Source organism: Chryseobacterium sp. Marseille-Q3244 (assembly GCF_940807095.1).
In the GTDB taxonomy this organism is placed as follows: domain Bacteria; phylum Bacteroidota; class Bacteroidia; order Flavobacteriales; family Weeksellaceae; genus Chryseobacterium.
Map to the genome: position 1 here is coordinate 1 of NZ_CALNWX010000010.1, position 57,671 is coordinate 57,671.

At 34.7% G+C, this 57,671-nt stretch carries 52 protein-coding genes, 1 other RNA gene and 2 pseudogenes (1 of these 55 running past the window's edge); 21 read left to right on the forward strand and 34 right to left on the reverse strand.

Features of this window, described 5'->3' with window-relative positions:
- From NBX25_RS24920 to NBX25_RS16940, 17 genes and pseudogenes are all read right to left on the reverse strand, one after another.
- Positions 1-116 (reverse strand): annotated as a pseudogene (locus NBX25_RS24920) (RHS repeat-associated core domain-containing protein); the annotation flags it as partial.
- Between the two features lie 69 nt (positions 117-185).
- Positions 186-704: pseudogene (locus tag NBX25_RS16865) on the reverse strand (glycosyltransferase family 2 protein); the annotation flags it as partial.
- Complete coding sequence (locus NBX25_RS16870) at positions 682-1,638, reverse strand: glycosyltransferase family 4 protein (RefSeq protein WP_250254473.1); 957 nt, start codon at positions 1,636-1,638, stop codon at positions 682-684. The gene NBX25_RS16870 and the pseudogene NBX25_RS16865, both read right to left, overlap by 23 nt.
- Positions 1,639-1,887: 249 nt before the next feature.
- Positions 1,888-3,357 carry a lipid II flippase MurJ gene (locus tag NBX25_RS16875; protein ID WP_250254475.1) on the reverse strand — a complete coding sequence of 490 codons (1,470 nt, stop codon included), beginning with the start codon at positions 3,355-3,357 and terminating at the stop codon, positions 1,888-1,890.
- A 59-nt stretch (positions 3,358-3,416) separates the two neighbouring features.
- Entirely contained in the window at positions 3,417-4,406 is a 990-nt protein-coding gene (locus NBX25_RS16880) for a mannose-1-phosphate guanylyltransferase (protein WP_250254476.1), read from the reverse strand.
- Positions 4,406-6,766 (reverse strand): GumC family protein, encoded by a 2,361-nt coding sequence (locus NBX25_RS16885; protein ID WP_250254478.1) that lies wholly within the window; start codon positions 6,764-6,766, stop codon positions 4,406-4,408. The genes NBX25_RS16880 and NBX25_RS16885 overlap by 1 nt, the downstream gene beginning before the upstream one ends.
- A gap of 73 nt (positions 6,767-6,839) precedes the next feature.
- Positions 6,840-8,132, reverse strand: a complete 1,293-nt coding sequence (locus tag NBX25_RS16890; protein ID WP_250254480.1) for a nucleotide sugar dehydrogenase — start codon at positions 8,130-8,132, stop codon at positions 6,840-6,842.
- Positions 8,133-8,197: 65 nt separating this feature from the next.
- Positions 8,198-9,019: a polysaccharide biosynthesis/export family protein gene (locus NBX25_RS16895; protein WP_123910373.1), complete on the reverse strand. Its 822-nt coding sequence runs from the start codon at positions 9,017-9,019 to the stop codon at positions 8,198-8,200.
- 37 nt (positions 9,020-9,056) lie between these two features.
- The gene (locus NBX25_RS16900) at positions 9,057-10,985 is read right to left on the reverse strand and encodes a polysaccharide biosynthesis protein (RefSeq protein ID WP_123910371.1); all 1,929 of its coding nucleotides are present in this window, start codon (positions 10,983-10,985) and stop codon (positions 9,057-9,059) included.
- 286 nt (positions 10,986-11,271) lie between these two features.
- Positions 11,272-11,736 (reverse strand): regulatory protein RecX, encoded by a 465-nt coding sequence (locus tag NBX25_RS16905; protein WP_502799779.1) that lies wholly within the window; start codon positions 11,734-11,736, stop codon positions 11,272-11,274.
- 51 nt (positions 11,737-11,787) lie between these two features.
- A complete protein-coding gene (glyA, locus tag NBX25_RS16910) occupies positions 11,788-13,053 on the reverse strand; it encodes a serine hydroxymethyltransferase (protein WP_123910369.1) in 1,266 nt (421 codons plus the stop codon).
- A gap of 186 nt (positions 13,054-13,239) precedes the next feature.
- A complete protein-coding gene (locus NBX25_RS16915) occupies positions 13,240-14,154 on the reverse strand; it encodes an NAD(P)/FAD-dependent oxidoreductase (RefSeq protein ID WP_250254484.1) in 915 nt (304 codons plus the stop codon).
- A gap of 111 nt (positions 14,155-14,265) precedes the next feature.
- Positions 14,266-15,789 (reverse strand): glycosyltransferase family 39 protein, encoded by a 1,524-nt coding sequence (locus tag NBX25_RS16920; protein WP_250254485.1) that lies wholly within the window; start codon positions 15,787-15,789, stop codon positions 14,266-14,268.
- A 208-nt stretch (positions 15,790-15,997) separates the two neighbouring features.
- Positions 15,998-17,209, reverse strand: a complete 1,212-nt coding sequence (locus NBX25_RS16925) for an efflux RND transporter periplasmic adaptor subunit (RefSeq protein ID WP_185145565.1) — start codon at positions 17,207-17,209, stop codon at positions 15,998-16,000.
- A 110-nt stretch (positions 17,210-17,319) separates the two neighbouring features.
- Positions 17,320-18,591, reverse strand: a complete 1,272-nt coding sequence (locus NBX25_RS16930; protein ID WP_123910362.1) for an ABC transporter permease — start codon at positions 18,589-18,591, stop codon at positions 17,320-17,322.
- Positions 18,592-18,684: 93 nt separating this feature from the next.
- Positions 18,685-19,917, reverse strand: a complete 1,233-nt coding sequence (locus NBX25_RS16935) for an ABC transporter permease (protein ID WP_250254487.1) — start codon at positions 19,915-19,917, stop codon at positions 18,685-18,687.
- A gap of 85 nt (positions 19,918-20,002) precedes the next feature.
- Positions 20,003-20,692, reverse strand: coding sequence for an ABC transporter ATP-binding protein (locus NBX25_RS16940; protein WP_123857395.1), 690 nt, complete (start codon positions 20,690-20,692; stop codon positions 20,003-20,005).
- A gap of 423 nt (positions 20,693-21,115) precedes the next feature.
- Here NBX25_RS16940 and NBX25_RS16945 point away from each other — a divergent pair, with 423 nt between their 5' ends.
- The 5 genes from NBX25_RS16945 to NBX25_RS16965 all read left to right on the forward strand — a co-directional run bounded on the left by NBX25_RS16945 (position 21,116) and on the right by NBX25_RS16965 (position 26,896).
- A complete protein-coding gene (locus NBX25_RS16945; RefSeq protein WP_250254604.1) occupies positions 21,116-22,090 on the forward strand; it encodes a ribonucleotide-diphosphate reductase subunit beta in 975 nt (324 codons plus the stop codon).
- Positions 22,091-22,198: 108 nt separating this feature from the next.
- The gene (locus NBX25_RS16950) at positions 22,199-22,489 is read left to right on the forward strand and encodes a hypothetical protein (RefSeq protein ID WP_123910356.1); all 291 of its coding nucleotides are present in this window, start codon (positions 22,199-22,201) and stop codon (positions 22,487-22,489) included.
- A 56-nt stretch (positions 22,490-22,545) separates the two neighbouring features.
- On the forward strand, positions 22,546-24,204 hold the full coding sequence (locus tag NBX25_RS16955) for a ribonucleoside-diphosphate reductase subunit alpha (RefSeq protein WP_123857397.1): 1,659 nt from the start codon (positions 22,546-22,548) through the stop codon (positions 24,202-24,204).
- 544 nt (positions 24,205-24,748) lie between these two features.
- Positions 24,749-25,321 (forward strand): phage tail-like protein, encoded by a 573-nt coding sequence (locus NBX25_RS16960; protein ID WP_123910354.1) that lies wholly within the window; start codon positions 24,749-24,751, stop codon positions 25,319-25,321.
- A gap of 6 nt (positions 25,322-25,327) precedes the next feature.
- Entirely contained in the window at positions 25,328-26,896 is a 1,569-nt protein-coding gene (locus NBX25_RS16965) for a hypothetical protein (protein ID WP_250254489.1), read from the forward strand.
- A gap of 164 nt (positions 26,897-27,060) precedes the next feature.
- Here NBX25_RS16965 and NBX25_RS16970 read toward each other — a convergent pair whose 3' ends face one another.
- Complete coding sequence (locus NBX25_RS16970) at positions 27,061-30,246, reverse strand: TonB-dependent receptor (RefSeq protein ID WP_250254491.1); 3,186 nt, start codon at positions 30,244-30,246, stop codon at positions 27,061-27,063.
- Between the two features lie 203 nt (positions 30,247-30,449).
- On the opposite strand from NBX25_RS16970, the gene NBX25_RS16975 reads away from it, so the two are divergent.
- A complete protein-coding gene (locus NBX25_RS16975) occupies positions 30,450-31,340 on the forward strand; it encodes a DUF72 domain-containing protein (protein WP_123910348.1) in 891 nt (296 codons plus the stop codon).
- Positions 31,341-31,473: 133 nt separating this feature from the next.
- Positions 31,474-31,704, forward strand: coding sequence for a hypothetical protein (locus NBX25_RS16980; RefSeq protein WP_123857402.1), 231 nt, complete (start codon positions 31,474-31,476; stop codon positions 31,702-31,704).
- Positions 31,705-31,752: 48 nt separating this feature from the next.
- On the opposite strand, the gene NBX25_RS16985 is transcribed toward NBX25_RS16980, so the two are convergent.
- The 6 genes from NBX25_RS16985 to NBX25_RS17010 form a co-directional block, all read right to left on the reverse strand.
- Positions 31,753-32,271: a hypothetical protein gene (locus NBX25_RS16985; protein WP_164464450.1), complete on the reverse strand. Its 519-nt coding sequence runs from the start codon at positions 32,269-32,271 to the stop codon at positions 31,753-31,755.
- Positions 32,272-32,385: 114 nt separating this feature from the next.
- Positions 32,386-33,033, reverse strand: a complete 648-nt coding sequence (locus tag NBX25_RS16990; RefSeq protein ID WP_123910344.1) for an HD domain-containing protein — start codon at positions 33,031-33,033, stop codon at positions 32,386-32,388.
- On the reverse strand, positions 33,033-33,875 hold the full coding sequence (locus NBX25_RS16995; RefSeq protein WP_250254493.1) for an alpha/beta hydrolase family protein: 843 nt from the start codon (positions 33,873-33,875) through the stop codon (positions 33,033-33,035). The genes NBX25_RS16990 and NBX25_RS16995 overlap by 1 nt, the downstream gene beginning before the upstream one ends.
- Positions 33,876-33,965: 90 nt before the next feature.
- Positions 33,966-34,856: a ribokinase gene (locus NBX25_RS17000; protein WP_123910340.1), complete on the reverse strand. Its 891-nt coding sequence runs from the start codon at positions 34,854-34,856 to the stop codon at positions 33,966-33,968.
- Between the two features lie 66 nt (positions 34,857-34,922).
- Positions 34,923-35,558, reverse strand: a complete 636-nt coding sequence (locus NBX25_RS17005; RefSeq protein WP_250254495.1) for a DUF4241 domain-containing protein — start codon at positions 35,556-35,558, stop codon at positions 34,923-34,925.
- A gap of 90 nt (positions 35,559-35,648) precedes the next feature.
- The gene (locus NBX25_RS17010) at positions 35,649-38,264 is read right to left on the reverse strand and encodes a valine--tRNA ligase (RefSeq protein ID WP_123910336.1); all 2,616 of its coding nucleotides are present in this window, start codon (positions 38,262-38,264) and stop codon (positions 35,649-35,651) included.
- Positions 38,265-38,392: 128 nt separating this feature from the next.
- Between NBX25_RS17010 and NBX25_RS17015 the strand changes: the two genes are divergently transcribed.
- Together NBX25_RS17015 and NBX25_RS17020 are read left to right on the forward strand one after the other, a co-directional pair.
- Complete coding sequence (locus NBX25_RS17015; RefSeq protein WP_123910334.1) at positions 38,393-38,857, forward strand: DUF1573 domain-containing protein; 465 nt, start codon at positions 38,393-38,395, stop codon at positions 38,855-38,857.
- A 208-nt stretch (positions 38,858-39,065) separates the two neighbouring features.
- Positions 39,066-39,935, forward strand: coding sequence for a polyphosphate kinase 2 family protein (locus NBX25_RS17020; protein ID WP_123910332.1), 870 nt, complete (start codon positions 39,066-39,068; stop codon positions 39,933-39,935).
- A 70-nt stretch (positions 39,936-40,005) separates the two neighbouring features.
- On the opposite strand, the gene rnpB is transcribed toward NBX25_RS17020, so the two are convergent.
- Positions 40,006-40,329, reverse strand: an RNA gene (gene rnpB / locus NBX25_RS17025) — RNase P RNA component class A.
- Between the two features lie 154 nt (positions 40,330-40,483).
- Between rnpB and NBX25_RS17030 the strand changes: the two genes are divergently transcribed.
- From NBX25_RS17030 to NBX25_RS24925, 4 genes are all read left to right on the forward strand, one after another.
- Positions 40,484-40,975, forward strand: coding sequence for an RNA polymerase sigma factor (locus tag NBX25_RS17030; RefSeq protein ID WP_045500386.1), 492 nt, complete (start codon positions 40,484-40,486; stop codon positions 40,973-40,975).
- Positions 40,968-41,642 carry a DUF8845 family protein gene (locus tag NBX25_RS17035; protein WP_123910330.1) on the forward strand — a complete coding sequence of 225 codons (675 nt, stop codon included), beginning with the start codon at positions 40,968-40,970 and terminating at the stop codon, positions 41,640-41,642. Before NBX25_RS17030 ends, NBX25_RS17035 begins: the two co-directional genes overlap by 8 nt.
- Before the next feature lie 60 nt (positions 41,643-41,702).
- The gene (locus NBX25_RS17040; RefSeq protein WP_250254496.1) at positions 41,703-43,328 is read left to right on the forward strand and encodes an AMP-binding protein; all 1,626 of its coding nucleotides are present in this window, start codon (positions 41,703-41,705) and stop codon (positions 43,326-43,328) included.
- A gap of 94 nt (positions 43,329-43,422) precedes the next feature.
- Positions 43,423-43,587 (forward strand): bacteriocin-like protein, encoded by a 165-nt coding sequence (locus NBX25_RS24925; RefSeq protein WP_410493983.1) that lies wholly within the window; start codon positions 43,423-43,425, stop codon positions 43,585-43,587.
- 46 nt (positions 43,588-43,633) lie between these two features.
- On the opposite strand, the gene rpoN is transcribed toward NBX25_RS24925, so the two are convergent.
- The 4 genes from rpoN to NBX25_RS17060 form a co-directional block, all read right to left on the reverse strand.
- Positions 43,634-45,097 carry an RNA polymerase factor sigma-54 gene (gene rpoN / locus NBX25_RS17045; protein ID WP_123910326.1) on the reverse strand — a complete coding sequence of 488 codons (1,464 nt, stop codon included), beginning with the start codon at positions 45,095-45,097 and terminating at the stop codon, positions 43,634-43,636.
- A 159-nt stretch (positions 45,098-45,256) separates the two neighbouring features.
- Positions 45,257-46,705: an asparagine--tRNA ligase gene (gene asnS / locus NBX25_RS17050; RefSeq protein ID WP_123910324.1), complete on the reverse strand. Its 1,449-nt coding sequence runs from the start codon at positions 46,703-46,705 to the stop codon at positions 45,257-45,259.
- 111 nt (positions 46,706-46,816) lie between these two features.
- Complete coding sequence (locus tag NBX25_RS17055; RefSeq protein ID WP_250254498.1) at positions 46,817-47,416, reverse strand: CDP-alcohol phosphatidyltransferase family protein; 600 nt, start codon at positions 47,414-47,416, stop codon at positions 46,817-46,819.
- Positions 47,417-47,427: 11 nt separating this feature from the next.
- A complete protein-coding gene (locus tag NBX25_RS17060) occupies positions 47,428-48,090 on the reverse strand; it encodes an LA_2272 family surface repeat-containing protein (RefSeq protein WP_250254500.1) in 663 nt (220 codons plus the stop codon).
- A gap of 174 nt (positions 48,091-48,264) precedes the next feature.
- On the opposite strand from NBX25_RS17060, the gene NBX25_RS17065 reads away from it, so the two are divergent.
- The 6 genes from NBX25_RS17065 (at position 48,265) to NBX25_RS24810 (ending at position 53,701) form a co-directional block, all read left to right on the forward strand.
- A complete protein-coding gene (locus NBX25_RS17065) occupies positions 48,265-49,194 on the forward strand; it encodes a helix-turn-helix domain-containing protein (RefSeq protein WP_250254502.1) in 930 nt (309 codons plus the stop codon).
- The gene (locus NBX25_RS17070; RefSeq protein WP_250254504.1) at positions 49,191-49,997 is read left to right on the forward strand and encodes a helix-turn-helix transcriptional regulator; all 807 of its coding nucleotides are present in this window, start codon (positions 49,191-49,193) and stop codon (positions 49,995-49,997) included. Before NBX25_RS17065 ends, NBX25_RS17070 begins: the two co-directional genes overlap by 4 nt.
- 120 nt (positions 49,998-50,117) lie before the next feature.
- Entirely contained in the window at positions 50,118-50,957 is an 840-nt protein-coding gene (locus NBX25_RS17075; protein ID WP_250254506.1) for an SDR family NAD(P)-dependent oxidoreductase, read from the forward strand.
- 101 nt (positions 50,958-51,058) lie between these two features.
- Positions 51,059-51,973 (forward strand): helix-turn-helix domain-containing protein, encoded by a 915-nt coding sequence (locus NBX25_RS17080; RefSeq protein WP_123910312.1) that lies wholly within the window; start codon positions 51,059-51,061, stop codon positions 51,971-51,973.
- Positions 51,974-52,057: 84 nt separating this feature from the next.
- Complete coding sequence (locus tag NBX25_RS24805; protein ID WP_349815582.1) at positions 52,058-53,077, forward strand: serine hydrolase domain-containing protein; 1,020 nt, start codon at positions 52,058-52,060, stop codon at positions 53,075-53,077.
- Positions 53,078-53,107: 30 nt separating this feature from the next.
- Positions 53,108-53,701: a serine hydrolase domain-containing protein gene (locus NBX25_RS24810; RefSeq protein WP_349815583.1), complete on the forward strand. Its 594-nt coding sequence runs from the start codon at positions 53,108-53,110 to the stop codon at positions 53,699-53,701.
- 78 nt (positions 53,702-53,779) lie between these two features.
- Here the strand turns inward: NBX25_RS24810 and rimM are convergent, their stop codons facing one another.
- The 4 genes from rimM to NBX25_RS17105 all read right to left on the reverse strand — a co-directional run bounded on the left by rimM (position 53,780) and on the right by NBX25_RS17105 (position 56,134).
- Complete coding sequence (rimM, locus tag NBX25_RS17090) at positions 53,780-54,322, reverse strand: ribosome maturation factor RimM (protein ID WP_250254508.1); 543 nt, start codon at positions 54,320-54,322, stop codon at positions 53,780-53,782.
- 14 nt (positions 54,323-54,336) lie between these two features.
- Positions 54,337-54,891 carry a 30S ribosomal protein S16 gene (locus NBX25_RS17095; protein WP_123910307.1) on the reverse strand — a complete coding sequence of 185 codons (555 nt, stop codon included), beginning with the start codon at positions 54,889-54,891 and terminating at the stop codon, positions 54,337-54,339.
- A 174-nt stretch (positions 54,892-55,065) separates the two neighbouring features.
- Positions 55,066-55,575 carry a nitroreductase family protein gene (locus tag NBX25_RS17100; protein WP_250254510.1) on the reverse strand — a complete coding sequence of 170 codons (510 nt, stop codon included), beginning with the start codon at positions 55,573-55,575 and terminating at the stop codon, positions 55,066-55,068.
- A 109-nt stretch (positions 55,576-55,684) separates the two neighbouring features.
- Positions 55,685-56,134: a hypothetical protein gene (locus tag NBX25_RS17105; protein WP_123910303.1), complete on the reverse strand. Its 450-nt coding sequence runs from the start codon at positions 56,132-56,134 to the stop codon at positions 55,685-55,687.
- 130 nt (positions 56,135-56,264) lie between these two features.
- Between NBX25_RS17105 and NBX25_RS17110 the strand changes: the two genes are divergently transcribed.
- A complete protein-coding gene (locus NBX25_RS17110; RefSeq protein WP_123910301.1) occupies positions 56,265-56,627 on the forward strand; it encodes a DUF805 domain-containing protein in 363 nt (120 codons plus the stop codon).
- Between the two features lie 36 nt (positions 56,628-56,663).
- Here the strand turns inward: NBX25_RS17110 and NBX25_RS17115 are convergent, their stop codons facing one another.
- A complete protein-coding gene (locus tag NBX25_RS17115) occupies positions 56,664-57,188 on the reverse strand; it encodes an SRPBCC family protein (RefSeq protein WP_250254512.1) in 525 nt (174 codons plus the stop codon).
- Positions 57,189-57,403: 215 nt separating this feature from the next.
- Here NBX25_RS17115 and NBX25_RS17120 point away from each other — a divergent pair, with 215 nt between their 5' ends.
- Positions 57,404-57,671: the beginning of a M3 family metallopeptidase gene (locus NBX25_RS17120; protein ID WP_250254514.1), read on the forward strand. The gene runs 1,751 nt beyond the window's last position; only the first 268 of its 2,019 coding nucleotides appear in the window; the start codon lies at positions 57,404-57,406; its stop codon lies beyond the right edge, outside the window.

Here is a 57,671-nt window from a genome sequence, read left to right on the forward strand (position 1 = left end):
TTCTCCGCCAAAGGATCCACAACACCCCATCTTCCTAAATCCGGCATATACATCCTAGCCCCATAATCATACATACCAGTCTCCTGCAGCTCCTTTCCATTGTACTTATAACTATATAACCCTCCAATATCTTCATAAATCTGTCTTGAGATCAATAAATCAGCTCCTGTCACAAAATCAATTTCCTGAAATTCATTTTTTGTTGAAATTTCAAATTCTTTTAAATTTTTTCCAAAATAGGTATTGATATAATTTTTTGCTTTCGGAAAAAAACCACCACTATTTATAAAACGTCCATCCTCATCAGTTAAAATACATCCCAACGCTCCGATATTCAATATATTTTGATTCGCAACATAGAAATCCAACATTTTTTTGATAGAGTTATCCAGCAAAATTGTATCAGAGTTTAGTAAAAAAAGAAATTCTCCTTTTGCAGATTTAGCTCCCAGGTTATTGGCAAAGCCAAACCCCAGATTATTCCCGGATTGAATAAACCTGATATTTTCTGTTTTCGGAAGAATTACTGAAGATTCATCACTAGAAGCATTATCTACTACTATGATCTCATAGGTAAACCCTGTTGAAAATTTCTGAATACTCTCTATACACTCAAGTGTAAGCTTACAAGTATTATAATTTACAATAATAATAGAACAATCTAAATTCTGCATTTTTAAATTATTTTGATTCCAATAATTCATATAATTTTTTTACCAAACCACTCCAATCGTAGTTTTCATCTGCATATGCAATAATGCTTTCCTTAGAAGGTAAGTGCGTCTTCTCATCTATAATACTCTGAAGAATGGAGGCTAATTTTTGAGAATCACCTACAGGAAATAATTCACCAAATTTACCAAATCCTGAAATTTCCTGTGCTGGTAATAAATCGCTGGATACTAAAAAATTCCCATGTGCGAGTGCTTCTACCAATACCAAGCCAAAGCTTTCATATTTTGATGTTAAAACAAAGACTTTTGATTTAGCATAATATATGTCTAAAAGCTCTCGACTAGAAATATTGCCAGTAAATTCTATTTTTCCCTTTAAACCCGGAGCATTTAAAAAAAAATTATCAATCGTCTCTGAGAAACTACTATCATAGGGTCCTACAATATCTACTTTCCAGTTTTTCAGATCAATATTCGACAATGCAGACAATAAATAGTTAATACCCTTTTCTTCTGCACCCACTCTGCCAACCCATAGAAGTCTATTCTCCTTTGTTATAGTATTTTCCGGGCTTTTTATAAATCCATTTGGAAGAAAACTTACATTTATGTATGAAAACTCATTCATAAAGTCAGCAACTTTTTTGGTCTCAACTGTAAATTTTCCTGTTTTATTATAAAAGAAATTTCTAAGTTTATAATTAACAGATTCTGGATAGAACTTCTCTTCTAACAGAGTGTCATTGGCATCCATTTTAAAGTAAAATTTCAGTCTATTAAAGGACAATACTTTAAATAAAAAACCGATGAGAATTTTTCTGAAAGAAGGATGAAACATCATTACATAATTCATCTTCCAGAAATTGAAAAGCAAAAAAAGAAAAATATTTAGATCTTCATTCTTAAAAACTTTTTTTATCGGCTTATAATGTAACCCTTTAACTTCATTTTTTAAATAAGGCAAGTTTTCAGGCTTTTCATAGAATGAGATGTAAGACTCATAGTACCCCTCCTTTTGCAACATGTAAGGAATCATCCCCACATCTTTTACCAGGTGTACATTTTGTCCGATAGGAAATATACAATGAAATTTCTTTTTCCCCATACTATATTTTTTGAATTATCGAAGTAACATTTCTCGTTCCTTCATTGTTCCAGTTACTTAAAATCCTTACAAATATAAAGCAGCTGAATTCTTTTAATGATTTACTATTTATTTTTTTATTCTGCTTCTGATTGCATTGATGGCTATTTCCCGCTCTTCCATTTTTAACACTACACTTAATCCAAATGCTGAAACGCATAATAAAGCTCCCATGCAGATCATCTTTAGAAGTGAATTATCAATAATAACATATTTTCCTGCACAATACATGATAAGGCAGAGTACAGTTGTGAATATGATATATTTAAAGAGCTCCAGCTTCAGTTCTTTTTTGAATGGATAATTCTGGCTCATCAGGAATGCGAAAAAAACATGGGCAATAGCAATTGATATCGGAAAAGTATAAATTCCTAAGAGCGGTCTGCAAAAGAAATTAAGCGCTACAACCAGAATTTGTGTAAGCATTCCCATTAATGCATAAATTTTCTGTTTTTCAGATGCCAGTAAACTCATTCCAAACAGGATATAAGAGAACAAACCAATTAATGCTGCGGCATATAAAACAGTCATTTCTGAAATGGTTGTCAGCTGTTCATGAGCAATACTTCCTTTATTATAAAGAAAATCAATTACTGCAGGTGCAGCCCCCATTAGAAAAGCAATAATCAATCCTATTAATAAAATACCTAAATGAAATACTTTTTTAAACTCACTATTAAAGTTGTCCTTTTCAGAACGTATATAATATTTAGACAATGTGGGAACAACAACAGTAGTTACAACACTCAGTACGATACTGTACAGTAACATTGGAACACGGTTAGAGAAATCTAAAATAGAAACTGAGCCAGCTCCTAATTCTGCTGCAAATATTTTCTCTAATAAGGTATTAATCTGTCCAAAAAAATAAGGTAGAAAAAATGGAATAGCAAAAAGAAAAAACATTTTGAATCCATCAAACTTAAAGTTCCAGCGATACTTAAAGAGCGGAATTTTTTTCCTGTAAAAATAAAACAGAATAAAAAATATCAGTAATACGGTTGATATATAATAAGATATTGCTAATGCATATATTCCGAATTGATTAACAAATAATATCAGCAATACTATATTCAATATATTTGAAAAAAAACTTGATATTTCTGCTACAAAAAAAATTTCATAGGCATTTAAGATACTTATCCCTATTTGCATTAATTGATTGAATAATAATGCTGGTGCTACGTAAATGAGCATCTTCTGAAGAATTTCCAGTTGAGCTACATTGTAATCAGGCGCAATAATCCGAGCAAAAAATGCATTAAATAATACAATCAGTACTATCCCCAGAACTGAGAAACAAATAAAGTAAAATAAAAGAGATTGCGTTTTTCTGATAGCGTACTCATCATTTTCTTTTTCTTTTAGGAAAACAAATTTTGTTCGGAATGTTTCATTTATTGGACCCCAAATAGCAAGATCAAGAGTTGTAATGGTTGCAAAAGCAAGTAACCAAATATCTTTCTCTATACTTACTCCAAAGTAACGCGCTGTAAGAGACAGCAGCACTAAATTAACAGGTATCTTGAGTAATTTCAAAAAAAACAAGATACTAATTTGCTTTCTCATTCTATATATGCATTAATGAAACAGCAAAACTATTGCAGATTGGCAGGAACATTCTCACAAATCTTCTTCACATCTTGGGACTTCTCTCTTTTCAAAACTAAGATAGCATCTTCGGTAACCACCAAAATACTTTTTTTAATTCCTAAAAACTCTGTATGTATATTGCTTCCAATAACCATATTTCCATTTTCATCCGTCGGATGTCCATTGTTCTTTAAATAATTATACAGAGACTCAAAGGATCCCATATCAGACCATTTAAAATTTGATTTTACGACTTTAAGCCGGTCAGTCTTTTCCATTACTGCATAATCTACAGATATAGATGGAATATCCATGCTTTCTCTAAGAGGTAGTTTATCCCCTATTCTTGCATTAAAAGCAATTTCGGACTTTGTATACACTTCAGGTTGGTATTTTTTAAGCTCTTCTAAAAAAATGCCAGCCTTAAAACAAAACATCCCTGAATTCCATAAAAAATTACCCTTTAGTATAAATTCCTGGGCAGTTTCCAGATTAGGTTTTTCTCGAAATCCTAATACGTTATTACCGTCCACCTGAATATAGCCAAAACCTGTTTCCGGTTTAGTAGGAACTAATCCAAATGTAACAATCGAGTCCTGTTTCGCCAGCTGAATTGCTTCATTAACAGATCTTGCATATTCTTCCTCATCTTCTATTAAATGATCAGAGGGCGTAATGAGTAAAATATCATCTTTATCTGCTGAAAATGCAGCAAAAGCTATGGCTGCCGCAGTGTTTCTGGGTGAAGCTTCTACTATTTGCTGATATTCTTGTATATTAATCTCTTGTAAAGCTTCCGAAGACAATTCAAAATTATCTGTATTCCCTATCACAGTCAAACGGTCACATAGACTTATATTTCTAGTTGCTGTCAATTGAAAAAGAGATTTTTTTCCAAAAATATTCAGATATTGCTTGGGCCTGTGTTTTCTGGATAAGGGCCAAAGCCTGCTACCCACTCCCCCAGAAAGTATAATATTAATAATTTTAGTCATTATAGTCTCTCTTTAATCTTTTCCAACCAGGTTTTTTCCTTCGCTGAATAACCATAGCCATATTTATTACCATATCCATAATGGTTTTTATCCACATCATTAAGCACAAAACCTACATTCTTAATTTTATGGTTATCAATATTACTATTAGCAAACTCAATAAGAGATTTTTCTGTATATCTTGATCTTGTAACGTATAATGTGGCATCAGCTAAGTCTGCAAATAAGAACGTATCCGTTACTAATAATAGAGGTGCAGTATCTATAATGATATAATCATACTTAGTTCTCAAATGATTTAACAACAATTCATATCTTCCATTACTTAGTAATTCTGTTGGGTTTGGTGGAATCATTCCTGAATAAATTACATCGCAATGTGGATTAAATGAAGTGACATGTATTATATCTTCTACTTTGGTTTGATCTGAATACAGAAACTCTGTCAAACCAGTTAAGCCCCTTCTCGATGTATTGTAACGTTGAAGCTGAGGGTTTCTTATATCTGAACCTATAATAATCACTTTCTTATTAGGCGTTGCTAAAGTCAAAGCTAAATTAACAGAAACAAAAGTCTTTCCTTCTCCTTTAACCGAAGAAGTAACAAAAACAATTTTTCCATGATCCTTTTTAGGTAATAAAAAGTTCATATTAGTAATTAAAATACGGAAGGCTTCTGCCATCGGTGAAAGGTCATTAACCTGTACAATATCCGGATCTCCCTTTAAAACGCTTGGTAATTCTCCTAATACAGAAGCATGAGAAAGTTTCTCTAAATCATGCTTACTTTTAATCTTATTATTAAGCATTTCTTTAAGATAGATAATAATAACAGGTAAAAGAAGTCCGAACAATAATGCTCCGGCAAGGAAAAGCATTTTTTTAGGAGCTACAGGACCAGGTGATGCATAAGCATAGTCTATAATTCTGGCTTTATTTGCTGTAACTGCCAATGAAATTGCCGTTTCTTCTCTTTTCTGTAATAGAAGCAGGTATAAACTCTCTTTTATCTGTTGCTGTCTCTCAATACTTCTAAACATTTTTTCCTGTGCAGGAATTTTGGTGATTTTTGAGCTTATTATATTTTGTTCGCCCTGATATTGATTTTTAGCTAATTGCAATCCTGTTCTATTCTTCAATAGACTTTCCATAACAGAGCCTCTTAGAGAAGATATTTGCTTATTAAGATCTATGACCACAGGGTTCTGAGGAGTTGCATTTTCAAGTAATCTGTTTCGCTCTAAAACAAGCTGATTGTATGCTGTTATACTAGCAGCAGCGGCGGTATTATTTAATCCGACATTGGAAGGTAATATCTGAGTATTATTTTGCCTTCCCATAAAATCGATTAAAGCATTGGTAAGCTCAAGTTGAGATTCTAAATCAATTTGTTTTGATCTAGCTTCAGCTGATGTTTCAAGACTTATTTTAGCTTCTGTTGATAAATCGGTAATTTGGTTGCTCGATTTGAAACGTTCTTTTTCATTTTCAACCTGCCCTAATTCTTTTGATATAAGATTTATTCTATCATCAATAAAATCTTTAGTCTTTTTTGATTCTGAATTCTTATCACTAATAGCATCATTATTATATGCTTTTACTAAAGTATTTACAATATCCTTAGCTTTATTTACATTCGCATAATTCAATGATAAATTAATAACTGTTGATTCTTTATTAATTAAGCTTACATTTAATATTTTCTGTAAATAATTCACAGTACCTTCTATAGTAGAATAGATAAAATGTATATTACTCAGATCTTCAGCTTTAGACTTATTGTACATCGGGTTTTTGATGATCAATAAATTAGCATAAGGTAAGCTGACTGTTTTATTGAACTGTGTTTTAATTTCCGGAAAGCTATCACTTGTTAAAACAATATTTTGACCAGAAATTTTAATGTTTACCGGTGTTATTCTTTGGGTGTACTCCTTTTCGTTAATAACTTGAATGGTTATAGGAGATGTCTCTTTGTAGAGTTCCTCATCATTTAATTTGGATTTTGTATATATTGAAGTCTGCAGATTATTCTGCTTTACCACTTCATACATAAGTTTTTTAGACTTGAAAATTTCTATTTCATTCTCAATACTATTTGTTCCCATTCCTCCAAAACCAGATAAGTCTTGTAAAACACCAAACTCACCTCCTCCCACAGTAGGACTTTTTTTAGCGTCTTTAATAAGAACGGATGACTGAATATTATATATAGGTGTAACAAACTTTAAGTAAAAGTAAGTTGCAACTAAACATATAATAGGAACAATAATAAACCACACCCAGTTTCTCAAATAGGGTTTAATTATCTCCTGAATATTAATTTCTTTTTCTGATCCTTCAATAACTGGATTATCCATTATTTAGTTTTAAATTTTACAATTTGCTATGTTGTCTTATTTTAACAACACATATTAATTAGTTTTTTAATAATTAGAGCCTTGCATCTACTAAACTTCGATCAATACAAGCTTTAGTATCAAAAATAATACTATCCTCTTTTTTTATTTTTTCAAAATCTAATGTGAGAAATTCTTTGTGAGATACAGCAATGATAATTGAATCATATTTTTTATTTTCCTTAAACTGATCTAGAATAGTTACCCCATATTCATGTTTTACTTCTTCTTTATCTGCCCACGGATCAAAAATATCTACCTCTACCCCATAATCTTTTAATTCATTATAAATGTCAATCACTTTTGTATTTCTTACATCAGGACAATTTTCTTTAAAAGTTACTCCTAAAATTAAAGCTTGAGAATTTTTGATAACATTTCCTTTAGCTATAAGCAATTTTACCACTTTTGATGCTATAAATTTTGCAATTGAATCATTTACCCTACGCCCTGATAATATAACGTCCGGATGATAGCCCAATTGCTCAGCTTTATGTGCCAGATAATATGGATCTACAGAAATACAGTGTCCTCCAACAAGGCCAGGTTTATATTTCAGAAAATTATATTTTGTTCCAGCTGCTTCAAGAACGTCATTGGTATCAATCCCCATTCTATCAAAGATAAGGGCCAACTCATTAACAAAAGAAATGTTTACATCTCGTTGAGCATTTTCAATCGCTTTTGAAGCCTCTGCTACTCTAATACTAGGTGCTTTGTGAGTACCTGCTGTAATTATTTTTTTATATAAATCGTCAACTTCCTGTGCTATTTCAGCTGTAGATCCGGAAGTGACTTTCATTACACTGGTTAAGGTATTTATTTTATCTCCCGGATTGATTCTTTCAGGGGAATATCCTACAAAGAAGTCTTCATTGAATTTTAATCCTGAATATTTTTCCAGAATTGGAACACATTCTTCTTCAGTACAGCCAGGGAAAACAGTAGATTCATATATGACAATATCTCCTTTCTTGATAATTTCTCCCAGCATCTTTGAAGCTGTAAGCAATGGGTTCAGGTCCGGAGCATTATATTTATCAATAGGTGTAGGTACTGTTACAACAAAAACATTACAGTCGGCAATTTCCCGAATATTACTTGTTCCTCTATAACCAATAGTTCCTTTTGACTCATTATAACGGTTTAAACAATCTTTAAGTTTATCAATATCCGCTTCTAATGTCGTATCATGACCATTATTAAGCTCATTAATTCTTTCTGTATTAATATCAAAACCCAAAACCGGATAATGATGAGCAAATTCCAAAGACAAAGGTAATCCTACATACCCTTGTCCTATAATGGCTATATTATATGATTTCATTTTTTGTGATTCTTTCAAATAATTAAATTAACAATATTATTTTTGATAGTTTAATTACGTAACTTTTATTTTTTAAACAAACCAATAACAACAGCAAGAGCTGTCACACCAATAGAAATAGCAGTAAGGTAAAGTCCTGTATTAGGATTCTGTCTTGATACTATTTCTTTTGCTTTAGTTGACTGAACAATAATGGCGTCACCTTGTTTTAAATTAAAAAACGGAGAATTAATCAAGTTAGCGTCCTGTAGATTAATTCTACCATGAGTAACTTTTCCATCTTCAGTTCTTACCACCAATACGTCTGTTCTTTTTCCATATCCGGTTAAATCACCAGCAAGTCCTAAAGCATTCCAAATAGTTGCCTGTCCGTTAGTAATGGTATAATCTCCTTGCCTGTTAACCTCCCCAAGTACTGTAATTTTAAAGTTAGTAAGTCTTACACTTACAGTTGGATTAATAACATATTGGCTTACTTTTTCTTTTAATTCATTTTTAACATCAATCAGTGTCTTACCTGTTGTATTAATTGTACCAATAACCGGAAAATCGATATTACCATTATTATCTACAATATAAGTAGGTCCTGTTATCGTTGTTGTTCCCTGGCTAGGCATATTGCCTCCTGCATTGGTATTACTAGGCTGAACCATTTCAGAAGAAGAATAGCTCTGATTAAATGGCTTTACTACATCCATATCTTTAGCGGTAATCAGGATAACCAGCTGATCTCCTGTCTGTATTGTATTACCAGAATTTTTTGCAGATGATTCAATAGCCACTTGTTCTATATTCTGCATATAGTTTAAATCATTCTGAGCATTATCTTTAACCTTACATGATACTAATAAGAGTATAGAAAACAGTCCTAATATTTTACTTTTCATATTTTAAAATTGTACAAATATACATTTATATTTTTTCCTATTTATCCAAAACCTCGTAGATAGAATTATTACTTATAAATTCTGGCACGATAAGCTTAAGAATCTTAACAACTTCTACTTTTTCCTGCATTACAGAGGCTTCCGTTATCTGATTTACCAAACGTTCTATTTCCGAAAACGACATGGTAGGATCTTTAGAAACCATAATTTTTTCATTATGAGTAGGAAGCGTTTTTGCATTATCACTTAGGAGTTCTTCGTATAGTTTTTCCCCTGGTCTTAATCCAGTATAAATAATTTTGATATCAATATTAGGCTCAAAACCTGATAGTTTTATCATTCTTCTTGCTAAATCAAGAATCTTCACGGGTTCACCCATATCAAAAACAAAGATTTCCCCTCCCTGTCCCATGGTTCCAGCCTGAAGAACAAGTTCACATGCTTCAGGAATGGTCATAAAGTATCTTACAATATCAGGGTGAGTGATGGTAACAGGCCCACCTGCCTCAATCTGTTTTTTGAAATGAGGAATAACAGATCCATTTGACCCCAAAACATTTCCGAATCTTGTGGTAATAAATTTTGTTGTATTACCTTCAGCGTGTTGTAAAGACTGAACAAATAATTCGGCTGCCCTTTTGGAGGCTCCCATTACATTGGTAGGATTTACCGCCTTATCTGTTGAAATCATTACAAATCTGTTGACCTTGTAACGACTGGATAAAACAGCTATATTTTTTGATCCTAAAACATTTACACGGATTGCCTCGTTTGGATTATCTTCTACAAGAGGAACATGCTTATAAGCTGCAGCATGGTATACCATTGAAAAGTTATACGTCTGGAATAACGGCTCAATTCTGTGAATATTGGAAACATCAGCTAATACAAATTTAAATCTGATATGAGGAAATTTCTCCTTCATTTCAAGTTCAATATCATATAATGGGGTTTCAGCCTGATCAAGTACAACAATCAAAGAAGGGGTAAACTGAGCTACCTGTCGGATAATTTCGCTCCCTATTGAACCAGCTCCCCCGGTAACTAATACATTTTTACCGTAATGTCTGCTTTTAACTTCCTCGTTCTCAATCTTGATAGGTTTTCTATTAAGAAGGTCCTCAATTTGAAGATTTCTTATTGATCCGCCTAAATCACTATCTCTCAATTTTTGAACAGAAGGAGCTTTAAATACATTCAGATCTTTCTCTAAAAATAAATTGACCCAGGAATTCATTTCATCCTTTGCCATCATTTCTTTTACAATAATAACCCCGTCAATAACAAGATCATCTTTTGTGCTAGTCTCAATCTTTTCTTTTGCATAGATTGGCTTTCCAAGCAATGATGCTCTTTTTGAATCGGTTCTCTGTGTTAAAAAACCAACTACCTGATAAGGAAGATTGGGGTTATCTAAAATGGCTCTTGCAATAGCAATAGATTGTTCATCAATTCCCAGTACTAAAATCCGTTTTTTCAATGCACTTCTTCTGTATTCTCTTACAATGTGAAAAAATTCTTTAACATAAAGTCTAAAGAGAAATAATCCCATAAAAGAGATCACAAAATACAGTACCAGATAAGGAGTTAAAATAAACTTTCCACCTGTAGTCCAAAAGTATACTACATTAATTGTAGCAACAACAAACATCGTACTGAAACACGATACAAGTAATTTGAACAGATCTATAAAAGTTGAATGCCTGATGATCCCGGCATACGTTTTAAAAATATACATAAAGAAAGTGTTCACCAAGATTATAAAAGCAAAAACAATACTTTTATCCTGATGGTAAATAAATTCTTTTTGTGTAATTTTTTCTATAATATAAGTAGAAAGAAATAGAGATATAACCAGAATAATAATATCTATTACCAATATTATCCATCTAGGAAGATATCTTACGTCTGAGAGATTGACAACATTATCTCCTCCAAATATTTTTTTTCTAAGAGAATTGTACATTGTCTATATTTGTGTCCATATTTTTAATTAGTGTAAGATCCAATTATCCACCAATGATAATTTCGATACAATCATGCAAAAATAAAATAAAATTCTATTTAGATACTGAAATCAAAAATAAATTTGATGTTTAACTATTTTATGAAACCTTTAGGAGTCAATCAATAGAGCAAATGGTTGACAAAAATCATACCATAAAAATTCAGCTAAGGGTGATATTTACCCATAATACTCTTTCTTAATTTTTTAAAGCTCAAAAAAGATAACTTTAAATTTTATTCAATATTTAGTCAAAAATATCATTTATTTTCTCATATTCAAAGCCTCTGCTCATTAAATATTTTATAGTCTTCACTTTTTTCTGATATTCCTGCAATCCTTTCTGTTTTGAAGAATAGTCTTCATAGATTCTTGTGATCGTTTTGATGTAATCATCTTCATATATTTCATCAAAACACATACTGATCAGTTTTTCAGAGATTTGCTTCTGCTTAAGGTTCATTCTGATCTTATTCCTTCCCCAATGTTTAATGTAAAATTTTCCTCTGATATAGCTTCTGGTAAACCTTTCTTCATTGAGGTAATTTTCTTTCATCAGATAGAGAATAATTTCTTCTTTTGCCTCTTCAATCAGGAGAAATTCTCTCATTTTCTGCTCCACTTCCGCATGACAGCGATCCTGATACACACAATAACTGATCAGTTTCTGCTTGATTTCATCAAAAGTAAAAGATTTCTTTTCCATGTGAATAAAAAAAGAATGAGCTTTCTGCCCATTCTTTATAGTATATTATATTTTATATTAGTAGTTGAATAATGCTTTACCTTCCATTAATTCATTTACTTTCTTTCTTACAGATGCAAGAACTTCTTCATTTTTGATGTTATCCACTACTTCAGAGATTAATCCTGCAATAGTTTCCATATCATTTTCTTTAAGTCCTCTTGTTGTAATAGCAGCTGTACCTAATCTGATACCAGATGTTGTAAATGGAGACTTGTCATCGAAAGGAACCATATTTTTATTACATGTAATATCTGCAAGCACTAATGCTTTTTCTGTTTCTTTACCGTTTACTCCTTTATTTCTAAGGTCTACCAGCATTAAGTGGTTATCTGTACCTCCACTCACGATATCAAAGCCTTTATCGATCATTGCTTTTGATAACGCCTGAGCATTCGCCTTCACCTGTTTTGCATAAGTTTCAAACTGACCATCCAAAGCTTCCCCGAAAGCAACTGCTTTACCAGCAATTACATGCTCTAGCGGACCTCCTTGAATTCCTGGGAATACAGCTCCATCTAATACCTGGCTCATCATTTTTGTTTCTCCTTTTGGAGTTTTGTGGCCATAGGTATTTTCAAAATCTTTCCCCATCATAATCATTCCTCCTCTTGGACCTCTTAGGGTCTTATGAGTAGTAGTGGTCACTACGTGGCAGTGTTCAAATGGAGAGTTTAATAATCCCTTAGCTACTAAACCTGCAGGATGAGCAATATCTGCCCAAAGTGTTGCTCCGATTTCGTCAGCAATTTCTCTAAATTTAGCATAGTCCAGATCTCTTGAATAAGCAGAGAATCCGGCGATAAGCATTTTTGGTCTTTCTCTTAAAGCAACTTCTCTCATTTGGTTATAGTCGATAAGACCAGTCTCTCTTTCTACTCCATAAGAAACTACTTGATATTGAATTCCTGAGAAGTTAACTGCAGAACCATGAGTAAGGTGTCCTCCCATAGAAAGGTCCATTCCCATGATCTTATCTCCCGCTTTCAAAACAGCAAGATAAATGGCTGCATTCGCCTGAGATCCGGAATGTGGCTGCACGTTTACATAGTCTACTCCGAAAAGTTCCTTTGCTCTGTTGATCGCTAATGTTTCAACCTCATCTACTACTTCACATCCTCCGTAATATCTTTTTCCGGGATACCCTTCAGCATATTTATTTGTCAGTACACTTCCCATTGCTTTCATCACGTTTTCAGAAACAAAGTTTTCTGATGCGATAAGCTCTAATCCATGGGCCTGTCTTTGTCTTTCCTTTTCAATCAGGTCGAAAATAATATCCATTTTACTTTTAGTTTTTGAAATTTTCCACCCCAAATGTACGGAATTTTCGTTGAGATTTTGGCATCAAAAAATATGATTTTAGACCTGATTTTTTATAAAAGCTTCAAAATATTGCCTATTTATAAATTTTCTTCAATCAACGGTCTTCTGTAGTTTTCCATATTACATTTCATACAGATCAGTATATTATTTGTATCCAAATTCTTCTTCTGAGAGCTCTTTATTGACCATTGCTCCGGCAAAATTACCCTGAGCCACAGCATTCGCTACAGATCTCATCATGGTTACATTATCACCACAGGCAAAAACTCCGGGAACTGATGTCTTCTGCATAAAATCTACCTTAATAAAGCCTTGTTCCGTCAGTTCACAACTTAAAGTTTCTGACACATCAATATTCTGTTCAAAAGGAATTTTCGCATACAAAGCTTTTAAAGAAACTGTTTTTCCGTTGGTAAAGATGAGTTTTTGAATATATCCGTTTTCATGTTCAATACTTTTAATTTCATCTTCGTTAAGCTTGATTTTATTCTGCTTCAATTTCCCAATCTGCTCACTGGTAAGTTTAGTTTTTCCGTTCGTAAATAAGGTTAACTCTTTTGTTAAATTAAAGACCAATTTAGAAAACTCGTACGCCATATCTCCGTCAGAGAGAATTCCCGTTACTTCATTCTTGACTTCATAACCGTGACAATAGGGACAGTGTATGACAGAAATTCCCCAACATTCAGTGAACCCCGGAATATCAGGCATCATGTCCTTAATTCCCGAAGCTAAAATGATCTTTCTCGCATAAAATTGATCACCAGAAGATAGCTCTACATAAAAATCATCAGTATTCTTCCCTACTCTCATTACTTTACCATCATAAAACTGAATTGTTTTATATTTTTCCACATCCTTTTTAGCGAGCTCTCTGATTTCTTTTGGCGTTTTTCCGTCGTGGGTAATAAAATTATGTGAATGAGGAGTCTGCCTGTTACATGGTTTCCCATGATCTATAATCAAAACATTCCTTAAAGATCTTCCTAAAGCCATTCCTGCTGATAAACCGGCATAACTTCCTCCTATGATAATAACATCAAAATTTTTGCTTTGCATATTTTCTGTTGAGATATAATTTATTGCAAATACAAAGCTACAACAAAAGTTCATTAATGCAACTTGATTGCGTTATTTTTTTTTTTATATTATCTTACTTTACATCAAAGTTTATTTTTTCCATCGATCTTTTATTTCAATTATTTCATCTTTAAGTCTCTTTCGTATATCAATTTTCGCGTCTTCAAAACTAAAAATCACAGTTCCTTTTTCTCTTGCATATGGATTGGTAACAGAATCCGCCATTACAGAATGATTAAAGAAAGCACCTGTCTTTTCTAATTCATCTTCTGCACTATCTTTGATTCTAATTAGATTTTTATACTTTTTACTTAAATCAAACCAATTGACATAATCTGCATTGAACGATACCGCCTTTATTCCCTGCTTAGAATAGAAATTAATTGCTCCCGCCTGCCCATAATTATCACAAAGTACTAAGGTGTTTCCTGATTTTGACAAACGCGTATATTGTTGATCTACTTTCTGAGCCAGTTCTTTCCATCCCAACATATCTGCAAAATCCTGAGGTAAGGAATGGTCTTTACCATCTTCCCAGCGCAAAAGTCCATACTTTTTATAAGCTTCGGGATTCTCCGCTATAGATTCTGGAGTTTTATTAGGAAATGCTAAATTATATATAGGTACAAACAGAAGAATAGGGTGTAAAATACAAACAGGTTTGAGAAATCTCTTCCATCCACTATTCAAAATATTCTCAAGATAAACCGCTCCAAACCCTATATAAATAGGATAAATACCTATTGCATAATAATCTTTTGCTCTAAAAAACATAAATACTGATATGGTGATAATATACCCCCAGAAGAAGAACCTGATTTTCTCAAAAGACTTAAAAAACAACAAAGCATAAAAACCAAACAGGATAACAAAAGTTACTCCAATAAAGAATAAAAGCTGTGATTTCAAAAAGTCGAACCGGTTGACATTCACTAACTGGATTTCGGATAATTCTTTCATATGATGAATTACCGGAAAGCCGTTATGATACTGCCAAATAAGGTTGGGGAAAATAATGACCAAAGCTAGAAGGGCAGCTCCATAAGTATGAGGATTTGCAAAAATTCTTCTTTGTTTGGTTAGTAAAAGGGCAGGTAAAAATCCTAATGCTAGAAAAACGATATTGTATTTATTCAAGATTCCTATCCCAAAAATGACTCCCCCCCAATATAGCCAACTTACTTTTTCAGTATTGATATATTTTATCAGTATATAAAAAAAGGAAGTCCATAATAAAACATCCAGTGAATTGGGCTGATACAGCATATTCAAGCGAAGTAATGAGGAAAACAATAGCCCTAAAGCAGCAAGAATACAAGCAAAAAGCCCTCCTTTTAATTCTTCGACAGCTTTCCAGACAACCACTATCGTCAACGCTCCGAATAAAGCCGGAAAAAACCTGATCCAAAATACAGAATCACCCAATACTTTTATCAGCCATGATATCCACGAGCTCACAGGAGGAACAGAAATATACCCCCAGGCAATATGATTTCCCTGGTCCAGGTGCAAGTATTCATCTCGCTGCAAATCGTATTCGGGACTTACCAACGTATATTGAAGAATAAACTTTACAATGATAAAAAGAATAAGAATCAGACTGCTTTTCTTCATGATTATAATTTAAAACTAAAAATAAGACATTTTAAACTTCATATTTATTACATATTGCAATACTTTATCATAAAAAAGCAGAACATTTTAAACTGATTTAATTTTTTGATGAATCATTTCAACCTGTACCTTAAGGTTTTTCATTCAAAAAAAAATCCCGAAGTATATACTCCGGGATCTTACAGTTTAAAATGTATAGTGTAGTTTATTATTTTGCTTTCGCTTTTTCTTTCAACTCTTCTTTGTCTTTATCGGATGGGTTCCAAACTTTTACTTCTGAATCTTTTGTAATATTTGATCCCGGAAGAATCTGAACATTAATTCCATCACTAGCTCCAAGTTTCAGGTATACCTTCTTAAATTTCCCGTCTTGCTGCTTTACTTCTACAAAAGGGACATCTTTCCCTTGCTTCTTTTCATACTGAACAAGAGATTCATCAAGCAGTAAAGCATTTTTCTGAGAACTTAACACGATTTCTCCGTTGGCTGAGAATCCAGCTCTGATGTATTCATTATTAGGATTATCTACGTTTCCTTCTACCGGAAACTTGATGGTTCCGGCATTATCTTTTCCTTTGGGAGCAATCATTGTCAGTTTACCAGGAAAAGTTTTATTCTGTAAGGCACCGATAACAATATTCATATCCATCCCTTGTTTCAGTTTTCCAGCCTGAGCTTCATCAATTTCTCCTTTAAAGATCAGGGAATTCAAATCTGCTACTGAACAAATTGTAGTTCCTGCGTTAAAGTTGTTCGCTTCAATTACCTGACTTCCCAGTTTTACAGGAACTTCAAGAACTGTTCCTGAAGCTTTGGAACGAATTTGTGTGGTTGCCAAACCTTGCCCCTGAAGTTCAGGAGTAGCTCCGGTTTTAGCAATCTGCAATCTTTTCTGTGCGGTATTCAACTGCTGCTGGGAATTCTTAAGAGTCTGCTGCTGAGAGAATAATTGTTGCTGGGCATTAAGGAACTCCTGTCTTGAAGCTACTCCTTGCTTATACAGTTTATCTTGCATCTCAAATTGCTTCTGCATATTCCCAACATTCATCTGCGCATTGCTGATCTGAATCTGTGCATTCTGAACTTCCTGCTGAGCAGCATTCACTTCAGAAATACTAGGTACAATTTTCACGGTAGCAATTAGCTGACCTACTTCTACTCTGTCTCCTTCTTTTACTAAAATTTTATCGATAATCCCTGTAATATTGGGCTTAATTTCAATTTCTTCCTTTGGAACAATTTTTCCGGTGGCCATTACCTTATCATCCATATTCTGAATACTCGGTTTGCGGGTAAGGAAAGCCTCGCTTTCTTTGGAGTTCGATTTCACAAGATAACCAATCCCTGAGAACAATGCCACTGCAAATAAAAGCCCCAAGACTATATAAATGGCTTTTTTCCAGGTGAATTTCTTTTTCATATGTATAGTTTATTTTTTAATTAAAGGATTGAAAGATTTAAAAATTAAAAGATTAATACCCCATGGTTCTGATCATTTTCAAATTTTCAAATTATTTCATTTTCAAATTATTATTCTGTTCTTAATGCTTCAATCGGCCTGATCTTTACTGCTCTCTGTGCAGGGATCATCCCGATAATTAATCCCAATATGACCATTACTGCCATGGCAGCAAATACATTCCCGTAGTTTACCGTTGGGTTATAAAAAGGAAATGAGTCCTGTCCCTGAGTAGCTATATTTAAAATCATCAGCACAAAGATTCCAAACATAAATCCTAACAATCCGGAAGAGAGCGTAATGACAACACTTTCAAGCAAGATCTGGTTTCTTACCTCAGCTGGCTTTGCTCCTAATGCCCGTCTGATACCTATTTCTTTTGTTCTTTCTTTTACGGTAATCAAAAGGATGTTTGAAATGGCAATAACTCCGGCAAGGATCGTCAATGTTCCTACAATAATGGTCAAAAGCTGCATCCCAGTAAGAAAACCTGTCAGCTTTTTAAATTCTTTAGCAACGTTAGCACTTCCGAAAGCATTGGTATCCTCGGGAGAAACTTTATTTTTTGATTTTAAAATTTGTTTTATCTGATCTTCCAGGGTATTCAGGTTAGCATTAGGCTTCCCTACAATAGCAAACAGATCAATCTGATCTCCTGCATTATACATTTTAGTATAAGTAGATAATGGGATAAAAGCACTCTGGTCACTTTCAAAACCACCTCCTTTTTTCACTCTGAAAACTCCAATTACATTAAAAAACAACCCTTTGATGTTAATCGACTTTCCAATTGGATTCTCTTGTTTCTTGGAATCAAAAAGGTTCTTATAAATTTCTTCACCAATAACCACTACATTTTTATTTCCAGAAACGTCTGCATCATTGATGTAGCGTCCGTAAATAAGTTTCTTTTCTGAAATTTTATTTCCTACAGAATAATCTCCCGTCAAAGAATAGGTAGCACTTTTTCCGTTTCTTGACATGGATTCACCTGGGGTTCCTGTGAAGCTTCCTCTTGCGTTTTGTGGTGATATGTAATCAATATCGGTCAATTTCTTTTTCAGCATTTCCATATCAGATAAGTTCAAATGAACATCTCTTCCCTTTGGAAATCCTTCATATGGAATAGATGTTTTCTGTGCCCACAGGAAAATGGAATTGGTAGCAAACCCGGAAAACAATTTATCGAAACCATTCTCCATGCCTTTTGCTGCCCCAAGAAGGCTTACATACAAAAACATGCCCCATCCTACTCCAATCATGGTAAGAAATGTACGGAGTTTATTATTCCTCAATGAATAATAGATCTCCTGCCAAGTATCTTTTTTAAATATGATATTCACCTTTCTGAATTATAAATTATTAATAGTTGTAAAAGAGTAAATCAACAGACTGTCATCATTACTGCATTTCCAAATTATTTCATTTTCAAATTACTATTCTGTTCTTAATGCTTCAATCGGTTTAATTCTTGAGGCTCTGTATGCCGGAACAAATCCTGCAATCAATCCGGAGAACACTAATGCAACAAATGCCATAACGATGGATCCCCAGCCTACACTTGGACTTTTAATAAAAAACTCTTCTAGGCTATCACCAATCAGGTTTAATGTTAAGACACCTATTCCTATTCCTACAAATCCAGAGACTACTGTAATCACAACACTTTCCTGAACAATCAGGGCAACAATTCCTGCCGGTTTTGCACCTATGGCTTTTCGTACTCCAATTTCTTTGGTTCTTTCTTTTACGATGTACACCATGATATTACTGATCCCGATAATACCTGCCAATAAAGTTCCCAAGCCAATAAACCCTACGATTGCAGTTAGTACTGCCATAAAAGTGAAAGTATCATTCATATTTTTGGCATTATTCCAGACACGGACTCCATTTTCATCATCAGGAGAAACATTTTTTCTCGCTTTCAGCTTATCTCTCAGTTCATCTCCATATTTAATGGCATCCTGAGGGTTCAGCAGTTTATCATTATAGGCAATATAAACCGTATTCACAGTGTCAGAGCCTTTTTTCATCTGCTGTAAAGTAGTAATGGGTACCGTAATATGTCTTTCATCTCTATCTCCACCATCATCTGAAAATACCCCTACAACTTTAAACATTGTCCCGTTAATATCTAACTCCTTCCCGATGGAACCTCCATTTTTAATAAGGTCTCTCTGAACCATTCTTCCGATAACGGCTACATTCTGTTTTCTTGCTAAGTCGAAGGAGTTAATATACCTTCCATCAACAAGCTTTCTGTTTTCAATAACCTGCTCTCCCGGTTCTGCACCATGCACCTGATAAAGACCACTCTCCTTACCATATTTTACCATTAAATTGGTAGCATACCTTGGGCTGGCTGCATCTACTTTCTCTTTATCTGTATTGACAAGAAAATTGTAGTCATCATTATTCATATTTACAGTCCTGTCGGATTGTAATCCTTTATAGGCTAAAGTTGTTTTTCCTGTATAAATGGTAATCAGGTTTTTGGCATCTCCTGCAAACCCTTCTGAGAAAGCATTCTGAAGCCCTTTTCCTATTCCAAAAAGTACAATAAAAATAAACAGCCCCAAAGCTACCGTAAATCCCGAAAGTACCGTCCGAAGTACATTACTACGGATAGAACTGAATATTTCCTGCCAACGATCTAGGTCAAACATTTTTATTACTATTAAAAGATTGAAAAATCAAAAGAATAAAATCATTCAATTTTCAAATTATCTCATTTTCAAATTATCAAATTGTCTAAAGCACAATCTGCTTAATAAACTCATCGCTTTCAATGACACCATCCTTCAGAATTACATTCCTTTTCGTCTGTGCTGCTACGTCCGGTTCGTGAGTTACCACAATGATGGTTTTTCCTTCATTATTAATATCCTGAAGAAGTTTCATAATATCATGCGTAGTCTTTGAATCCAATGCTCCGGTAGGCTCATCGGCCAATACTACTTTTGGGTCTGTGATAAGTGCTCTTGCAATTGCTACTCTCTGCTTCTGTCCTCCTGAAAGTTCATTGGGAAGGTGGTTTGCCCACTGTGTAAGACCTACTTTCTCCAGATATTCCAAAGCTTTCTGGTTACGTTCTTTTCTTGGCACATTCTGGTAATATAATGGAAGTGCTACATTTTCAAGCGCTGTTTTATAACTGATAAGATTAAAAGACTGGAAAATAAATCCTAAAAATTTACTTCTGTACTCTGCTGCTTTTACTTCTGATAAATGCTCAATAGGAACGCCATCCAATTCGTAAGTTCCCGAGTCTTTTTCATCCAGAATACCAATAATATTAAGAAGTGTAGATTTTCCGGAACCGGAACTCCCCATGATGGAAACAAACTCTCCTTCTGAAATATCCAGATTAATACCCTTCAAAACATGAAGTTTACTTTTTCCCGTATCGTATGATTTGTGTAAATCCTGAATTACTAGCATTAAGTGATGTATGTTTTATACCCAATAAGTAGATGATATTTTCAAATTGTTACAAGAATGAAAATTTATTCAAATATTTTTTTGTTTAACACCTTAAGCCTTTATTTAAAATAGTTTATCAAATTTTGTTTAACTGTAACTTAAGTTTTCCATGTATTTATCCTCTATATACCCTTCTAGCCTATTATTCGAGCCTGTTTCATGTAAATGTGGAAAACTTTTACAGCTAAAAGTCAGTCTATTAGTATTTACCTCTTTCAAAATCAGTTCTTTTTTTCGAACTTTGTCATTAGATTTTGCTCAGAAACGAAAACTTGCAGTGTGAATAACTTAAATTCACAACCACCACAAAAACAAAAAGTTACACACCTTCTGAACATTATCCACAGAGATCTGAATTATTTAATTATAAAGATATTTAATATGGGAATTTTTGATAAGAGAATAAGCTATAAGCCATTTGAATACCCGGAGGTTCTTCAATTTGTAGAAGCCATCAACAAATCATTTTGGGTACATTCGGAAGTGGACTTTACTGCAGATGTACAAGATTTTCATTCGCAGTTGGAACCACATGAAAAGAATGCTGTGAAAAATGCGCTTTTAGCCATTGCACAGATTGAGGTGTCTGTAAAGACATTCTGGGGGAATTTATACAACCACCTTCCGAAACCGGAATTCAATGGATTAGGATCTACTTTTGCAGAATGCGAATTCCGTCATTCTGAAGCATATTCCCGTTTACTGGAGGTATTAGGATATAATGACGAATTCCTTAATGTCATTGAAATTCCAGCGGTAAAAGGTAGAATTGAGTTCCTTGGAAATGCCTTAAAACATGCTAACTCTGCTACTCCAAAAGAATATGTTTCTGCCTTATTGCTATTCAGTATCTTGGTAGAAAACGTTTCTCTTTTCTCTCAGTTTGCCATCATCCTTTCTTTTACAAGATTCAAAGGATTCATGAAAAATGTTTCCAATATTATCGCATGGACTTCTGTAGATGAGCAAATTCACGCTAACGCAGGAATCTATCTGATCAACAAGATCCGTGAAGAACAGCCTGACCTTTTAACAGAAAGCGATATTGAAGATATCTACACCCTTGTAGACGAATCGATCGAAAAAGAAGGAGATATCCTTAGCTGGATCTTCGAATTAGGAGAAATCGACAACGTATCCAAAGAAGATCTATTAAACTTCATGAAGTATCGCGTGGATGACAGCTTGAAGAAAATCAACATGAAAACAAGATACAACATCACTCCGGAACAATACAGACCAATGGTATGGTTCGAAGAAGAAGTTTTCGCTAATTCACTAGATGATTTCTTTGCAAAAAGACCTGTAGACTATACAAAACACGATAAGAGTATTACAGCAAACGACTTGTTCTAACGTAAAGGCGCGAGCGAAGCGAGCGTCAAAGCTGATAGTATTAGGAACAAAAAATTTCTTATATTTCAAAAAACAGAACAACCGTTGACTTAATAAACACAAATAGATATGATTAATGTAATGGTAAGCTATACCGTAAAACCTGAATTTGTTTCTTCAAATAAAGCCAATATTCAAAAGTTTCTGGAAGATTTCAAAAACCTGGATCAGTCAGCATTTGAATATAAGGTTTTCGTAAAGGAGGATGGCGTTACATTTCTACATTATTCAAACTACATCAATGAAGAAGTTCAGCATGAAGTTTTGAATATTCCGTCTTTTAAGGAATTTCAAAGAGTAAGAGATGAAAGTGGGTTGAACGACTCTCACAAAGTAGAATTTTTACAATCAATAATATAAAAAAAACAAAATTCCGGAGTGGTAATCTCATTCCGGAATTCGAAAATATAACATCTATGGAAGAGCAAAATTCAAATATATGGTGGCTCAATGAAGAGTCTGAGCAAATGCTGAACAGAGGATATCTGTTGAAAGGTGAAACGGTAGACGGAGCTATCGACAGAATTACCACTGCTGCTGCAAAAAGATTATATAAGCCGGAACTTCAGCCCGCTTTCAAAGAAATGATTACAAAAGGATGGATCAGTTTCTCTTCTCCTGTATGGGCTAATATGGGAACAGAGAGAGGTCTTCCCATCTCTTGTTTCAACGCTCACATTCCGGACAGCATTGAAGGAATTACTCATAAAATGGGTGAGGTTATCATGCAGACAAAAATCGGAGGAGGAACTTCAGGGTATTTTGGAGAACTTAGAAACAGAGGGACAGCTGTAACAGATAACGGAAAATCTTCCGGAGCGGTTTCATTCATGAAGCTTTTTGATACAGCAATGGATGTTGTTTCTCAAGGAGGCGTAAGAAGAGGAGCATTTGCAGCTTATCTGGACATTGACCACGGAGATATTGAAGAATTTTTATCCATTAAAGATATCGGTAGCCCTATTCAAAACCTGTTCACGGGAGTATGTGTTCCGGATTACTGGATGCAGGATATGATTGATGGGGATATGGACAAACGTAAAATCTGGGCAAGAGTATTGGAAAGCCGCCAGCAAAAAGGCCTTCCTTATATTTTCTTCACCGATAACGTCAACAGAAACAAACCACAGGTGTATAAAGACCTTGGAATGACGGTAAACGCAAGTAACCTTTGTTCTGAAATCATGCTTCCTTCCACCATGGAAGAATCATTCATCTGCTGTCTGTCTTCCATGAACCTTGAATTGTATGATGAGTGGAAAGATACCGATGCTGTTAAATTAGCGGTATACTTCCTGGATGCTGTATTATCTGAGTTCATTGATAAAACTGAAGGAAACTACTACTTACAAGGAGCAAGAAACTTCGCCATGCGTCACAGAGCTCTTGGATTAGGAGTTTTAGGATACCATTCTTACCTACAGAAAAACATGATTCCTTTTGAAAGTTTTGAAGCAACTCAGTTCAATGCAAGAGCATTCAGACACATTAAAGAACAGGCTGAGCAGGCTTCAAGAGAGTTAGCCAACATCTATGGAGAGCCGGACGTACTGAAAGGATACGGATTAAGAAATACTACTACAATGGCTATTGCTCCTACCACTTCAAGTTCTGCCATCTTAGGACAAACTTCTCCTGGAATTGAACCTTTCTCTTCTAACTATTATAAAGCAGGTCTTGCTAAAGGAAACTTTATGCGTAAGAACAAATACCTGGCAAAATTATTAAAAGAAAAAGGCTTAGATAACGAAGAAACATGGAGAACAATCATGTTGAACCACGGTTCTGTACAGCACCTGAATGAGCTTACTCCTGAAGAAAAGGCAGTATTCAAAACATTTAAGGAAATCTCTCCGATGGAAGTTATTTCTCAGGCTGCACAAAGACAACAGTACATTGACCAGGCACAATCATTGAATCTTCAGATTCCTTCTACAATGCCCGTAAAAGATGTAAACTATCTCTATATTGAGGCTTGGAAAAAAGGAGTAAAAACACTTTACTACCAAAGAAGTTCTTCTGTTTCAAAAGAAATGATGGTGAACTTTGTATCTTGTTCAAGCTGCGAGGCATAGAGGAACAAATAATAAACATCTATATAGTAAGACACGCTTTTTAGCGTGTCTTTTTTATTATAATCAAAATTTAACAAAAATTTAACATTTAGGTTTAAAAAACTTATTTTTATTTAATCATCTATTAATACTGAAAATATCAGACCTTCGCTCCCCAAACAGTGAATCAAGTCCTTATATCATTGACTTTCTATTATTAATATGAAGTAATTTTATTTACATTTGTTGAAGATAAACCAAATAAATCAGTTTTTAACAAATAAAATACTAACAATCAAGCTTATTATTAAACATAAATTTAATACAAAATAAAGATTGTATTCTCTTTAAATTAATAAACTCTTTGGTGATTGGGAAACAAATTATTACAACTGATTATTTTTTTAAAACACAACATAAAGAGAAAAAAATACACCATCAATACAACACAATATAGAGTGTTCTAATTCTTCCTTTAATTTAAAAACACAAAAAATAAAATTCAGATAACGAATTACTCTTAGCAAAAATTGCTACAATATAAACACAAAAAATTATTTCGAAAATGAACAAAGTTATTACCCTAATGATGGCTATGGCCAGTATTACTTTCTACGCACAGGTAGGAATCAATACTACTACTCCTGATCAAAGCGCAGCTTTAGATGTTACAAGTACTTCCAGAGGCGTACTTCTACCAAGAATCAGCAATCTATCTGCTATTACCAATCCAGCTACGGGACTTATTATTTTTGATGCCAACAAAAAATGCATCAGCCAAAATGTAGGAACCCCTGCAACCCCGGATTGGACCTGTCTTTCTCCGTATGTATCCAAATTTTTCTACATGCCGAGTGTTGTTTTTGACACCACAACAACTTCAACAGGCCAAACGAAAGATCTGTACACATTGTATAAAAATCAGTTTTCGAATGTCCCAACAAATGCAAGAAGTGCATCTGCTCCGGCTTCAATCCCTTTTTTCCCCAATGCAACAGATTTATATTATTACGTGACAGGCTATGACCCATCTGTTTTTAAAATAAACAGCGTCAGCAGCACAGGTGTATTGAATTATGATGTTTTATCAAATGCAACTTCAGCATCTTTCATCAACATCGTATTCGTTGTAAAATAAGCAGCCATGAAAAAGAATTTTAAAAGGCTGTCTTTGATGAGCCTGGTTTTTGGATTGCTTACAAACTTTATGTATGCACAGACAGACAGTACTGAAGTCGCAAGTATTTATGGATTTTATTCCTATTCTAATTCACTTATGAATGCAGCTTCAGCTTCTGAACTTACGATACAGGGAAATGCCTCCCATACTTCTACAGGAGTGCAACTTACTCCTGCAAGCTCAGGGCAATTTGGAGGATTATTTATCAATGGAAGGACGTTTACTTCGGTAAACGGACTTCATGTTGAGTTTGAATATGATATGAAAAACGGGACCCCTTTAAGTGGTACTTATGGAGACGGTTTATCTTTTTTCTTATATGACGGAGCCGTGACAAGCCCTACAATTGGTGCTCCGGGAGCAGGCCTTGGCTATTCATATAACAGAGCGCAGAATACCTACGCAAGTCAGAGAAAGGCAGGTTTATCATCCGCTTATCTCGGGATTGCACTGGATGAGTTTGGGAATTTTAAATCCAAGCGTTTTCAGGGTGAATCAAGGGTAAATGGAATTGCAGGGGTAACCTGGTCTCAACCCACAAGTCATGTCACCTTAAGGGGTGCAAAAGGCGCTGCGATCAATACAACAGGGTTAGGAGATGGTTTTACAGGATATCCTGTTCTGATTACACGATCTACTTTAAGCAATTCGGGAACTGTGGGCAGGGTATTACAAACTGACAGAAGCTACCTGACTACTTCCAACACCCTTTCGTCAGTGTTTGATCTTAGAAACAATGCTGGAGAATTCAGAAAAGTGTACCTTGACCTGATTCCCCATTTTATAAGCAGTACCACCACAGACGGATTTGATATAAAAGTTGATATCCAGACAACACAAAACGGAACACCTGTTAATGTCATCAATTATTATCATTATAAAACCTCCGTACCTTATACAGAAAATGCCAATCCTCAAACTACTGACTTTAATAGTTCGGATACAGAAGGCGCTGCAACTTCCCAAACGCTTAATGCAACAACTCCAGCCTTTCTAAAGCTAGGTTTTGCAGCTTCTACGGGTGCCGCATTCCAGCAACATATTATCCGAAATGTAAAATTAACACTTCCTTATTCAGCAGTGACAAATGATGATGCAGCTTCTACGTGTAAGTTTCAATCAGTTAATATCCCGGTTTTCAATAATGATATAGCCTACAAAGGTCCTATCAGCATTACGACTCCCCCCACTGGAAGCAATACCAATATTGATTATTCAACCTTCAGTTTTGCTAAGACCAGCGATACAGATCTTACGTTATACCGTAAAAAAATAACTACTGAAGGGACATGGACCTACAACAAGTCAACAGGTATTGTCACATTCAGTCCTTCAAGTGGATTTACCGGAACAGCAACTATGACTTATACAGTAAAAGGAAGAACAGTGAAAGATTCCAATGGTAAAATTGTTGAACCTTATGGTGACACTGCTTATCGATCTGTTCCGGCTACAATTACTGTCAGTTTAAAAACTACCGGCTGTATTTACTCTGCCATTTCAAACAGAATGGTAACACAAACGATAAAATAAATAATCAAAAAAGATCTTTTTTTGATGGAATGGAAGAGATAATATTGCTTAATTAGTATTAAGTAATATTATTTCTTCTTTTATTGTACACAGCAAAAAAGGCCCGGAAAGAAAATCCGAACCTTTGAAAAAGAAGTATATTGAGTAATATAAAAAAGTAGTAATTAGAAGTTATACCTTACTCCTATCTGAGCCTGGAATCTTGATGCAAACTGATCTATTGTATAAGCAGATCCCGGTGTTTTGAAGGTATAAGTAGGATCTCCGGCTGAAGGTTGTCCCGGTGCCACATTTCCAACTTTTGTAAGCCCTACGCTGGCGGTAGAGTTGAAAGTATTAGGAACAAAGTACACTTTACCCCAATCTTTATTCAATAAATTAGTGAAATTAATGATACTTAAAGAGATCTGGATATTGTTCTTAGATTTTTCACTCAATCTGATCTCATCCATAATTCTGATATCTGCCTGAATATTCCAAGGGGTGGTATCTCCATTTCTTTCGGTAAACTTTCCTCTTCTTGATTTCAAGTAATCATTGTTATTAACGAAGTTCTCGTAATCTGCAACCTGTTGCTGAGCAGTTACCAGTACATTTCCTGATCCATCTTTTATAGGAACAATATATTTAGCCGCTTCAGCAGCATCTTTAAAGATATAAGCAAGGCCTGCCGCTTGCCCCGTATTGGCAATTGTACTGTTTATAAATCCCCATGAGAAAGGGTTTCCTGATTGAGCATTAAAATATACATTGGTAGATAACCTGTTAGATTTGGAAATATTAAACGCATATCCAAGGTTAGCTACGATCCTATTCTTGATGGCAAAATTGGAAGTTGTCAACTTAGGATCATTTGGAGTCAGAGACTGATTCATCTGCCAGTTACTTTCCATCGAGTTTCTGATACCATTCGTTATATCTTTCGCATCACCATACGTATAGGCTGCAAAGAAATTAAATCCGAAATTGTATGATTTTGAAATCTGAGCCGTCAGGTTGTAACGGTACCCATCTTTTGTATTGGATAATAGATATGCATTAGAAAAATTACTATTGATATTCGTTGTATAAATCGGCATTTCGTGATTAACATCATAACTGTAGTAGGTCACATTATCCGTTTTATTTACCTGTTGGAATTTAAGGTCATACAATACTTTGGTGTAAATCCCTTCTAATGTCAGTTTATATCCGGAAAGGGTATAATCGAATGCAAGGGAGCTTCTCCATACTCTTGGCATCTTAAAGTTATTATCAATAAGGTCAACCTGTACTTTTGAAGAATTTTGCCACTTCGGGAAATTAGCTCCCACCAACGGATCTCCGTTAGCAGCAATCTGTGCAGTAGTAGGAGCATTATAATCATAGCTTCCGAAACCTACTCCATCATTATAATAAGCATATCCTAACCATGCAAATGGGATTCTTCCTACAAAAATACCCGAACCTCCTCTTAATACCATAGACCGGTCTTCCGTAACATCGATGGTAAACCCAAGTCTTGGAGATAAGGTAGGCTTGTTAAGATAACTATTGGTTAGCTGGCTTAACGGAGTATAACTATAAGTATTTCCGAAATAAGGGTCTTGAGGAGAGTTATTAACAGCCTGACTTAATTGGGGCTTATTAGGTAAATCTGTATAATCAACCCTTACTCCCGGTGAAAGTCTCACTCTTCCCAAATTGATCTCATCCTGCAGATATAATGAAAGAAGGTTAACTTTATATTGCGCATAAGGATTGTCGAAAAGCTCTTGTCTGCTGTTTCCGTTAAAAGGATAGGTTCCTCTTATCCTTGCAGGTGTACCATTATAAAAATCATTTAGTGACTTATAAGATATTCTTCCATTCAAGGCGTTTACAAATCCATAATTGATATTATATAACTCATTGTGAGTTCCTAATAAGAAAGTATGATTTCCGGTTTTATAGGTAAGGTTATCCGTAATTTCAAAAGTTTTCTGCTTCATATTGAAAACAGTAGCTTCTCTGTCATTTCCTAACAAAATAGTTCCGCCGTTATGGGTAATTTCAACCTGCGGGAACATCGCATTCGCAGAAGTAGGATCTCTATAATCGTGAATAGAAGAATAACCAACCACTAAATTGTTATTCCATCTATCATTAAAACGGCTTTTCAATTCAAGGGTAGTTGTAGAAGCCGTATTTTTCTGAACAAAATCCATACTTGAAAATCTGAAATTGGCACCATCTCTTTCAAGGTTGGATGCCTGGGAAAATACCGTATTATTTTTGATGGATAAAGTATGCTTATCATTGATCTTCCAGTCTAGCTTATTAAAAAGCTTAGCACTTTCAGAAAAGTTATTGTAACCGTTAAAGCTTCCTACATTGAATCCGTACTTCTTTTGCACGAAATCTGAAATGTTCTGAGCCACAGACTCGTTTATCAATCCATTGGGATCATTGGCGTTATAAAATATCGGATCTACCCTTTTGGTATATTCCAGATTTGTGAATAAAAACACTTTATCTCTCACTACTGGCAGCCCTACTCTTCCTCCATAAATAAAATCAGAGAAATCACTTGGCATTTTCGAATTATCACCTACTCTGTTTCTTCCTGTGATTGCTGCATTTCTACCATACACATACATAGAACCCGTAACGTCATTGCTTCCGCTTCTGGTTACCGCATTGATACTTCCCCCAAGGAAATTTCCAAGCTTCACATCATAAGGAGCAATATACACCTGTACATCCTGAATGGCATCCAAACTAATTGAATTGGAACGCGTGCTGCTTCCAGGCATCCCTGAAGTACCGGTCTGGCCTCCTAATGAAGGACTGAAACCAATTGCATCGTTGTTGATCGAACCATCAATCGTAACGTTATTATAACGGAAATTGGTTCCATTGAAAGAGTTGTTGGCACTCTGAGGAACTAATTTGGTAACATCCTGGATCCCCCGGTTAATATTGGGAAGCCCTGAAATCTGCGCCTGGCTAATCCCAACTCCATATTTTACATTAGTCTTTTTCGAGGTAATCTTCACCTCATCAATGGTCTTTTCCTTGTTTCCAACTTCTACCACCGGAAGATCGTTGTTTCCTAATGAAAGTTGTAAATTAGGATTTTCATAAATAACCTGTGACCCGTCAGATATCTCCAATTTATAAGGACCTCCCGGTTGAAGATTATCTAAACTAAACTGTCCTTTACTATTACTTTTGGTTTCAAAGGTACTATTGGTAGGAATATGTACTACCCTTACTGTAACTTCAGAAGAAACACCTTTTAATCTTCCAAAAATTTTAGAGCTGGTTTCCTGTGAGAATGCAAATCCAAAAGATAATAAAGCAAAAGCACAGATCAATTTTTTCTTCATATTTTTATTGCTACAAAACTTGTTGCAAAATTAGATTGAGGAAAGATGAAGTATGGTAACATAGAATTAACATTGCGTAACATAAAGTTTAACATTTCCTTAAAAAAAGCTTAATGTTCATGTAATTTTCTTCTTCATTTTATACCCTTTCTATGAAAATACAGTGAAAAAATGATTAATTTTAAACATTAAAACCGCTTAATATGAAATTCGGACAAGTAGAAGACCCATCAAAAATAGACTTCACCCTTCCTAAAGATCACTCCAGAACTAAAGAAATTTTAAGTCTTAATAAAAAAGGACTGGAAAATATTTCAATCGGATGTGCCAAATGGAACAAAACGGACCTTAAAGGATTCTATCCCAAAGGAACCAAAGATGAGTTAACATATTATGCCACTCAATTTAATTCCATTGAATTAAACGCTACCTTTTATGGAATGCCCACTCCGGATCAGGTAAAAACTTGGAAAGAAAAAACTCCGGAAAATTTTAAGTTTTTTCCTAAGATTACCAACACTGTTTCTCACTTCAGAAGACTGATTGACGTTACAGATCCCGTTACCCATTTTGCATCAGCCGTGATGAATTTTGATGAAAAACTTGGAATGGCTTTCCTTCAGCTTCATGATAACTTTAAACCAAAAGATTATGACAGGCTGGAAAAATTTGTAAAAGAATGGCCTAAAGAAGTTCCTCTTGCTATAGAACTCAGAAATACGGAATGGTTTACTGATGAAGAAATTCTAAACACTACCTGTGAGCTTTTTGAAACTTATAATATCACTAATATTATTGTAGATACCGCCGGAAGAAGAGATATGCTTCACATGCGCCTTACCACTCCCAATGCGTTTATCCGATATGTAGGAGCCAATGCAGAAAGTGATTATGAAAGACTGGATGATTGGTTAAAACACCTTACTCAATGGAAAAAAGACGGGCTTCAGAATCTCTATTTCTTTGTCCATCAGAATATTGAAAAAGCCTCTCCACTTCTTTCCGCTTATTTCATCAAAAAAATGAATGAAGAATGGAAAACAGAAATCCATATTCCTCAAATGGCCACTGAAAATATGGGAAGCTTATTTTAGTTAAAATTTTAAATAGACTAATTTTAATTTACAGTTCAAATTACAACAAAAGCCTTTTCATAACGGAAAATTTTATAAATTAGAGTAATACCCATTCATAGTGAATAATGGTATACTTAAAAAAATCAATGTCATGAAAAAGGAAATTTGTACAATCAGCGTCTCCAGCAACTGGCTTGGCGACGAATACACCTTCTATGAAGACCATACTATAAAAAGGGTATATGATAGCCATAGCCTGAACTCCAATAAAATTGAATGGCTGGAACCTCATCAGATTAGTAAACAGAACAAAGATAAATTAGTAAAAGAATGTCCTGAGGAATTTAAAGAACAGATTATGCACCTTCTGGATTATCCTTAATAATAAAACTCTCGCAGATTTTGTGAAATCTGCGAGAGAATATATAACTTATTTATTTTTCTTCAGAAGCAATACCAGATTGAGAAATAAAAGCAGAAAGTCCAATGTAATCCAGATTCCCAGCTTTGTATTTTCATAATTGTAAGCATCCACCTGTTTTTTAGCAGCCTCAGACAGTTTCATGCTTTGGTTGATATAATTCTGTACTTCCACAATCTGATCCATATTCTTATTAGGAACAGAATGCTGTGAAAAATACACCAGATTTTTCTTTCCAAGATAACCTACAATCCAATACTCATCAGACTTGTCCATTTTCAGATATTCTATCCTGTAATATTCCGGACGTATTTTCCCAATATGCTTAGGTTCAAGGCTAGTGGTATTATCAATTTTATTGACATTAATAAGATAAAAATCCAATGCTTGAGGAAGTTTATTAACAACTTGTAGTCCTACAGAGTTATCCACAAATGCCACAGCACTTTTCTTTATAAACCAATACGTAAAAATTGAGATGGAAGAAACTACTGTTACAATACGGAACAGTCTTGCCCATTTTGCCATTCCTCCTGATTTTACTTTATATAAAATCAAGGAAAATATACACGCCCAAAAGATAACAAGAATGAAAAATACCATACTGCAAAGATACTGATTTCAGATTTTTTAAGAGAATGTCTAATCTACATTCCACTCTTTATAGAATTGGTCAAGGAAATTCAGCATATAATCATGTCTTTCCTGTGCCATTTTTTTCCCATGTTCGGTATTCATCAGATCCTTCAGCAACAATAATTTTTCATAAAAATGATTGATGGTTGTACCATTAGACTTTTTATATTGCTCTTTCGACATATGGAGATCAGGCTGGACGTTGGGATCATACATCGGATTATTTTTAAACCCTCCAAAATTGAATGTTCTGGCAATTCCTATGGCTCCAATAGCATCAATACGATCAGCATCCTGCACAATTTGTAGTTCAATAGATGGATCGGCAGGTGCCTGACTTCTGTTTTTAAATGAAATATTTTCGATCACAAATAAAACCTTTTCAATGGTTTCATTGGGAACATTTTGCTTTGCTAAAAATTCTCTGGATATTTTCGGAGCTATGGTTTCATCTCCGTTATGAAATTTAGGATCTGCGATATCGTGTAATAATGCAGACAATTCTACTACATTGGGATCACAATTCTCTTCTGTTTCAGCTATTTTCTTAGCAAGTTTCCATACTCTTTCAATATGGAACCAGTCGTGTCCTGCTTCTGCACCCTCTAGTTTTTCCTTTACAAATTCTACAGTGTTGTTAATTGTACTTTTCATTAATCTATCAGTTCATTTAAAATAATATCCCAGAGCTTGTGATTATAGCTTCTAAAAAAATTAACATGACCTATTTCTTTTTTCTCAGACTCTGCAGTTTTCACCAGTCTATACGTAGGTTTAAGATTAGGATAAGTATTATTTAAAAGGCTCAGAACTCCTTTTTCTGTTAACCATACATCATCCTCAGCACGAACTACAAATACTTTCTGTGTTAAATTTTTAGAATAATCATCAATTTTCTCCAACAGTCTGTTGGTTGATTTTTTGTTTAAAATTAAGGTTCTCCAGTCATATGCACAATTTTTTGGAAGACTTTCTCCCAGCCCGAACCAATTGGCAGGAAAGTATCCTAGCAATGAGGTGGTTAATGGCTGTACAATTCCGAACCCGAGGTATGCTTCAATTTTTGTCTTTAGCCTGAGGTTTCCTACAAAGGCATTCTGGGTTCCTACAAATATAAATTCTTCAAACATTTCAGAATCTTTATTCATTCCTAAAATTAAAGCTCCTACAGAATGTCCCAGACAAAACTTTCTATACTCAGGAAACTGATTCTTAATATAAGTTGTCACTGCTTTAAAATCCTGTGAACCCCAAATTCTCATAGACCCATGAAAACCTTTCATGTTTTCCGGTTTAGATAGTCCTATTCCTCTGTAATCATAAGTAATCACAGTAAACCCTTGCTCCGAAAAGTATTTTGCAAAAGAGAAATAGACCTGTTGCTTAACTCCCGTTGCAGAGTTAATAAGCAATAATTTTCCATTATTTTTTTCAGGCTGAAAAAGATGAACAGTCAGGGAGGCATGATCTTCTGTGGTAAGTATTAGTTTTTCCATAGGATGAAAAGAAAAAATCCACTATAAAAGTGGACATTTTCAGTATATTATTATGTTTAGTTTTGAACTTTCGATATGCCGTAAATAGCTTTAAGAAAAGAAATCTGACATTCTTGGTAAGCCAGTTTGTGATCCTTTACTTCCGGAAACCCGGGATGAAACATCATTTCCAAATTTCACACAGTCTTCAACAGAGTTCCCATGGCAAAGTGCAATTGCAAATCCTGAAGTAAATGCATCACCCATCCCCATTTTATAAACAGTTTTATCTTTATTCTTCCTGTAATACTTCATTTCTGTACCGTCAAAATAAATGGTAGAATTGGTATCATCTCTTACAAATACTTTATTAAAATATTTTTTAAGGACTTCTTCTCTTTTTTCTTCACCAAAAATAATAAACAGTTCATTACTTTTGGCTACAATAAAATCTACCGCTTCCAAAATTTCATCACTCACCCTCATAGCAGGAGAAGCATACAGTCCTACTTTTTTACCATATTTTTTAGCCTTTTTCACTGTATATTCCACAACATCCATCGAAACCTCAAGCTGTATAAGGACAAGATCAGAAGTATGGAAATAACGGTCAGCCTCATCAATATGAGATTTATTAAGGTATTTATTGGCAGCAGGGACCACTACAATAGCGGCATTTCCCTCAGAAGTGGTTACATAAGCTGTTCCTGTTGACTCTTTATCTGTTTCATGTACAAAGCCTACATTCACATTTTCCCCCACCAGATTTCTCATGATCTGCTGTCCCAAAGGGTCCATTCCAACACAACCTATAAAATAAACACTGGCTCCCAATCTTGCAGTTCCTACTGCCTGGTTGGCTCCTTTTCCACCAAAATAGCTTTCTGAATTAACAGCTAGAACCGTTTCGTTAGGTAAGGGAAGTTTATCGGTTTCCAAAACAAGATCTATTGAGGAGCTGCCTACAACGATAATTTTTGGTTGTTCTGATGAGAAATTCATTGTGTTTTGATATTAGTTTAAAAATTATAACAGACTAAATTCCATGCCAAAAATAACTAATTTTACCTAACTTATTTCAATAAATTCTGTAATAATCTTCACTGGCGATTGATTTTTATCAAAAGCAATGTAGCTGGCATAAAAACCTTCCCCATATCCGGTCTCAAAAGCAAATATTGTCCCAGGATGAGCTTCTGAAGGCTTTAGAAATGCATATTGATCTATTGCACCATTTTCATCAAAGAAATGTCCATGGAAAAACTCTTCATAAATTCCCATGAAGTCTCCACCTTTGTTTTGATAAAGTTTCTGCTCCAATTCATTCAGACTATTTTGAGTATCCACATCCATAAAACAGCCCATACCGCTTTCTACAGGATATCCAAAAACCTCCCCTTCTGCCAGTTCTTTAATATTCTGTCCCGCAGTAGTTGCGAGCTTCCAGTCTTTAATTTCTTTAGTATTGAAAATAATTTCCGCATAGGCTACGCAATTGCTTTCTCTTTCCTTATGCAGCATCACAGAAAATTCTCCTTTTGGAAATTCTGTAGAAAATGGAAGCATATCATTAGTGATTAAAGGATCACAAGCGACCAGCTTTCCACTGGAAAGATAAATTTTCCCTACTTCAAAGCTTTCTAATAACGGATTTTCTACAAAGTCCTTCGAAAATAGCTTTTTTATGTTTTCTATATGTGTCATTTTATTTATTCTTTAAACCATCAGGCTGGATACAAGTTTTCATCTGTACCCAGCCTGATATTAAGACAACGCATTGTCTTTATTGTAAATTTATAAACTTTTCAGCTTCTCTTCCAAGATCGCAATCTTGTCAAGAGCATCTTTTTGTTTCTTACGCTCCACCTCTACAATTTCAGGTTTAGCATTAGCCACAAACTTTTCGTTGGAAAGCTTTTTATCTACTGAAATTAAGAATCCTTTCAGATACTTTAATTCTTCTTCAGTTTTAGCTTTTTCTTCTCCTAAATCTAAGTTTTCACTTAAAGGAATAGAAACCTCAGTTGCGCCAACAAGGAATGTAAAACTTGGCTTATCTGTTTTCGTTCCGAAATGAATTTCAGATACGTTTGCCAACTTTCTTACTACCGCTTCATTTGCAAATTCAGTAGCATTCGTATATATCTCGGCAGCTTCTCTTGGTGAAATTCCTTTTGTCTGACGGTAATTTCTAACTCCAGAGATCAATTCTGCTGCAGTCTCAAAATTTTTAATGATAGCTTCATCAAATGCACCTGCTTCTTTCTGCTGAGCAATCACTAAAGCTTCTTCAATATTTCTTTCTGAAATCGTCTGCCATAATTCTTCAGTTAAGAAAGGCATGAACGGGTGAAGTAACTTCATAAGCTCTTCAAAGAAATATATTGTTTTTTGATAAACTTCTTTAGAAATACCTTCTCCGTAGTTTGGTTTAATTGCCTCAAGGTACCAACCACAAAAATCGTCCCAAATTAATTTATAGATCAAGTGAAGGGCATCAGAAATTCTGAATTTCTCAAACTGATCGTTGATCTCAACAATCGTTTTATTTAATTTATTTTCGAACCATTCGATTGCCTGGTGATCTGTAGCGATTGCAGGTTTGTCTTCATGATTCCACATGTTGATCAAACGGAAAGCATTCCAGATCTTTGTCATGAAGTTTCTTCCCTGAAGCATTAAATCTTCATCAAAAAGAAGGTCATTTCCTGCTGCAGAACTCAGTAGAATCCCTACACGAACTCCATCAGCTCCATATTTATCCATTAGCTCAAGCGGATCCGGAGAATTTCCTAAAGATTTTGACATCTTTCTTCTCTGCTTGTCTCTTACGATTCCTGTAAAATAAACATTCTTAAATGGAACTTCTTTTCTATATTCCAATCCGGCCATAATCATTCTCGCTACCCAGAAGAAAATAATATCCGGTCCTGTAACCAGGTCAGAAGTTGGATAGTAATAATTGATATCTTTATTTTCAGGATCAAGTAATCCATCAAATACAGACATTGGCCACAACCATGAAGAGAACCAGGTATCTAACGCATCATCATCCTGTCTAAGACCTTCTATAGTCAGGTCCTGATTTCCTGTCTTTTGTTTTGCTAATTCTAAAGCTTCTTCTTTGGTTTCAGCAACTACAAAATCATGTTCTCCGTCTCCATAATAAAACGCAGGAATCTGTTGTCCCCACCACAGCTGACGGGAGATATTCCAGTCACGGATGTTCTCCATCCAGTACTTGTAAGTATTTTTAAACTTATCCGGATAGAATTTGACTTCATCATCCATTACTACATCCAATGCCGGTTTAGCAATTTCAGACATTTTAAGGAACCATTGTACTGAAACTTTAGGTTCAATAACTGCCCCAGTTCTTTCAGATGTTCCTACTTTATTTACATAATCTTCTGCTTTTAGTAAAAGATCTTTTTCTTCTAATTCTTTCGCGATCTGCTTTCTTACATCAAATCTGTTTTGTCCTGCATAATGAAGACCGTGTTCGTTAAGGTTCCCGTCATCATCTAATGCATCAATCATTTTCAGCTGATGTTTCTGCCCGATCTCATAGTCATTGGTATCGTGTGCAGGAGTAATCTTTAAGGCTCCTGTTCCAAATTCAATATCAACATATTCGTCTTCGATAATAGGAATTACTCTGTTAACGATCGGTACAATTACATGCTTACCTTTTAAATGAGCATATCTCTCATCATTAGGATTAATACATACCGCAGTATCCCCAAAAATAGTTTCAGGACGTGTAGTGGCTACCGAAAGGAACTCTTCTGAACCTTCAATCTTATATTTAAGGAAATATAATTTTCCGTTCTGTTCTTTAAAAATTACCTCTTCATCCGAAATGTTTGTTTTTGCTTCAGGATCCCAGTTTACCATTCTGTATCCTCTGTAGATTAATCCTTTATTATAAAGATCTACAAAGCTTTTGATAACCTGTTGCGAAAGCTTATCCTCTAAGGTAAAACGAGTTCTGTCCCAGTCACATGAGCATCCTAATTTTTTAAGCTGCTCAAGGATTGTTCCTCCATATTTATTAGTCCATTCCCAAGCGTGCTCAAGGAATTGTTCACGGGTAATATCTGACTTATTGATTCCTTCAGACTTCAGTTTAGCAACAACTTTAGCTTCGGTAGCAATGGAAGCATGATCTGTTCCCGGAATCCAACAAGCATTAAATCCGCGCATTCTTGCACGACGGACCAGAACATCCTGAATGGTATTGTTCAACATATGTCCCATGTGTAATATCCCCGTCACGTTTGGCGGTGGAATGACCACGGTATATGGTGGTTTTTCATTAGGCTCTGAATGGAAATACTTATTTTCCAACCAGTAATTGTACCATTTCTGTTCTGTTTCCTGTGGATTGTACTTTTCTGAAATCTGCATAAATTCTATTTCTTTGGCTTGCAATTTGCAAAAATAGTCTAAAGAAAAAAATTTTTAAGCATGAATTAAAATAATTTTTAACTTTGTTTCACAAAATTTATCTAACAAACATATTAACATTCAAGAATATGAAGAAATTAATCGCAGGAATTGCATTATTCGGAACATTTGCTCTTGCATCTGCACAAACTATTACGTTTGATAAAACTACTTTCGACTATGGTAACATTAAGCCTAGTTCTGATGGTACAAGATTCTTTACTGTAACAAACACTGGTGATAAGCCTTTGATCATTTCAAACGTAAAACCATCTTGTGGATGTACAACTCCTGAATTTAGCCAGGATCCGATTATGCCAGGAAAATCTGCTAAGATCAAAGTTGGATACAACACAGCTCTTACAGGAGGATTCAACAAAATGATCGAGGTTTTCTCTAACGACCCTGCCAACAGCAGAAGTGTAATCTACATCAAAGGAAACGTAGATGCTAACGCTCCTGAACCAAAAGTATTAACTCCTGCTGAGCAGAAAGAAGCAGCTAAAGCTGAGAAAAAAGCGGCTAAAGTTGCTAAAAAAGCAGCTGCGAAGTAATCTCTACTCAAAAAATAATGAAACCGTCTCTATTGAGGCGGTTTTTTATTATATTTATATTGAATATGAAAGATTAATATTTAAGTTTGGACTAAAACCAAATGGATGATATATTGGCTAAAGCTCACCTCTATTCATATTAATATTCTAGTATATTGCTGTTTAGCAATAAGATCTCGTATCTTGTATCTTCAAATAAAAAAAATATATGGACACCAATTTCTCAGATGACTTTAAGGTAAATGGAAAATTTTCAATAAAAAAAGCTTCTACCTCTTACAAAGGGAAACTTACCAAAGAAGAAGGAACACAATTATTAATCCAGGAAAAAGAAAAACTTCGTGAACTGCAGGAAAGACTTTATGCTGATGGAAGTCAATCTCTTTTGGTTGTACTTCAGGCCATGGATGCTGCCGGGAAAGACAGCATGATAGAGCATGTTTTTGGAGGAGTAAATCCTCAAGGCTGTAATGTAACCAGTTTTAAAACTCCAAGTTCAAAGGAATATTCTCACGATTTTCTGTGGAGGCATTATCTGGCATTGCCTCAAAAAGGAATGATAGGAATCTTCAACCGTTCTCATTATGAAAGTGTTTTAGTATGTAAAGTTCATCCTGAATATAATTTAAGTGAAAAAACATGGTCTTCTGTAAAAGATTTTGACAATAAATTCTGGGAAAACCGCTATGAAAGCATCCGAAATTTCGAAAAACATCTTGCTCAAAACGGAACCACCATCATCAAAATATTCCTGAATGTTTCGAAGGATGAACAAAAGAAAAGACTACTGGACAGAATCAATGAGCAGGAAAAAAACTGGAAATTTTCGGCAGGAGATCTTCCTGAAAGGGCACTATTTGACCAATACATGGAGGTTTATGAAACGGCAATCAACGAAACGGCAAAGGATCATGCCCCATGGTATGTACTTCCTGCGGATAATAAATGGTTTGCAAGAACGGCAGCTATTCAGATTATTATAGACACGCTGGAAAAAATGAATCTTAAATATCCCCAGCTTTCGGAAAAAGACAGATTGGGCTTACAGGAAGCAAAAAAACAATTGGAAAGTGAATAAAAAAAATCCTCAGATGAATACATCTGAGGATTTTTTATGCTGATAAACTATAGCTTATAATTATCAAAAAATCACGAGAAAATCTATAAGCCGGATTTTGTACTTCCGAAGAAGCGCCTGTTATTTATCTACGTGGTACATTGCTGCAACACTTGAGCTGATTACCCCTCGGTTTTCAGGACGAGCCGCCCCTATTTCCATTGCTGAAAAGAACCGATATACTTACCATTGCACCGCAAAGAGTTTACCTGGTTTCACTACAGCCGAACTGTACTTGCTTTCTGTTGCACTTGTCCTACCCTCACGGGTGACGGATGTTATCCGCTTTGCTGCTCTATGGTGTCCGGACTTTCCTACCTCCCGTAAACGGGAAATCAACAAGCCGATTTTCTCGTAGGTGCAAAGATACATAAATTTCACGGGAAAAAATATAAGAGTGCTGGAAGCTTCAGGCTTCATGGTATGATGAGAATTATCTTTGATAATTTCACTATAATTATTCTTCCCCAATTACCACATTATTATTATCTTCGTGCCATTATACATCTATGGATTCCAGAGAGAAAGAATTTGCGCAGCTCATCAAAGATAATCAGGGCCTGATTATTAAGGTATCGCGCTTATATACCAATTCGCTGGAAGATGAAGAGGATCTTTTCCAGGAAATTGTCTTACAACTCTGGAGAAGTTATGACTCTTTCAAAGGAAATTCCAAGATTTCAACATGGATGTACCGTGTAGCGCTTAATACAGCCATTACCCTCTTTAGAAAAAAAAGCAAAAGTCTTCCTACAAATGAGCTGGACATCAACCACAAGGACTTTGTGGAAGATGATGATGAAAAACAGCAACAGATTTCGCTTTTGTATACTGTAATCAAGACTCTTCCTAATATAGAAAGAGCCATTGTGATGATGTATCTTGACGATCTGCCTTACAAGGACATTGCAGAAAACCTCGGAATTACTGAAGTTAATGCACGTGTGAAAATGAACAGATTAAAGAAAACCCTTAAAGAACAGATGGAAAAATATGCCTGAATTTGATTTAGATAACTTTAAAAAGACCTGGCAGGAACAACCTGTACAGCCAAAATATGATAACAGCGAGATTCGTCAAATGCTGAATAGAAAATCACGTAATTATGTAAAGTATATTTTCTGGATCAGCGTATTTGAGTTTTTGTTCTTTTCCGTTTTGGGCCTATTCTACTTCTTTCAGGATGATGAATCTGACGGATTCCGTAAAATATTGGAGAAACTGGGCACTCACGAAGCTCCCGAAGTGGAAAACAATTTCAGTCACTTTTATTTGGCCATTAAAATTCTGAGCGTATTAATTACAGCCTATTTTGTACTGAAATTCTACCAGAATTACCGTAAAATAAAGATCGAAGAGAACCTCAAAGGTCTTATTACCAGAATTATTGGTTTCAAAAAAACCGTCAATGCTTTCATTCTGATTAGTATCGTATTGCTACTGGCCTTTACTTTTGTATTGGTAGCTTTTATCTTTTACACTTTAAATTCCCAAAATATACAGCCTTCCGGTTCTGACCTTACTGTCATTATTGTTGCCATTACCATCAGTACCTTATTAGCCATATCTATGATCTGGGTTTATTACAGATTGGTGTATGGAAGTATCATCAAAAAACTTGATAAAAACCTGGAGCAGCTTAAAGAAATAGATTCTCAGGAAAATTAGCATTCATAGGCTATAGTTCAAGATATTATTGTTAATTTTATTTCACCAAATCTTTTTACTATGCCTTTATCATACGTTTATGGAGCATCTGACGTTCCATTATTAGGACAGACCATTGGAGGAAATCTTAAAAGTACTGTCGAAAAATTTCCTAACCAAGAAGCTCTTGTCTGTGTTCATCAGGATTACAGAGTTACTTACCAGGAATTTTACAACCAAACAACCGCTATTGCAAAAGCACTGATATTTTTAGGAGCAAAAATCGGTGACAGAATAGGAATATGGGCTTCTAACCGCTATGAATGGGTACTTTTGCAATATGCCACTGCCAGAATCGGAACCATTTTAGTCAATATTAATCCTGCTTACAGAACCCATGAACTTACGTATGTGCTCAATCAGTCCGAAGTTCGTTTTATTTTTTCTTCCTTAAGCTTTAAAAGCAGCAACTACAAAGAAATGGTTGAATATGCCAAGGAAGTATGCCCCACTTTAGAACATGAAATTTTCTTTGATGATAACTGGGAAGCCTTCGTAAACAATGGGCAAGAAGTTTCTGATGAAGTTCTCCATAGTTTTGAAGAACATGTACAGTTTGATGACCCCGTCAACATTCAATATACTTCAGGAACTACCGGGTTTCCAAAAGGAGTTACTCTTTCGCATCACAACATTTTAAATAACGGATACTTTATCGGTATCCGGTTAAAGTACACAGAAAAAGACCGTGTATGTATCCCTGTTCCCTTCTATCACTGCTTTGGCATGGTGATCGGAAATATATGCTGTACAGCTCATGGTGCCTGCATGGTGATTCCTAATGATAGTTTTGACCCTGATATTACATTAAAGGCTGTTTCAGATGAAAAATGCACCTCTCTATATGGTGTTCCTACTATGTTTATTGCTGAACTTGCCGTAAAAGATTTCGATACTTATGATTTTTCAAGTTTAAGAACCGGTGTGATGGCCGGTTCTGTATGTCCACCGGAAATTATGAAGAAAGTGGAAAATCTTATGAATATTAAAGAAATGAGCATCTGCTATGGAATGACAGAAACTTCTCCGGTATCTACACAAACTTTAATTGGGACTCCATTGGAAAAACAGGTCAGTACAGTAGGAACCGTTCAGGATCATCTTGAGATAAAAATCATTGATGAAAATGGAAAAATTCTGAAACGCGGTGAACATGGCGAGCTTTGTACAAGAGGCTACTCTGTTATGCTGAAATACTGGAATGATCCTGAAAATACAAAAAAGGTATTAGATGATGCCCGATGGATGCATACCGGTGACATGGCTGTTATGGATAAAGATGGCTATATTACCATTTCCGGAAGAATCAAAGATCTGATTATTCGGGGTGGAGAAAATATTTCTCCTAAAGAAATTGAAGACTTTTTATACACTTACACCAACATTCTGGATGTTCAGATCATTGGAGTACCCAGTGAAAAATTCGGAGAAGAAGTGATGGCTTGGGTAAAAGTAAGAAAAGGCTTTACGATTACAGAACAAGAGCTATTAGAATATTGTAAAGGAAAAATTGCCCATTATAAAGTTCCGAAATACTGGAAATTTGTAGATGAATTCCCAATGACTATTTCCGGAAAGATAAGAAAAGTGGAAATGAGAGAAGTTTCCATGAAAGAATTAGGATTGGGCAGTCTAAAAGAAATTTAACCCCCATTAACTTGTAATTTACAATACAATTACAAAAATAATTGTATATTAAAGCCAATACAATCTAATCAATAACACCCAATCTAAAACAACTATGAAAAACCTAAAAAAATTACAAAGAAATGAGTTGAAAAGTGTAACAGGAGGAGAAATTTGTTTCTGTCTGGTTAGTCCGGATGCCTGCTTTGAATTAAATATTAATAATGAAGGAAAACATTATTCTTTTGACTGTTGCACAATGACATGTAAACAGGATTAAAATCAATAAAAAAAGCATTTCAAATTTGAAATGCTTTTTTTATATTTTAAAGTTCTTTTCTTAATCTGGCAACAGGAATATTGAGCTGTTCACGATATTTTGCAATCGTTCTTCTGGCAATATTATAGCCCTGTTCTTTTAAGATCACTACCAAAGCATCATCTGTTAATGGTTTTCTCTTATTCTCTTTACTGATAACCTCCTGAAGGTGGGTTTTGATCTCCTTAGTAGAAACCTCTTCTCCGTCATCATTGGTTAAGCTATCTGAAAACAGATCCTTAAGGTAAACAATACCATTTGGGGTATCTGCATATTTACTTTTTACCACTCTGGAAATGGTAGAAATATCAAATCCGGTAATATCTGCCACATCTTTTAAGATCATTGGCTTCAGAGATTTCTCATCACCCGTAATAAAATAATCTTTCTGAAACTTAACAATAGCAGTAATGGTCTGTAATAAAGTATTCTGACGCTGATTAATTGCATCAATATACCATTTGGCAGCATCCAGCTTTTGTTTGATAAACAAAGCCGCCTGTTTATGCTCAGAAGAGTTCTTATCGTGTGAATAGGTGGTAAGAATATCTTTATATTCTTCAGATACTCTTAATGTAGGCGCATTTTTACTGTTAAGCATAGGAATAACCAGCCCATCTTTCACCTGAATTACAAAATCCGGGATAATTTCCTGGTTGATGGTAATGGTTTGGGTATCAAAGTTTCCTCCAACTTTTGGGGACAGTTTTGAAATTTCCTCTAATGCATCTTTCAGGTCTTCTTCCTCAATATCATACTTCTGGATAATCTTATTATAATGCTTATTCGTTAAAGCATCAAACTGATATCTCAAGATATTGGCAGCTAAAGAAACAGCTTTATCAGAGCTTACTTTCTTTTCGATCTGTAGTAATAAACATTCCTGAAGGCCTCTTGCTCCTACTCCAGGCGGATCCAGCTTCTGAACGTAATTTTCAAGGATATCATCTACTTTTTCCTTAGTAGTATAAATTCCTTGTGAGAAAGCAAGATCATCTACGATAGATTTAATCTCTCTTCTCAAATATCCGTCCGTATCAAGGTTACCGATCAGGTATTCTGCAATCTTCAGATCTTCTTCACTGATATTAACCAGATGAATCTGTTCTCTCAGATAATCATATAATGACTGTCCTTCCGTTAAAAGACTTTCATTGTCAAACTCTTCATCATCCGGAGAGTAGTTGCTGGAAGCGGTTTTATAGCTTGGTTCGTCGTCATAAAGATATTCATTAACGTCGAAATCTGTTTCAATACTTTCTGTACCCTCATCCTGATACGCATCTTCCAGGGAAGAATAATCATCTTCCTTAGAATCCTCCTTTACAATTTCCAAAGCAGGGTTTTCTTCTAACTCTCTCTCCAACTCCTCTTCAAATTCAAGAGTATGAAGCTGAATAAGCTTCATCAACTGGATCTGCTGAGGAGCCAGCTTCTGTCCTAATTTGAGTTGTAAGTGTTGTTTAAGCATATTAATATTGGCGTTTTAACATAACATATTCTACGAATTTAATAAATTTATTTGATAAAAAATACATTTAGCATGATTTTTGCTTTATACTTTTTACATAATAAACTATTGAAAAATAAAAAAAGCCTTATCTTGATGATTAAGGCTTTTTTTATAACTCTAGAATTCAGCGCTTTTCGGTGTCCTTGGGAAAGGAATTACGTCTCTGATATTCGTCATTCCTGTTACAAAAAGAACTAGTCTTTCTAATCCTAAACCGAAACCTGCATGCGGCACAGAACCGAATTTTCTAGTATCTAAGTACCACCAAAGTTCATGTTCATCTACATGCATATCTGCCATTTTCTGTTTTAAAACGTCTAATCTTGCTTCTCTTTCAGAGCCACCGATGATTTCACCAATACCTGGGAAAAGAACATCCATTGCAGCTACTGTTTTGTTGTCTTCGTTCAGCTTCATGTAAAAAGCTTTGATTTCTTTCGGATAATCGAACAATACAACCGGGCATTCAAAATGTTTTTCAACCAAAAATCTTTCATGCTCAGACTGAAGATCTGTTCCCCAACTTTCAACAGGGTAAGCAAATTTTCCTTTTTTGTTCTCTTTTGAGTTCATTAAAATTTCGATAGCCTCTGTATAGCTCACACGCTTAAAACGTTTAGCAATTACATTTTCAAGCTTCTCAATAAGACCTTCTTTTGCTCTTTCTTTTTCTGGTTTTGTCTTTTGTTCTTCAGCAAAACGATTGTCTAAGAACGCAAGATCATCTTTACAGTGATCCAATACATACTGGATTACATATTTTAAGAAATCTTCTGCAAGATCAATGTTATCTTCAAGGTTGTTGAAAGCAACTTCCGGCTCAATCATCCAGAACTCAGCAAGGTGTCTTGTTGTGTTTGAATTTTCTGCACGGAAAGTAGGTCCGAATGTATAAATTCTTCCCAATCCCATGGCTGCTGTCTCTCCTTCAAGTTGTCCCGAAACCGTAAGGTTGGTTTTTTTACCGAAGAAATCCTGTGCGAAATCAATTTCGCCCTCTTCAGTTTTTGGCATATTGTTCAGATCGAAGTTGGTTACTCCGAACATTTCTCCTGCTCCTTCAGCATCGGCTCCTGTAATTACCGGAGTATTGATATAGAAGAACTGGTTTTGGTTGAAGAATGAGTGAACGGCAAAGCTTACTGCGTGACGTACTCTGAAAACAGCTCCAAATAAGTTGGTTCTGAATCTTAAGTGTGCCTGCTCACGAAGTTTTTCCAAGCTGTGTTTTTTAGGCTGAAGAATGGTGCTTTGAAGCTCTTCTGTAAAGTTATCTCCTAAAATAATAATCTTTTTAGCAACAATTTCTACAGATTGTCCTGCTCCCTGGCTTTCCACTACTTCACCTACAACTTTAAGAGAAGAAGCTGTGCTAATATTCTTGATAAGTTCTTCATCAAAATTTTCGAAATCAACAACTATCTGCAAATTATTAATCGTAGAACCATCATTAAGTGCAATAAAGCGATTAGCACGGAATGATCTTACCCATCCGTAAACTGTAATGTCATGATGTAATACTTTCTTGTAATCCTTTAGGATTTCTTTGATCGTTTGCTTTTTCATTTGTTGATAATAAATTTTTGTATAAAAATTAATGGTCGCAAAGTTACAAAAAAACGGCGCAACTTGATGATTGCACCGTCTTTAAAAATCACTTATCAATTATTTAATACTTTAATTAAAGAAAATGGTCTTTTTTCTTTGCTTTCCATTTCTGATTTTCAGCGCATGATACCAACTGGGAACATCATATTGCCACTGGGGAAGGAACATAATAATCAGAATAACATCAATATGAGAAATCAATCCTAAGATTACTGCCAGATCAAAGGTCCAGCCTGCTTTCTGAAAGGCTATCAAATAGGTAAAGGCCAACAAAAGGCTTAATCCCCACATTTTTGACAAAAAGGCATGCGTACAGGTTTCTTTTCCAAATTTCCAGATGCTTATGATATAACATAAAGCTTCTATGATGAAGATCAGCAGTATACTTTTCCATTCATTAATAATCAGATCCGGGTTTAGGAAATAAGAAGCAAATCCCAATGAAAGCCAGAAAACAAGATCGGTCTGACTATCCATTCGTCTTAATTTTTCCGAAGAAATACCGGTTTTACGGGCAATAATTCCATCAAAAATATCAGTAAACAATCCAAAATACATTAGAATCAGAATAAGTTGACGAGCTGATTCTCCTACATAATATCCCAGATACAGAATAACAAAGGCTGTAATAAAACGCGATAAGATCAATAAATAAGGAATATTTTTCATGACTATTATTTTTAAAAATTAATAAGGGGTAAACTTCTCCTATCATTTTTGTTCCATATTCCAATCTGCAGCCCTTTCATTTTTTTAGATTTGTTAATAATACCTATTTGGACTCCTTTCATTTCATTTGAATAATTATGAATTCCTATCTGCAGTCCCTGCATTTTCTCCGAAGTATTAAAAGCGGATACACTTAAACCCCTCATGGTGGCTAGATCATTTCCCATTACAGAAATTAAAACTCCATTCCCTTGGTCTAAAGAATTTGCCCATCCAGCTACTGAAATTCCGCTTACTTTTTTCCCATAATTATACAGTGAAACAGATGTTCCATGATGAATTACTTTTTTCCCATATCCCGCAGTAGAAACTGTAAGTCCGTTTACAATGAGAAGAGTCCCATCATCTCTTTGTTTAGCTGAATCAGTAAACAACCACATTAGAATTCCTAAAGGATTAGGTTCTAGATTTAAACCATTGATTTTCTGAGTTTGTCCTGCGTGGTTTTCGAATAAGCTTCCTCCCAACCCTATAGCTATCCCATTTACTTCTTTTACTTTTGCGCTTAAAGGGGTCAGGGAAATTATTTTACTTTTTACTGCTGTAAGTGAGTCTTGTGCATATATTGCTTCTTGTAATAAAAAGAAACAGATCACTAAAATTTTTGTTTTCATAACTCATGATTTTAAAATTATATTTCAAAATTATCAGCCGAAAGCCAGGAATGAATGTGAAAAAAAATTAAAAAATTCATCCTATTTGTGAAAATCGCAAAACATATGGATAAGATGTTATCAAAAAAGGCTTTTTACTCTCAAAAAATATTACATTTGTGAAAATCACAAGCCATGCATCAGGAAACTTTATTAAAGGAAATCCGAAGAAAGATAGGGGACAGATCGTTGAATGATGAGATTGCTAATATTCTTAATATCAGCTATGATGCTGCCCATCGGCGGACTTCACTGAAGGCCAAATTCAGTTTTGAGGAAGCCCTTGAACTCGCCAGGTATTACCAGATATCACTAGATCAGTTTCTGGGAACAGAAAATCAATTGGTTGTTCAAAGAACACAGCCTGTAAAAACAACTGATGATCTTTTACATTACTTTGAAAATTCTCTTAAAATACTCAATGTTTTCCAGGATATTACAAACTCTAAAGTTTATTATTCAGCCAAGGATATTCCGTTCTTCTATACAATTTCAGACTCTATTTTATCCCGTTTTAAGTTTTATGTATGGATGAATTTATTGAATCAGGATAAGTTTTTAAGTCCTTTTCAGGATTTTAATATGCAATATCATTCAGTAAAAAATGAAATGCTCAGAGATTTATATAATAAACAAAATGTTACGGAGATCTGGAATGACACTACAATAATGAGTGCATTAAGGCAAATCAAATTTTATTCTGAAATGAGGTTACTGAATAACAATGATATTGAATTGATTCTTGAAGATCTTAAAAACCTGTTGATGGAACTGGAAAATAAAACGCTGGAAAAATCTAATTTTCAGATTTACATCAATGATCTGGTGATTCTCAACAACAGCATTTTATTTAAAAACGAACAGCAATGTTCCTTTTTTATTCCGTTCAGTATGTTCGGATATATGATGACGAATGATAAAATAACCTGTGAAGATTCATTGAGTTATTTCGAACATCAGATCAAGAATTCAAGATCACTGAATGAATCCGGAAACCGGGAAAGGAAAATGTTCTTCAATACAATGTATGAACAGATTGACCAACTAAAACAAAACCTATCATGAACACTCTTCGTAACGGCGAATATTTCGGAGAATCCAATCAAATAATCAATCTAGAAGGATTGACCATCACCGATACGGAATATACCCATTCTTATGTAGATTGGCATTATCACGAAAATGCTTACTTTACTTTTCTCTTGCAGGGCAATATGACGGAAGGCAACAAAAAAGAAACATACGGATGCTCAGCAGGAACATTGTTGTATCATCATTGGGAAGATCCACACTATAATATTAAACCGGATGTTTTTACCAGAGGTTTCCACATAGAAATCACTCAAAATTGGTTTGAAAAGTTTAATATTCAGAAAAACAAAGTTGAAGGCAGTTTCAATATTAAAGATCCAGCCTTCAAGTTATTGGCACATCAGATTTTTAAAGAAACAAAAACCAATGATATATCTCTCGAAATGGCAGTTAATCAAGTGTTATTACATCTTTTCAGTAGATTAACCCATGAGAAGGAAATCAAAGAAACAAAACCGTTGTGGGTAGGCCAGATTAATGAAATCTTACATGAAAATGTTGCTGAAGCCCTAAATCTCACCGAACTTTCTAAAATGTTGAATATCCACCCTACTCATTTAAGCAGAAATTTTCATAAATATTTCCATTGCAATCTGGGAGAATACCTCCGAAAATTAAAGATTAATAAATCTATGGAACTTCTCAATTCGCCTTCTTCATTAACGGATATTGCCCTGGAGTGCGGTTTTGCAGATCAAAGTCATTTCATCCGGTGCTTCAAAGAAAATATGGGAATTACTCCCTTGAAATACCGAAATCTCCTGAAAGTTCATTGAAATCTTTTCGAATAGAATCACCATTCACGATTTGGATACATCATTCCCCGATTTGGCTACATTTTACCTCCTGTAAGTTTTCATCTTTGTACCATCATTTAAACAAAAAAATATTTAAAAATGGAAACAAAAAAAGTATGGTTCGTGACAGGAGCTTCAAAAGGCTTAGGATTCGAGCTGGTAAAAAAATTATTATCCGAAGGATTTCAGGTTGCTGCTACCAGCCGTACCGTTGAATCCCTTATTTCTACCATTGGAGAAACTTCAGAAAATTTTCTTCCACTCAGCGTCAACATCACAGATAACGATGATATAAAATCCGCCATTGTTAAAACGGTGGAACATTTCGGCCGAATTGATGTAGTTGTCAACAATGCCGGCTACGGACAAATCGGGACGCTGGAGGAACTTACTGATGAAGAAGCAAGAAAAAATTATGCTGTGAATGTTTTCGGAACCTTAAATGTAATCAGAAATGCCATGCCTTATCTTCGTGAGCAAAGATCAGGAAACATCTTCAATATCTCTTCTGTCGGTGGATATTCTGCTAATTTTCCGGGTTGGGGAATTTACTGCTCAACAAAATTTGCTGTTGCCGGATTTACAGAAGCATTAGCTGAAGAGGTAAAAGATTTTGGGATTCATGCTACCGTTGTATATCCGGGATATTTCCGTACGGATTTCTTAAATAAAGATTCTGTGAGAACTCCATCAAATCCTATTCAGGCCTATGAAGCCGCAAGGCATTCTGAACAGGCTCACCTTAATGAAATCAATGGTAATCAGCCTAATGATCCAGTGAAAGCAGCTGATGTTCTGATCCAGATCAGCAAAGAGAAAAATCCTCCTGTTCATTTATTATTAGGAGTAGGAACAATGGAATTTCTAAATAATAAAATTGATATTTTAAAGAAAGATGCTGAAAAATGGGAAAATCTGACTGTTTCAACAGCAATTTAATATCATCATGATACCCTTCAGCTCCGTTCATTCTGAACGGAGCTGAAGGCTTTGTAAAACAATGTATTGTACTTTTTATAAAAACAATTACCTTAGCCTTTATGAAACAGCCTGTTCGTTTTAATACTATTGCAGATTTTCATGCTTTCTGCAGTCTTCCAAACCCTGAGCATCCCCTGATCAGCCTGATAGATTACAGTAAAGTACATTATATGGTGGAGGATGAAGAATTAAAATGGATACAGAATTTTTATTCCATCGGATTGAAGAAAAATGTCAATCCAAAATTCAATTATGGGCAGCAGCAATATGATTTCGATTCGGGAGTGTTGTGTTTTGTTTCACCACAGCAGTTTTTAAGTCTGGAAATAAGACAGGATATTCAGGTAGAACCTACTGGATTCTTATTGCTGATTCACCCTGATTTTCTTTGGAATACGTCATTAACAAAAAAAATAAAATCTTACGATTTCTTTAGCTACCAGGTGAAAGAAGCCCTTTTTCTTTCAGATAAAGAAGAAAAGATCATTCTTGAAATTCTTAAAAATATTGAACGTGAATATCAGTCAAATATTGATAAGTTCACCCAGGAACTGATTATTGCACAGATTGAATTGTTATTGATTTATTCTGACCGTTTTTATGAACGTCAGTTTTTTACCAGAAAAAAATCAAGTCATGAATTGCTGCATAAATTTGAAGAGCTTCTTTCCGGATATTTTGAAAGCGGAAGTCTCGTAGAAAATGGAATTCCCTCTGTGAAATGTATAGCTGAACAGATGAATATTTCACCCAATTACCTTGGTACCCTACTTCGTCTTCATACTCAGCAAAATACACAGCAGCATATTCAGAATAAATTAATTGATTCAGCGAAAGAACGTTTAAGCACGACAAGTTTATCCGTGAGTGAAATTGCTTATGAACTTGGTTTTGAACATCCACAGTCTTTCAGTAAGTTGTTTAAACAAAAAACGAATCAGTCACCAGGAGAATTTAGAAAGCGGTTCAATTAGAATACATGATTATAAAATAGCATGTTAATTTCATTCTATTTTACTGTAAAGAAGTTTATTATTTTTGTTTAAATACTTCTTGCCATGAGAACAGCTCTATTATTGATTTTTATTTTCACCTTCTATCTTTACCAAGGACAAAGCAAAAATATTATCAATCCAGAAAAAATTGAAAATCCTATTCAACAAAAATATTCCGGGAAAATTGTATTCCTGAACAAAGCTGTTTCACTTGAAAACCTCAAAGATTTAGATATTATTACTTCTTCAGTATTTCAGGAAAACGGAGATCTTGGTATTTATGTTTTTTTTGACAATTCTCTGATCAACTACCTTCATAAGCTTGAACCTAATTGGACTGCGGATGAACTCCTTAAAAAAGGAAACTTTCAATTCTCATTTTATGTTGACGAAAAACTGATTTATAAAGAAAATCTCAATACAGGTGCCGAAACTTCAGAAAATAAAAAAATGAAGACCACATTAAGAATTCCTCTTCTCAGCAGTAAGAATGAAGATTCATGGGGAAGGTACTTATGGATGCGTTTTTATAGGGGTCATGACGGAATTGATGCCCTGGCTGAGGGAGACCACGTTTTAAAAATTGAAATCCGTCCCTATCTGAATACAGGATCTATTATTACAGGAAACATTATTGCAGAAGGGCAAATCCGTCTTAATGTTCCTAAACAGAATATTCCTGAACATCAAATCGCAATTCAGCCTGTCATGCCTGACATCGGATGGAAGGTTTCTGAAGAAAAACTGAATATTGCAACGATCAGAAATCTAAACAAAAAAATTGCGGAAGAAAGGTTCAAAAATATTACCAGCATTGTTGTTATTAAAAATGAAAAGCTTCTTCTTGAAGAATATTTTAACGGATCAGGAAGAGACTCTTTACAGGATACACGTTCGGTTGGAAAAACATTTGCTTCCGCATTGATGGGAATCGCTATTCAAGAGGGTTTTATTAAAAACGAATATCAAAATCTAAAGGATTTTTATGATTTAAAATCTTTTGAAAATTACTCACCCCGAAAAGATAGTGTTACTATAAAAAGCTTATTAACAATGAGCTCGGGTTTTGATGGTAATGACTAGGACTCTGAATCTCCAGGGAATGAAGAAAATATGTATCCTACCGATCATTGGGTAAAATTCACATTGAATTTGCCTATGACTGAAAATAAAATCGGTAAAAACTGGAATTATTTTACAGCTGGAGTTGTAGTAACAGGTGATATTTTAGATAAATCTCTTCCCAAAGGATTGAAAGACTATGCTGATAAAAAATTATTTCGGCCTCTTGGAATTAAGAGCTATAAATGGCAGTTTACTCCTCAACAAAAGCCTTCTTTAGCAGGCGGCTTACGGATGAGAGCCTTAGATTTTGCAAAGTTCGGACAATTATATAAAAATAAAGGGAGCTGGAATGAAAAAATGATATTAAATACGAATTGGATAAAGAAATCTTTCACTAACTATTTCTCAGATAATAAAGATTTTGAAGGCTATGGATATTTGTTCTGGAGGAAAATTTATAAAGTGGGAAACAAAAATCTGGAAGCTTATCAATGTAGTGGGAATGGAGGAAACAAGATTATTGTATTTGTAGATGTACCAATTGTAATGGTTATTACAGCTACAGCATATAATAAACCCTATGCACATTCACAGGTTGATAAAATTATACAGGAATATTTATTACCAGCTATTTATGAGTAATAAAATGGGTAATGAGTAATAAAAAATGGTGAATAAAGTGAATAATCAATAGTGAATTGATTATCACACAAAGAAAATTTATTCGTCTTTCTTAGATGGAACTAGAAATACATCAATAAGACCTTCAGGAAGTTTCATTTTGATTGTTCTTTGTTCCCTGTCAACTTCAAGAATCCACTCTTTAATCATAGGAATAACCACTTCTTTTCCATCCAGATTGGTGATGAAATACACCTGTGCTGTCTGATCGTTTACAGATCTGATAACCCCACAGTTGTTATCATGTTCATCAAGAATTTCAAATCCGATGATTTCGTGGTAATAGAATTGTTTTCCTGAAAGTTTAGGCAATGTAGTCAACGGCAGGTAAACATTTTTACCTAAAACCTGATCTACTATTGCTTCAGAAGAGTTTTTGAATGCAAGATTCAGAGCATCTAATTTGCTCCATGATGATTTTTCAATAAAAAATGGAACCAATAATCCGTTGATTTCAACGAATATTGATTCCAATTTATTGTAAAGCTCGGGCTGGTCGGTATCCAATTTAAGGATAACGTTGCCCGCAAGTCCGTGTCTGCGTGTTATTTTCCCCAACAAATAGCAATCTTCTTTACGCATAACCGGAAATGTTCTTAAGCTTCAGTGTTTTCTTCAGTTTCAGCAGCAGCTTCTCCTTCTGTAGCTACTTCTTCAGCAGGTGCGTTTGCAGCCTCTTCAGCAGCTTTAGCATCAGCTTCAGCTTGTGCAGCAGCAGCAATTCTAGCTTCGTTTACTTTTGCTTCAGCTTCTAAAGCAGCTTTTTTAGCATCAGATTTAGCAGTTGCTAAACCTTCAACTTTACCTTGTACTTTAGATTCTTTAGTATCTAACCAAGCGTTAAATCTTTTTTCAGCTTCAGCTTGATCAAAAGCTCCTTTAGCAACACCACCTTGTAAGTGTTTTTTGTAAAGAGCACCTTTGTAAGATAAAATAGCTCTAGCAGTATCAGTAGGCTGAGCACCGTTGTTTAACCACTGTACAGCAGAATCAACGTTCAACTCGATAGTTGCTGGGTTAGTAATTGGGTTGTAAGTTCCTAGTTTTTCGATGAATCTACCATCTCTTCTAGCTCTAGAATCTGCAACCACGATGTGGAAGAAAGGTTTTCCTTTTTTACCGTGTCTTTGTAATCTGATTTTTACTGACATAATGTTTGAATTTTACGGGAACTCGTCCCAGTTAAATATTTAAGAGTGCAAAGATAGACAAAAATTCTGATTGAACAATGGTTTAATGTAACAATTTATCAATCTAGCAATGTAACCATATTCTGACCCTCTTTTGTAAGAATTTAACTGGTGCATTGGTAAACTGTTATATTGTTATATTTGTCCCATATAGAAAAGCCCCAGACACTTCTGGTTTTCTTCTATCGTCAAAGATTCTTTCAAATGGTCAACAATTGTAGGAGAACTCCAGTAACAGCCAATATTATTAGCTGTACAGCTCAAATACATATTTTGTACAGCCATTGAAGTAGCCGCAATTTCTTCCCACTCAGGAACCATTCCGCTGAAATTAACGACAATAGAAACAACTACATTAGCTTTATTGATTTTAAAACCAATATCATTATATTTTTTCTCTAAGAATAATTGTTCAGGCTGAGTGGCTTTATAGATCGCCTGCATTTCTGAAGCCAGTTTTGCCTTTTCCTCTCCTTTGAATATTTTGAAACGCCAAGGCTTAGTACGCTTATGATTGGGAGCTAAAGTGGCTGAATGTAAAATTTCATCAATAACTTCCTGAGAAATTTCTGCCTCCGTATAATCTTTCGGGAAAACACTTCTTCTTTGCTCTATGATTTCTTTTAAAACTTCTGCTTTATTCATAGAGCCAAAAATACAACATGTAAGTTAATTTACAGGAGAATAGATAAAGATTTTGATTTGGGATACTAGGTTTTGAGTGGTAAGAGTGGTATTGGTTGAAGAAATAAAATCATAACACTTCTATGATTTTCTGATGAATTTTATTCAATGTAAACTCATCTCCTGCTTTCATTCCCATCATTTTTTTGGCCATAGGACTTTCAGAAGAAATGGCGTAGAACCGGTCTCCTTCAAAGAAAAATTCGCCTAATGACACAGAAATATAAAAACGGGCTTTATTAGTAATCACTAAGGAGCCCAGCTGAACTCGGTCTGTAGAGGTATTCAAAACTTTTCCCATATTTCGTTTGAGATCATTTAAAGCACCAAGCTGTCGCTGCATCTGATAGATTTCCTCCTGCATTTCTTCCCGCATGCTATCATACTTTGGTGTTTTTTTGATATCACGACTGGCCTCCAGAGTAAATTCAATGAAGTTTTTAAGCTTTTCAATTTTTTCTGCAATGGTATTTTTTACAAAGTCTCTGATATCTCTTTTTTCAAATACGGTCTTCTCCATACAATCGTTTCTTTATATAAAGATAATATTTTTCTAATAATATTGTTTGACTTAGTCTACAATTACTCTTTTCAAAATATTTCTTTTTTGAGAATTATGTTTAGATTTGCCTTTTTTAAAACTAAAAATCATGTTTAAATCACCATTTTCATTTGATGGGCGAATCAGAAGAACAGAATATGGATTATCATATCTTATATACCTGGTATTTTATGTTCCTTTCAATATTTATTTTCAGCTTAACCAGGAACCTTCAGGAATGGTTATGATACTTTTCTTTATCCTTCTTATTCCGTCTCTTTGGTTTCTTCTTGCACAGGGTGCAAAAAGATGTCATGACAGGGGAAACTCCGGTTGGTTTCAGCTAATTCCTTTTTATAGTTTATGGATGCTATTTGCAGAGAGCGACCACGGGCCTAATGAATACGGACCTAATCCTAAAGGAGAAGGAAATTATAACGCGATTAACGAGATCGGTAGAAAAGAAATTTAATCAATAAGCCTTGCACATTGTACAAGGCTTCTATTTTTATTTTTCTGATAATTTCTTCAGGTCATTCAGTCCCTGCCCAAACATTTTATCCATATTGCTTTCCATCATAGGTTTCATAATCTTCATCATGGCATTCAGTTCATTATCAATCATCCAGGTTACTTTTGTTCCATTACCTTCAGGAGTCAGTACCATGTTACTTTTAGCATTTCCTTCAAAGGGTTTTATGAAATGAAGCTGCGTAGTCAATTTTTCATTGGGGCTAATGGCTGTGATGGATTGTTCTCCTTCACTGTCATCTCCTTTCCAGTGATAAGAATCTCCTATTTTATCTCCTTCACCGGAATAAGTAATTTTAATATTTTTTATTTCTTTAGAAAAAGGATCCCACATATTATATCCTTTTAAAGAACCTGTATATTGCCAAACTTTTTCTTTGGGAGCATTAATGACAATAGATTTTTCATAATGATAATCTTTACTGAAAGCCAGCATAGCAATAACAGCATATACAATAACCAGCAAAAGGATAATGCCGATAAATTTTAAGAGTGTTTTCATAGTCTATATAATATTTAAGGTTATTTATTTCAAAATGAAGATCTCATCTGCTTTCAAAATTAAATATTCTGACATCATCCCCTCTTTGCATAGGACAAGATTATTTAAAGATAAGGCATTTTTGTCATAACTTGGCTTTCAGGCATTATTTTTGAGACTTTCAGCTTGGATTCTCCGATGAATCCTTACATTTACGTTTAACTAAAAATCGAAAAATGAATATTTTAATAGAAAAATTCAACACACCATATCACTCAGCACCTTTCGGTGACATTAAAAATGAAGATTACGTTCCTGCTTTCAAGGAATTAATTCAAAAATCTGAAGAAGAAATCAATGCTATTGTTGACAACCCTGAAGCACCCACTTTTGAAAATGTTATTGAGGCATTAGCTTATTCCGGTGAGCAACTGGATGTGGTATCGAATGTCTTTTTCAATTTAAATTCTGCTGAAACCAGTGACGAAATCCAACAGATTGCTC

Bases quoted from the DNA above. Each gene is read 5' to 3' on its own strand.
- NBX25_RS16880 (WP_250254476.1), bottom strand. From the start codon at position 4,406: ATGACTAAAATTATTAATATTATACTTTCTGGGGGAGTGGGTAGCAGG.
- NBX25_RS16885 (WP_250254478.1), bottom strand. From the start codon at position 6,766: ATGGATAATCCAGTTATTGAAGGATCAGAAAAAGAAATTAATATTCAG.
- NBX25_RS16890 (WP_250254480.1), bottom strand. From the start codon at position 8,132: ATGAAATCATATAATATAGCCATTATAGGACAAGGGTATGTAGGATTA.
- NBX25_RS16895 (WP_123910373.1), bottom strand. From the start codon at position 9,019: ATGAAAAGTAAAATATTAGGACTGTTTTCTATACTCTTATTAGTATCA.
- NBX25_RS16900 (WP_123910371.1), bottom strand. From the start codon at position 10,985: ATGTACAATTCTCTTAGAAAAAAAATATTTGGAGGAGATAATGTTGTC.
- glyA (WP_123910369.1), bottom strand. From the start codon at position 13,053: ATGGATATTATTTTCGACCTGATTGAAAAGGAAAGACAAAGACAGGCC.
- NBX25_RS16915 (WP_250254484.1), bottom strand. From the start codon at position 14,154: ATGCAAAGCAAAAATTTTGATGTTATTATCATAGGAGGAAGTTATGCC.
- NBX25_RS16920 (WP_250254485.1), bottom strand. From the start codon at position 15,789: ATGAAGAAAAGCAGTCTGATTCTTATTCTTTTTATCATTGTAAAGTTT.
- NBX25_RS16925 (WP_185145565.1), bottom strand. From the start codon at position 17,209: ATGAAAAAGAAATTCACCTGGAAAAAAGCCATTTATATAGTCTTGGGG.
- NBX25_RS16935 (WP_250254487.1), bottom strand. From the start codon at position 19,917: ATGTTTGACCTAGATCGTTGGCAGGAAATATTCAGTTCTATCCGTAGT.
- NBX25_RS16940 (WP_123857395.1), bottom strand. From the start codon at position 20,692: ATGCTAGTAATTCAGGATTTACACAAATCATACGATACGGGAAAAAGT.
- NBX25_RS16945 (WP_250254604.1), top strand. From the start codon at position 21,116: ATGGGAATTTTTGATAAGAGAATAAGCTATAAGCCATTTGAATACCCG.
- NBX25_RS16950 (WP_123910356.1), top strand. From the start codon at position 22,199: ATGATTAATGTAATGGTAAGCTATACCGTAAAACCTGAATTTGTTTCT.
- NBX25_RS16955 (WP_123857397.1), top strand. From the start codon at position 22,546: ATGGAAGAGCAAAATTCAAATATATGGTGGCTCAATGAAGAGTCTGAG.
- NBX25_RS16960 (WP_123910354.1), top strand. From the start codon at position 24,749: ATGAACAAAGTTATTACCCTAATGATGGCTATGGCCAGTATTACTTTC.
- NBX25_RS16965 (WP_250254489.1), top strand. From the start codon at position 25,328: ATGAAAAAGAATTTTAAAAGGCTGTCTTTGATGAGCCTGGTTTTTGGA.
- NBX25_RS16970 (WP_250254491.1), bottom strand. From the start codon at position 30,246: ATGAAGAAAAAATTGATCTGTGCTTTTGCTTTATTATCTTTTGGATTT.
- NBX25_RS16975 (WP_123910348.1), top strand. From the start codon at position 30,450: ATGAAATTCGGACAAGTAGAAGACCCATCAAAAATAGACTTCACCCTT.
- NBX25_RS16980 (WP_123857402.1), top strand. From the start codon at position 31,474: ATGAAAAAGGAAATTTGTACAATCAGCGTCTCCAGCAACTGGCTTGGC.
- NBX25_RS16985 (WP_164464450.1), bottom strand. From the start codon at position 32,271: ATGGCAAAATGGGCAAGACTGTTCCGTATTGTAACAGTAGTTTCTTCC.
- NBX25_RS16990 (WP_123910344.1), bottom strand. From the start codon at position 33,033: ATGAAAAGTACAATTAACAACACTGTAGAATTTGTAAAGGAAAAACTA.
- NBX25_RS16995 (WP_250254493.1), bottom strand. From the start codon at position 33,875: ATGGAAAAACTAATACTTACCACAGAAGATCATGCCTCCCTGACTGTT.
- NBX25_RS17000 (WP_123910340.1), bottom strand. From the start codon at position 34,856: ATGAATTTCTCATCAGAACAACCAAAAATTATCGTTGTAGGCAGCTCC.
- NBX25_RS17005 (WP_250254495.1), bottom strand. From the start codon at position 35,558: ATGACACATATAGAAAACATAAAAAAGCTATTTTCGAAGGACTTTGTA.
- NBX25_RS17010 (WP_123910336.1), bottom strand. From the start codon at position 38,264: ATGCAGATTTCAGAAAAGTACAATCCACAGGAAACAGAACAGAAATGG.
- NBX25_RS17015 (WP_123910334.1), top strand. From the start codon at position 38,393: ATGAAGAAATTAATCGCAGGAATTGCATTATTCGGAACATTTGCTCTT.
- NBX25_RS17020 (WP_123910332.1), top strand. From the start codon at position 39,066: ATGGACACCAATTTCTCAGATGACTTTAAGGTAAATGGAAAATTTTCA.
- NBX25_RS17030 (WP_045500386.1), top strand. From the start codon at position 40,484: ATGGATTCCAGAGAGAAAGAATTTGCGCAGCTCATCAAAGATAATCAG.
- NBX25_RS17035 (WP_123910330.1), top strand. From the start codon at position 40,968: ATGCCTGAATTTGATTTAGATAACTTTAAAAAGACCTGGCAGGAACAA.
- NBX25_RS17040 (WP_250254496.1), top strand. From the start codon at position 41,703: ATGCCTTTATCATACGTTTATGGAGCATCTGACGTTCCATTATTAGGA.
- NBX25_RS24925 (WP_410493983.1), top strand. From the start codon at position 43,423: ATGAAAAACCTAAAAAAATTACAAAGAAATGAGTTGAAAAGTGTAACA.
- rpoN (WP_123910326.1), bottom strand. From the start codon at position 45,097: ATGCTTAAACAACACTTACAACTCAAATTAGGACAGAAGCTGGCTCCT.
- asnS (WP_123910324.1), bottom strand. From the start codon at position 46,705: ATGAAAAAGCAAACGATCAAAGAAATCCTAAAGGATTACAAGAAAGTA.
- NBX25_RS17055 (WP_250254498.1), bottom strand. From the start codon at position 47,416: ATGAAAAATATTCCTTATTTATTGATCTTATCGCGTTTTATTACAGCC.
- NBX25_RS17060 (WP_250254500.1), bottom strand. From the start codon at position 48,090: ATGAAAACAAAAATTTTAGTGATCTGTTTCTTTTTATTACAAGAAGCA.
- NBX25_RS17065 (WP_250254502.1), top strand. From the start codon at position 48,265: ATGCATCAGGAAACTTTATTAAAGGAAATCCGAAGAAAGATAGGGGAC.
- NBX25_RS17070 (WP_250254504.1), top strand. From the start codon at position 49,191: ATGAACACTCTTCGTAACGGCGAATATTTCGGAGAATCCAATCAAATA.
- NBX25_RS17075 (WP_250254506.1), top strand. From the start codon at position 50,118: ATGGAAACAAAAAAAGTATGGTTCGTGACAGGAGCTTCAAAAGGCTTA.
- NBX25_RS17080 (WP_123910312.1), top strand. From the start codon at position 51,059: ATGAAACAGCCTGTTCGTTTTAATACTATTGCAGATTTTCATGCTTTC.
- NBX25_RS24805 (WP_349815582.1), top strand. From the start codon at position 52,058: ATGAGAACAGCTCTATTATTGATTTTTATTTTCACCTTCTATCTTTAC.
- NBX25_RS24810 (WP_349815583.1), top strand. From the start codon at position 53,108: ATGTATCCTACCGATCATTGGGTAAAATTCACATTGAATTTGCCTATG.
- rimM (WP_250254508.1), bottom strand. From the start codon at position 54,322: ATGCGTAAAGAAGATTGCTATTTGTTGGGGAAAATAACACGCAGACAC.
- NBX25_RS17095 (WP_123910307.1), bottom strand. From the start codon at position 54,891: ATGTCAGTAAAAATCAGATTACAAAGACACGGTAAAAAAGGAAAACCT.
- NBX25_RS17100 (WP_250254510.1), bottom strand. From the start codon at position 55,575: ATGAATAAAGCAGAAGTTTTAAAAGAAATCATAGAGCAAAGAAGAAGT.
- NBX25_RS17105 (WP_123910303.1), bottom strand. From the start codon at position 56,134: ATGGAGAAGACCGTATTTGAAAAAAGAGATATCAGAGACTTTGTAAAA.
- NBX25_RS17110 (WP_123910301.1), top strand. From the start codon at position 56,265: ATGTTTAAATCACCATTTTCATTTGATGGGCGAATCAGAAGAACAGAA.
- NBX25_RS17115 (WP_250254512.1), bottom strand. From the start codon at position 57,188: ATGAAAACACTCTTAAAATTTATCGGCATTATCCTTTTGCTGGTTATT.